The organism is Thioalkalivibrio sp. AKL19 (genome assembly GCF_000420165.1).
Lineage (GTDB): Bacteria > Pseudomonadota > Gammaproteobacteria > Ectothiorhodospirales > Ectothiorhodospiraceae > Thioalkalivibrio.
Genome location: NZ_ATUK01000010.1, coordinates 454,835 through 510,800, shown reverse-complemented (window position 1 = coordinate 510,800; position 55,966 = coordinate 454,835). Strand labels below are relative to the sequence as shown.

Below are 55,966 nucleotides of genomic sequence, written 5' to 3'. Positions count from 1 at the left end.
GTGCTGATCTATATCCTGCTGGTGGCGGCACTGGGGACGGCGCTGCTGGGCCACTGGGTGGATACCGGCGTGATCCTGGCCGTGGTCCTGATCAACACGCTGATCGGATTCGTCCAGGAGGGCAAGGCGGAAAAGGCGCTGGACGCCATTCGTCGCATGCTCTCCCCGCGTGCGCTGGTCACACGCGGGGGCGAGCGCCGCGAGATCCCGGCCGAGCAGCTGGTGCCCGGGGATGTCGTGCATCTGCAGGCCGGGGATCGGGTACCCGCCGATCTGCGCCTGTTCGAGGTCAAGAACCTGCGCCTGGAAGAGGCGGTGCTGACCGGGGAGTCGGTGGCGGTGGAGAAGGATACCGCCGCAGTGGAACCGGACGCGGACCTTGGAGACCGCCGCGGCATGGCGTTCTCCGGAACGCTGGTGGCCTTTGGTCGTGGTACGGGCGTGGTGGTGGCTACTGGCGAGCACACCGAGATCGGGCGCATCTCCACCATGCTCGGCGAGGTCGAGGGACTGGAGACGCCGCTGGTCCGGCAGATGGAGCAGTTTGGCCGCTGGCTGGCGGCGGTGATCGTGGTGATCGCGATGGCCACCTTCGCCTTCGGTTTCTGGGTGCGCAGCTATCCGCTGGACGAGATGTTCCTGGCCGCGGCGAGCCTGGCGGTGTCGACCATCCCCGAGGGGCTGCCCGCGATCATGACCATCGCACTGGCCATCGGGGTGCAGAAGATGGCGCGGCGCAATGCCATCATCCGCCGCCTGCCGGCGGTGGAGACCCTGGGTTCGGTCTCCGCGATCTGCTCCGACAAGACCGGCACGCTCACACGCAACGAGATGACCGCGCAGACCCTGCGCACGGCCACTCGCGAGATCCATGTCAGTGGCGTCGGCTACGCGCCGCAGGGGCATTTCTCCGAGGACGACCGCGATGTCGACCCGGAAGACGACCCATTGTTGCGGGAGGTCCTGCGGGTGGGGTTGCTGTGCAACGATGCGCGGCTCTACGAGAGGGATGGCGACTGGGTGATGGAGGGCGACCCGACCGAGGGCGCCCTGATTACCCTCGCGCGCAAGGCCGGGCTGGATCCGCACCTGGAAGGCGAACGCCTGCCGCGCACCGACGTGATCCCGTTCGAGTCGGATCACCGCTACATGGCCACGCTGCACCATGACCACGAGGGCCATGCCCGGATCTTCCTGAAGGGGGCGCCCGAGCGCGTGCTGGAGCTTTGCAGCGAGCAGCAGGTGGATGGCCACACCCGGGCGGCGCTGGATGCGGAATGCTGGCATGCGGGGATGGAGGACGTGGCGGCCCGGGGCCAGCGCCTGCTGGCGGTCGCGGTACGCGAGGCCGAACCCAATGGAGGCGAGCTGCGCTTTGACGATGTCGAGACTGGTGGCTTCACCCTGCTGGCATTGCTGGGGATCATCGACCCGCCACGCGACGAGGCGATCCGTGCGGTGGCCGACTGCCGCGCGGCCGGTATCGACGTGAAGATGATCACCGGCGACCACCTGGCAACGGCGCGGGCGATCGGCGAGCAGCTCGGCCTGGGGCGCGAGGCCGAGGCACGCGCCGGTCACGAGCTGGATGCGCTGGACGATGCCGATCTGGCGGAGCTTGCGGAGCGCACGGATGTCTTTGCGCGGACCTCGCCGGAGCACAAGCTGCGCCTGGTGCGGGCCCTGCAGCAGGGCGGGCGCATCGTGGCGATGACCGGGGACGGGGTCAATGATGCCCCGGCGCTGAAGCGGGCGGATGTCGGTGTGGCCATGGGTGGCAAGGGCACCGAGGCGGCCAAGGAGGCATCGGAGATGGTGCTGGCGGATGACAACTTTGCCTCCATCGCCCATGCGGTCGAGGAGGGCCGCACGGTCTACGACAATATCCGCAAGGCCATCCTGCACATGCTGCCGACCAACGCCGGACAGTCGCTGACCATCATGATGGCGATCCTGATGGGGCTGGCCCTGCCGCTGACCCCGGTGCAGGTGCTGTGGGTCAACATGGTCACCTCGGTGACGCTGGCGATGGCGCTGGCCTTCGAGCGCGCGGAGCCGGGCGTGATGCAGCGTCCGCCGCGCGCCCCGGATACGCCGCTGCTGTCCGGCTTCCTGCTCTGGCGCATCCCGTTTGTCGCGCTGCTGCTATGGGCCGGGACCTTCGGACATTTCGTCTACATGGAGATGGTGGCCGGGGTGGCCGACGAGGTCGCGCGCACCGTGGCGATCAACACCCTGGTGGCGGGGCAGGCGTTCTACCTGCTGAACCTCCGGTTGATCCACCAGCCGGTCCTGCCGCGCGGCGAGCTGTTCCGTTCGCGCGCTATGTGGCTGGCGATCGGGGTGCTGGTGCTGCTGCAGCTGGCGTTTACCTACGTGCCGTTGCTGCACACGCTGTTCGGTACCACGGCGATTGGTGCTGACGACTGGGCGCGTATTCTGGCTTTTGGTCTGGCGGTGTTCGTGATTGTGGAGCTGGAGAAGCTGGTGGTGCGCCGGGTGCTGGCGCGCCGGCGCGGTGTGGCGCTGCAGGCTGTCTGAGGGCCTTGCTTTTGCTTGCGGCAGGCCCGCGGGCGTCAAAGGCGCGTCCGGCCCGGGGCGTCCAGTAGTGCGCCGGCCCGTGCTGCATCCACCGGCGGGGAATAGTAGTAGCCCTGCGCGAAGGTGCAGCCGAGGGCACGCAGCGTCGCGGCGTGGGTGTGGCTCTCCACGCCCTCGGCCACGGCCTCAAGACCCAGGTTGCGGGCCATGTGGATCACGGTCTGCACGAGACGCTGGCTGTATTCGTCGCGATCCAGCCCGGCCACGAAGCTGCGGTCGATCTTGAGGATGTCCAGCGGCAGGCGGTGCAGGTAGCTGAGCGACGAGTAGCCCGTGCCGAAGTCGTCCATTGCCAGGCTGACGCCCAGCGCCTTCAGGCGGTGCAGGGTCTCGATCAGTTCGTCCAAGTTGCCGAGGGTCGCCGTCTCGGTGATCTCCAGGCGAACCTGTGCGGCCGGGGCGCCCGTGCCCTCGAGTATGGTCTGCACCTCGTCGACCAGTTCCGGTCGTGTGAGCTGGCGGGCCGAGAGGTTAGTGCTGATGGTCAGCGGTGTGTCCGGGAACTCGGTGTTCCACTGCATCAGCTGCCGGCAGGCGGTGTAGAACACCAGCATGTCGATCAGGTGGACCTGCCCGGTGTCCTCGGCGATCGGGATGAAGTGGTCGGGCGGTACCAGTTCGCCATTGCGCTCCCAGCGTACCAGGGCCTCGAAGCCGGTGATGCGGTCCTCGGCGAGGGACATGATGGGCTGGAAGTGGACGATGAAGTCGCCGCGTTCCACCGCGTGGCGCAGGTCGGTCTCCAGCGCCAGACTTTGCAGCGCCTGGGTCTGCATGCCCGGGTCGCAGAATTCGCAACGGGCCTTGCCCAGCGACTTCGCGCGGTACATCGCCATGTCCGCCTCGCGCATCAGGTCGTCGGGCGTGGCCGGTCGGGCCGGGTCGTCCACCTCGCCATTCGCCCGGATGGGGCAGCTCTGGCCGTAGGGCCGGGTGGCGATGCCGATGCTGACGGTTACGTAGACGTCCTGCCCGGAGAGGGAGAACGGCTCGTGCAGCACGGCCTGCAGGCGTTCGGCCACACGCAGGGCGTCCACCGGTTCGTGCAGGCCCTCCAGCAGGATGGTGAATTCGTCGCCGCCCAGGCGCGCGAGGGTGTCGTCCGGGCGGGTCGCGTCGTCCCCCTTGGGCCGCGAAACGGTGTCGTTCTGGCGCAGGGCGTTCAGCAGGCGTCGCCCGACCCGCACCAGCAGTTCGTCGCCGGCCGGGTGGCCCAGGCTGTCGTTGACGACCTTGAAGCGGTCGATGTCCACGAACAGCACCGCGAACAGGTTGAAGGGTTCGCGCGTGGCGCGGGCAATGGCATGGGCCAGCCGGTCGTGGAACAGGCGCCGGTTGGGAAGCCCGGTCAGTTGGTCGTGGGACGCATTGTGGAGCAGGCGTTCCTCGTGGCGGTTGCGCTCGATGACGCGGCCGAGCTGCACGCCGATCTGCCACATCAGCCGGAGCAGATCGGGGTCGGTGGTGGTGCGCTCGGTGGCGAAGAACTCGAGGACGCAGGCGACCTCCTGGCCGACCATGACCGGGAAGGCGAACCCGGAGCGCAGGCCGCTGGCCGCCGCCTGTGGCGCGCGCGGGAAGTTGTCGTCCGCGGACAAGTCTTCGATCCAGGCCGGTTCGCTGTTGCCGAGGACGCGGCCGGGCAGGCCCTCGTCGCTGGCAAAGGTCATGTTCTCGGTGCTGTCGCGGAATGCGCTGATCGGTTCTGCGCAGGCCAGATGCCAGATGCCGGTGGGGGTCAGCTGGCTGTAGCCGGTTTTCTCGTTATGCCGGGCCAGGTAGGCATGCCCCACGGGCCAGTCGAGATAGCGACCGATCGCCGCCAGCGCCGCGCGCAGCACATGGGCGATGGAGTCCGACTGGTTGGCCGTGGAGGCAATGGTGTTGAGCAGCTCGATCTGCTGCTGCTTGGCGTAGACGTCCTGCAGGCGGGTCTCGGCGAGGGTCTCGGCCTGGCGGCGTGCCACGCGCTCCTGCTCGACCAGTGTCTGCAAGCGGTCCCGTTCGCTATCCGCCGCGAAGTCGTGCGCGCGTCGATTCACACGCACCCCCGGGTGGCGAGACGGTGTTTGCACTTCTGGATGTCCTGCATGGGCCACTCCCGGCCGTCTTGATTACGCTGCGTTCCCTGCCAGCCGGTATGCGCGGTGGCGTCTCATCCGGAAGACGGGGGCGCGGGCCGTGCCATTCCGTGGCTATTGTAGGGCCACGGCGGGAGCTACGCATCAATCGTCGGGGTGGGTGACCCAGGGTTCGCCCATGGCCTCCTCCCAGTCCGCCTGGGTCGGATGGTTGCGGTCGTAGCGTTTCCAGGCCTCGAAGATCTCGTCTGGCCAGTGCGATTGCAGCCAGGCGATGATCGCCTCGACGTCCTCCTCCGAGAGCGTGTCCTCGAAGCTGGGCATGGCCCCGCCACGCGCCTCGGCCCCATAGCGGATCATGTCCTTCAGCTGCCAGTAGGGGTGGTGCCAGGTGTGGGCACTGCCATCCAGAGGGGGCGGCGGCAGGGTGCCGTCGGGGTTGCGCTGGCGCCAGTTCTCGGCGCCCTCGCGCTGGGCCCCGTGGCAGGCGATGCAGTGCTCCTGGTAGAGGTGTTCCCCGCGCTGGAGGACCTCCGGGTCCGTGGTGCGCTCGAGGTGGTCGGGTGTCCCGGAGGAGGCCCCGTCAAACCCGTCGCAGCCCGTGAGGGCGGCGACGGACAGGAACAGCACCGCGCCGGCGAACCCGGCGCGCATCGCACGCTGGCCCGGCATCAGTCCTGGATGTCCCGCTCGCCGGTACCGTCGGCCGGCTCGTCGTCCGCGCGGAAGGCATCGCGCACCGAGCCCCAGGCCTTGCGCGAGCCGTCGCGGATGCCGCCCCAGGCATCGCGGGCGCCTTCGCGAATACCGCCCCAGGCGCCGGAGGACCGCTCGCGCATGTCGCCGGACCACTCGGCCAGGCGGTCACGCTCCTCGACCAGGCCGTCATAGGCCTGTTCGCGGCGTTCGCGGGTTGCATCACTCAGGTCATCCCAGCCCTCGCGGATGTTGTCACCCAGACGGCTCAGTTCGCGGTCCATCGCGTCCAGGGTCTCGCGGGTGCGCGAGCGGGTCGCCTCGCCCACCTCTTCGCCTTCTTCCTGGAGCTCCTCGCGGGCCTCGGCCCACGACTCGCGCAGTTCCTCCATCTCGCTAACGGTGGCGTCGTCCTCCGCCGCCGTTTCCTGTTCGTCGCTGACCGTGGTGCCGTCCCCTGCGTGGGTCTCGTGGTCGGCGGCGTACACGGGGCTTGCGGCGAGCATCAGGCTGCACAGTCCGGTCAGCAGGATCGGGCGCAGTTCGAGCACTTTCATGATGGGAACCTCCAGGGTCGCCGCGGGGCGGCCGACCGATGATGTATATCTGTCATGGTAGGACGTTTTGTGCTCCGGTATGTTTCCCGGGACATGATGATTTGCGAGGAAGGCCACGCGATGCACGGGAAGAGGCAGATTGCAGGGGGCGGGCTGGCGTTGCTTCTGGCTGGCTGCGTCACGTCCGCTCCGGGGCCGGAGGCCGACGCCACGGCCGCGGGATCGCCCGAAGGATGGGCGCCCGCGCCGACGGCCTTCGAGGCTCGGCCGGTGCCGTCGCTGGAGCCGGAGGTCATGCCCGGTGCCGCCGTGTTGGAGTGGCTGGCGGCCAGCCGCTGGGCCTCCGGTCTGGCGGTCGACTATGCCGGTCTGGAGATCGACCAGCCACGCCCGGAACGCGCGGAGGTCCACCTGACCGGGCTGCGCGACGACGCCGTCAGTGCCTACGAATTCCGCCTGGAGCTGGACGAGGTCGAGGCGGGCTGGGTGGTGCAGTCTGTGGAGCGCCGTGCCATCTGCCGCCGTGGCCTTGGCGACAGCGGCCTTTGCCTGTAACGCTTCCCGCGGCCCGTAGCAATCTTCGGGCCCCAAAAAAGCGATTCACAGGAAGATGGGAAGACGGGAAGAAATTCTGAATGAGCAATGCGTTGCTGGCCCCTGGGCTACCCATTCCATCTTCCAATCTTCGCGTCTTCCTGTAGATCGTCCTTGACCTTGACCGGTCCCTTCTCCGTGTTCTCTGTGGTGAATCCAGAGCCGCGTCGGTTTCAGCGGCGGCGGGCCAGGGTCAGGCCGTCGCCGATGGGGGCCAGCGAGAGGTCGATGCGTTCGTCGTGATGCAGGGCGTCGTTGAAGGCGCGGATCGCGCGGGTGTCGCCGCGCTGGTCGTCCGGGTCGGCGACGGTTCCGTGCCACAGGGTGTTGTCGATCAGGATCAGGCCGCCCCGGCGTACCAGGCGCAGGCAGTGTTCGAAATAGTCGGGGTAGCCGGTCTTGTCGGCATCGATGAAGGCCAGATCGAAGCGACCGGTCTCGCCGGTGGCCTCCAGTGCCTGCAGCGTGTTGCGGGCCTCGCCCAGCTCGAGCCGGATGCGTCCGGCGACCCCGGCGCGCTCCCAGTAGCGCCGGGCCGAGGCGGTCCAGTCCGCGCTCTTGTCCAGGGTGACGACCTCGCCGTCCTCCGGCAGGACGAGGGCGATGGCCAGGGCACTGTAGCCGGTGAAGGTGCCGATCTCCAGGTAGCGCCGTGCGCCCATGAGCTTCGCCAGCAGGGCCATGAACTGTCCCTGCTCCGGGGCGATCTGCATGTTCGCCTCCGGCAGGTTGGCCGTCTCGGCGCGCAGCTGCGCCAGTACGTCGGGCTCGCGCAACGAGTGCTCCAGGAGGTAGTGGTACAGCGGTTCATCGAGTCCGATGGAACGATTGGACATTCACGCACTCCGCGGGTGTGGATGAGGGATCAGGCGGTCCAGCCACCGGCGCAGGACCGGTGTGGCCAGGACGATCAGGATGATCAGGGCGCTCCACTCGAGCCAGGCGGGCAGCAATTCGCCGGCGGCGCCCATCTGGGTGGCGACGTCAACCCCGGTGCGGGCCAGTCCGGCGTCCAGGGCGAGCCCCAGCGCGATGGTGGTGGCTGCGATTCCGGCCAGGTAGAGCACCAGCGCCGGGGTGCCGAGTTCGCGGCGGAACACGCCCAGCGTCGCCAGGCTGGTGATCGGCGCGGCCAGCAGGAACACCAGCACCGTGCCGGGCGAGACCCCGGCCGCGATCAGACCCACGGCGATGGGCGTGGCGGCGGTCGCGCACAGGTACATCGGGATGCCAATGACGGCCATTACGAGCATGGCCGGCAGGCCCGAGCCCCAGGCGGCCAGGGTGGCCGGCGGGACCAGGGCGAGCAGGGCGCCGGCGACCAGCAGGCCGATCACCAGCCACAGGCGGATATCGTCGAGCACGTCGTGGAAGGCGTAGTGCAGTCCGCTGCGGAGTCGCGCGGGGAGACGTTCCGGGGCTTCGGGCGTGGCGCAGTCCGTGTCGGTCCCGCAACATCCGCCGCAGGTGTCGGGTTCGGCCCCGGTTGCCTCCGGGTGCTCCGTCGCGGCGCGTGTGCGCCCCACCAGTAACCCTGTCGTGATGGCCGTGAGGATGGCGCCAAGGGCGCGGGCCACGGCCATTACCGGGCCCAGCAGGGCATAGCTGATGGCCAGCGAGTCCGCGCCGACACCCGGCGTTCCGATCAGGAAGGCGGTGGTGGGCCCGCGACCGGCGCCGCCACGATGCAGGGCCAGGGCGGTGGGGATGGCCCCGCAGGAACAAAGCGGCAACGGTGCTCCGACCACGGCGGCGCGCGCGGTGGCCGCCAGGCCGGCGCCGCCGAGCCAGCGCTGCAGGGCGGCCTCCGGGATCAGGGCCTTGACCGCGCCGGCGGCCAGCAGACCCAGCAACAACCAGGGCGCCGCGGTGAGTGCGACGCCCAGGGTTTCGTTGAGGATGTCGGCGATCATGCCTCGATCTTCCGCTGCGCACGGGGCGCCTGCAAGAAGCCCGGCCGCCGGGTGGCGGATCAGCGGGTGCGGCGCGTGTCAGCCGCGCTGGCGCGAGATGCGCAGGACGTCGGACAGCCGCCGCAGGCCGCGCATGATCTGGGCCAGGTGCTGGCGGTCGCGCACCGTCAGCAGGAAGGTCATCGCGGTGGAATGGCCGTCCTGCTCGTTGAACGAGATGTGCTCGATGTTGGAGCCATGGTCCGCGATGACCGCGGCCATGTCGGCCAGGGCCCCGCGGCGGTTGGCGGTGCGGGTGCGCACGGCGGCGGTGAACTGCAGCTGGGGCTCGTGGGACCATTCCAGCGCAATCGTGCGGTCGCCGCGGTCGCGACTTTCGTGCAGCACGTTGCGGCAGTTCTCGCGGTGGACCACCAGGCCGCGCCCGGCGCTCAGCTGGCCGATGATCGGGTCGCCGGGGATCGGGTGACAGCAGCGGGCGTAGTTCAGTACCAGCCCCTCGGTGCCCTTGACCGCCAGGGTGGTGGGGGGCGCGTCGGTCGCGGGCTCGGGGGTTTCCTTGCCCACCATCTGGCGGGCCACCAGTGAGGCCATGCGGTTGCCCAGGCCGATATCGATCAGCAGTGCGTCCAGGTCCTCCAGTTGCATCGCGTCGAGCATCTGATCCAGGCGGGCCGGCGAGATGCGGGCGAGGCTGGTCTCCAGGGATTCCAGGGCCTTCTCCAGCAGGCGTTCGCCAAGGGTGCGGGCCTCTTCGGACTGCATGGACTTCAGGCAGTGGCGAATGCCGGTGCGGGCCTTGCCGGTGACCACGAACGACAGCCAGGCCGGGTTGGGGCGGGCGCCGGGCGAGGTGACGATCTCCACTGTCTGGCCACTTTGCAGGCGCACCGACAGGGGTGCCAGCTGGCGGTCGATCTTGGCCGCTACGCAGCGATTGCCGACATCCGAGTGCACGGCGTAGGCGAAGTCGATCGGGGTGGCGTCGCGCGGCAGGACGAGGATGTCGCCGCCGGGGGTGAAGGTGTAGACCTCGTCGGGGAAGAGATCGACCTTGACGTTCTCCAGGAACTCGATGGAGTTGCCCACGCTGTTCTGGATCTCGAGCACGTCCTTCAGCCACTCGCGGGCCCGGCTCTGGGCGGTGCGGGTGGACTCGCCGCCGGCCTTGTACTGCCAGTGCGCGGCGATGCCGCTCTCGGCCACGCGGTCCATCTCGGTCGAGCGGATCTGGACCTCGATGGGCACGCCCTGCGGGCCGAACAGGATGGTGTGCAGCGACTGGTAGCCGTTGGACTTGGGGATCGCGATGTAGTCCTTGAAACGCCCCGGTACCGGCTTGTAGAGGTTGTGCACCACGCCCAGGGAGCGATAGCAGGTATCCACGTCGTCGACGATGATGCGGATGGCGAAGACGTCGAACACGTCCTCGAACGAGTGGTGCTTGTCGCGCATCTTGCGGTAGATGCTGTACAGGCCCTTCTCGCGCCCGGAGATGCGTCCGACGATGCCGGCGGCCTCCATGCGCGAGCAAATCGCCTGCTCGATGTTGCGCATCGGCTCCCGGCGGTTGCCCCCGGCGCGGTGCACCGCGCGTTCCAGCACCGCGGCGCGCCAGGGATGCTTGGCGGAAAACCCGAGCGCCTCCAGCTCGCGGCGCATGGCATTCATGCCCAGGCGCTGCGCGATCGGGGCGTAGATCTCCAGGGTTTCCTTGGCGATGCGGCGGCGCTTGTCCGGGCGCATTACGCCGAGGGTGCGCATGTTGTGCAGACGGTCGGCCAGCTTGATCAGGATCACCCGGATGTCGCGGGTGATCGCCAGCATCATCTTGCGGAAGTTCTCCGCCTGGGCCTCGGCCTTGGACTGGAACTGCAGGTGGGTCAGCTTGGAAACGCCGTCCACCAGCTCCGCGACCTCCTCGCCGAACTCGGCATGGATGCGGTCCTTGCTGGTGGCGGTGTCCTCCATCACGTCATGCAGGATGGCGGCGCTGATCGCCTGGTGATCCATCCGCATCTCGGCCATGGTGCGGGCCACGGCGAGCGGGTGATAGATGTAGGGTTCGCCGGTCTTTCGGGTCTGGCCTTCGTGGGACTCCGCGCCCAGGAGGTAGGCGCGATAAACCTCCTCGACCTCGCCCGGCTCGAGATAGGCCTCGAGCTCGGAACACAAATCGCTGATCAGGAATCGGGTCGAGTCGCCCGTTGCCGTCGAGACGGCCCCGGGCGCGGCTGGCTGCCCAGCGGCCATTGAAAACCCTCTCCTAGCGTTCGTCGGCTTCCAGCTGTTCCAGATGGCGGATGGTGCTGAAGTCCAGCATCTGGTTCTGGGGCCGTTCATCGTGTTCGTCGAACACCTCGGTGCCGACCACGCCGGCAGCGATCTCGCGCAGGGCGATTACCGTGGGCTTGTCGTTGTCCTCGGGGACACGCGCTTCCTTGCCGTGGGCGATGTGACGGGCCCGGCGGGCGGCCATCAGCACCAGTTGAAAGCGGTTTTCGACATTCTCGAGGCAGTCCTCGACGGTGACGCGTGCCATCGGATACTCCGGTCAGTAAATTCTTGAAACGAGTGTAGCGAACTACACTCCAGCATGTTACGCCGACCCCGGCGCCCCCGCCAACAGATTCCCGATCGTGGGTGCGGATCGGAACTCCTGTTCCACGGTGCGCAGGCGATTGGCGCGGAAGATACAGGCCAGGTCGCGCACGGCCTGGTCAAAATCGGCATTGACCACGGTGTAGTCGTACTCGCGGAAATGCGTGCAGTCGGATTCGGCGTCGCGCAGGCGGCGCTGGATCACGTCTTCCTCGTCCTGGCCGCGGCCGCGCAGGCGGCGTTCCAGCTCGTCGCGCGAGGGCGGCAGGATGAAGATGGAGTGGGCGTCCGGCACGGCCGCGCGCACCTGGCGCGCGCCCTGCCAGTCGATCTCCAGAATCACGTCCATGCCGGCGTCCAGGCGTTCGTCGACACTGGCCCGTGCGGTCCCGTAGAAGTTGTCGAAGACCTTGGCGTGTTCCAGCAGCTGACCGTCCTCGATCATCCCGAGGAAGGTCTCGGCGGTGACGAAGTGGTAGTGCTGCCCGTTGACCTCGCTGGCGCGCGGTTTGCGTGTGGTGTGCGAGACCGAGACTTCCACGGCTTCCACCGACTCCAGCAGGGCGGCGACCAGGCTGGTCTTGCCGGCGCCGGACGGAGCGGAAACGATGTAGAGAGTGCCGCGAGCGGCCGGGGCATTGGCGGTCATGGACGTGTCCGCGGGACCTGAACGTGATCGGGACCTGGCGGTCTCCGGGGCGGGCCGTTTGCAGCGGGCCACAGGCCGGAGATCCAGGGTCAAGAAGAAGGTTGGTCGGAGTGAAAGGATTCGAACCTTCGACCCCTGCCTCCCGAAGGCAGTGCTCTACCAAGCTGAGCTACACTCCGAACCGAGCCCGCTATTATGCCGAGCCTCTTCGGGGCTGTCCATGCCCCCGGGCGGTGAAAATGGTTCGGCCGTCCCGATCAGTGGTTGCGGCCGACGGCGAACCGGGCCAGGTCGATCAGGGCCTGACGGTGCGGGGAGTCGGGCAGCGTGGAGATTGCCTCGATCGCGGCGTCGGTTTCGGCCTCGGCGCGCGAGCGGGTGTAGGCCAGGCCGTCGGTTGCGTGCACCACCTGCAGCACGGCATCCACCTGGTCGCGGCCGCCGTCCTCGATCGCGCGGCGCACAATGGCCTCCTGGTCGGGCGTGCCCACGCGCAGCGCATGAATCAGCGGCAGCGTGGGCTTGCCCTCGGCGAGGTCGTCACCCATGCGCTTGCCGGTCACCGCGTCATTGGAGGAATAGTCGAGTACGTCATCGACGAGCTGGAAGGCCGTGCCCAGATGCATGCCGTAATGCGCCAGGGCCTGTTCCTCGGTCTCCGGGCGCTCGCCCAGGATGGCACCCAGCTGGCAGGCGGCCTCGAACAGCTTGGCGGTCTTCGACTGGATCACGTGCATGTAGCGTTGCTCGTCGACCCCGGCGTCGTGACAGTTCATCAGCTGCATCACCTCGCCCTCGGCGATCACGTTGGTCGCGTGGGAGAGGATCTCCATGACCCGCATCGAGCCGACCTCGACCATCATTTCGAACGCGCGCGAGTAGAGGAAGTCGCCGACCAGGACGGCGGCCTCGTTGCCGAAGATATGGTTGGCGGTCTCGTTGCCGCGGCGCAGCTCGGAGGCGTCCACCACGTCGTCGTGCAGCAGTGTCGCGGTGTGGATGAATTCCACGACCGCTGCCAGCGTGACCGGGTCCTGCCCCTTTACCCGGCAGGCGCGCGCCGACAGGGTGGCCAGCAGGGGGCGCAGGCGCTTGCCGCCCGAGTGGATGATGTAGTGCCCGAGCTGGTTGATCAGTACCACCGGCGAGCTGAGGCGTTCGCGGATGCACTGGTCGACGGCCTGCATGTCGTCGGCCGCCAGTTCTCGGATCGCATCAATGGACATGGGGGTAGGCAAGCCGGGTCGTAAGGGGCGAAGGCATGCTAGGGAAACGCTGCCCAATGTACAAGTTCGGGCGCGCGCCGGAGCGGTGCGCGGGCAGAGTGGGCCAAGGGCCGTTGCCGCGCGCCCCGGATCGAAAAAACGGGGTGTCCAGCGTGTGCCCGTCCATTGAGCGTTCCCGTGGCCTGGCCGCTTCCCGGCATTGACCCGGGCAGGAAGCGCTGCTAGCATTTCCGCCCTTTCGCGAGACCAGTCCCAGTCGGCTGGTCCACACAAGGTATCGCAACGGAGTCCCAGGGAAATGTACGCGATCATCGCAACAGGTGGTAAACAGTACCGCGTCGCCGAAGGCGACGTGATTCGCATCGAAAAGCTCGAGGCCGAGGCCGGTTCCGAGGTCGAATTCGACCAGGTGCTGATGGTCGGTGCGGGTGACGATGTCCGCGTCGGGGCCCCGCTGGTGGACGGTGGCAAGGTCACCGCCAAGGTCGAGGACCATGGCCGCGCCAAGAAGATCCACATCATGAAATTCCGGCGGCGCAAGCATTCCCAGAAGCAGATGGGACACCGCCAGCACTACACCACCGTGCGTATCACCGGCATCGCCGGCTGATCGGCGCAGGCATTCAGGAGAGCTGAACCATGGCACATAAGAAGGCAGGCGGGAGTACCCGCAACGGGCGCGATTCCGAGAGCAAACGCCTTGGCGTGAAGCGCTTCGGCGGTCAGGTCGTGCGCGCCGGCAACATCCTCGTTCGCCAGCGCGGGACGCAGTATCATCCCGGCGAGGGCGTGGGTTGTGGCAAGGACCATACGCTGTTCGCCAAGGTCGACGGCCAGGTCGTCTTCAAGGTGGGCGGTCCGCACAACCGTCGTTTCGTGAGCATCCAGCCGCAGCAGTAAGCCGGCCGGACAGCGAAGCGTTCGCGAAAAGCCCCGTTCGACGGGGCTTTTTTTGTTCTGTACTGCGGGAAGCAAGCAATGAAGTTCATCGACGAGGCCACCATTACCGTAAAGGCCGGCGACGGCGGAAACGGCTGTGTCAGCTTCCGCCGCGAGAAGTACATCCCCTTTGGCGGACCCGACGGGGGCGACGGCGGGGATGGCGGCTCCGTGTGGCTGGTGGGCGACGAGGGCCTGAATACCCTGGCCGACTTCCGCTACCAGCGGCGCTTTGATGCCCAGCGCGGCGAGAACGGCATGGGTCGCCAGCGCACCGGGGCCTCCGGCGAGGATCTGGAGATCGCGGTACCGGTCGGTACCCAGGTGCGCGATGCCGAGACCGACGAGATCCTCGGCGACGTGACCCACGAGGGCCAGCGGCTGCTGGTCGCGCAAGGGGGCTTCCACGGGCTGGGCAACACGCGCTACAAGTCCTCCACCAACCAGGCCCCGCGCCAGAGCAAGCCGGGCACCCCCGGCGAGCTGCGCAAGCTGTCGCTGGAGCTGATGGTGCTGGCCGATGTCGGCCTGCTGGGTCTGCCGAACGCGGGCAAGTCCACGCTGCTGGCACGGGCCTCGGCGGCGCGCCCCAAGATTGCGGACTATCCGTTCACCACCCTGATCCCGCAGCTGGGGGTGGTACGCATCGGCGTGAACCAGAGCTTCGTGATCGCCGATATCCCGGGCCTGATCGAGGGCGCGGCCGAGGGCGCGGGTCTGGGCACGCGCTTCCTCAAGCACCTGGCCCGTACCCGATTGCTGCTGCACGTGGTGGACGTGGCGCCGCCGGACCCGGAGGCCGACCCGCTGGTGGATCTGCGCACCGCGATCACCGAGCTGGAGCACCACAGTGACCAGCTGGCCACGCTGCCGCGCTGGATCGTGCTGAACAAGAAGGAGCTTCTGGACCCCGAGGACCTGGCGGCCCTGGTCGAGCGCGTGCGCGCGGACCAGGGCGAGGGACATCCGGTGTTCACGATCTCCGCGGCGACCGGCGAGGGCGTGGATGCCCTGCTGCAGGCCGTCATGCGCCACATGGAGGAGACGGCGCAGGCGGCGGCCGAGGCCGGCCGGCGTGACGCGATCGCCAACCCGGAGGACCCCGCGTGACAGCGGCGGACCTGCGCGACCTCCCGGCCATTCGCCGGGTGGTGGTGAAGATCGGTAGTGCCCTGATCACCGCCGATGGCGCCGGGCTGGACCGCCCGGCGCTGGAGTCCTGGGCGCACCAGATCGCGGCGCTGCGCCGGCGTGGCCTGGAGGTGATCCTGGTCTCCAGCGGCGCGGTGGCCGAGGGCATGCGCCGGCTGGGCATGACCGAGCGCCCGCATCAGCTGCACCACGTGCAGGCGGCCGCGGCGGTCGGGCAGATGGGGCTGGTGCAGGCCTACGAACGCGAGTTCGCCAGCCACGACCTGCACGCCGCGCAGGTCCTGCTGACCCACGACGACCTGGCCGATCGCTCACGCTACCTGAATGCCCGCAGCACCATGCAGGCGCTGCTGGAGATGGGCACGATCCCGGTGGTCAACGAGAACGACACCGTGGCCTACGAAGAGATCCGGCTGGGTGACAACGACACCCTGGCCGCGCTGGTCGCGAACCTGGTGGTGGCCGATCTGCTGCTGATCCTGACCGACCAGGACGGCCTGTTCGACCGCGATCCGCGCAAGCATGCGGATGCGAAACTGATCCACGAGGGCCGGGCCTCGGATGCCGAGCTGCACCGTTACGTGGCGGCCGACTTCGGACGCCTCGGGCGCGGCGGCATGGCGACCAAGCTGCTGGCCGCCGAGCGCGCGGCCCGCTCCGGCACGCATACCGTGATCGCCTCCGGCCGCGAGGCGCAGGTGATGGGGCGGGTGCTGAAGGGCGAGGCACTGGGCACCTGGCTGAAGCCGGACCGCGAACCCCTGGCGGCGCGCAAGCGCTGGCTGGCGGATCAGCTGCATTCACGCGGGCGGTTGCAGCTGGATGCCGGGGCCGCACGCGTGCTGCGCGAATCGGGCAGCAGCCTGCTGCCGGTCGGGGTGGTCGGCGTCGAGGGCGATTTCCGCCGTGGCGAGGTCGTGACCTGTGTGGGTCCGGATGGGGTTGCGGTGGCGCGCGGCCTCACCAACTACGGGGCCAGCGAGATCCAGCGCATTCACGGCCAGCGCGCCGATCGCATCGAGGCCGAGCTCGGCTACCTGCTGGAGCCGGAGCTGATCCATCGCGACAACCTCGTCCTGCTCTCCTGACCGCCACCGGGTGCCGCTGTCCTGCGTGGGTCTGTGGAACGACAGTTGTAGGAGCGTGCTTGCACGCGAAGCCCCTGCCCGCGTCAGACTCTGGCAGGGGCTTCGCGTGCAAGCACGCTCCTACGGGATTTGGGGTGTGCTGACCAGGTATCCGGGTTCCCGGCGGTGGGGGCGGGCACGTTGGTGCGGGTGTGCGTGACGGAGGCCATCCCGGCTCTCCGCCGCGCTGCGGCCGGGATGGCCTTGCAGGTGCTGACTCCAGGCTACCCACTTCCTTCTTACCCCTTCGCGCGCTTCCCGTCTTCCTGTTACACGCGAACGTCTGTGTGCCGTCGGTGGTTAAAGGCCGGGAGACCGCGCCTCAGTCGTCGGTGTGGGCGGCGGTGACGTCCAGGTCCAGGCGCCCGCGTGCCAGGCGGGCGCGCAGGGACTCGCCGGGTGCGGTCTGGTCCACGCCGCGCAGGACTTCGCCTGCGGGGGTCTGCAGGATCGCGTAGCCGCGTTCCAGGACTGCCTCCGGGTCCAGGGAGCGGAGCTGGCGGGCGGTGGCATCCAGGTGGCGCTGGCGGGTGGCGAGCGCCTGCCGGGTGGCGCCCTCAAGTTGCCGCTGGAGCCGCGCGAGGGCCTCGCGCCGTTGGGCGATGTCGTGATCCGGGCGCACCCGTGCCAGGCGCTGGCTCAGGTGCTCCAGGCGCATTCGGGCGGACGCCAGGCGGTTGCCGGGCGAGGCGCCGGCCAGGCGGAGCTGGGCGCGCTGCAGCCGTGCCCGGGCGCGTTCCTCGAGACGTGACCAGGCGCGGAGCATGCGCTCGCGCTGATCGTCGAGGCGCTGGGCATTGCGCTCCAGGAGCTGGCGCGGGTGGCGGCGCTCCAGGCGCGTGTGCAGGGCGGTCAGGGCCTGCTGGTGGCGTGCGATGCGCTGGCCCAGCAGCCCGGTCAGGCGTTCGCGGGCCCGTGCCAGCTGGTGGCGCAGGGTAGCGGCATCCGGGCTGACAGCCTCCGCCGCGGCGGTGGGCGTGGAGGCGCGCAGGTCGGCGACGAAATCGGCGATGGTGGTGTCGGTCTCGTGCCCTACGCCGCTGACCACCGGGATCGGGCAGGCGGCGATGGCGCGTGCGACGCTTTCCTCGTTGAACGCCTGCAGGTCCTCCAGAGAGCCGCCGCCGCGGGCGAGGATGAGCACGTCGACCCGGCCCTCGGCCGCGGCCTGTTCGAGCGCGGCGACGATCTGGCCGGCGGCCTGGGCGCCCTGTACCGCGGTGGGATAGAACGTGACCGGAAGCAGCAACGGGAAGCGCCGGGCCAGGGTGCGCTCGATGTCGTGACGCACGTCGCCCTGGGTGGAGGTGATGACGCCGAGGCGGTGGGTCCAGGCGGGCAGCGGCTGCTTGCGCCCGGCATCGAACAGGCCCTCGGCGGCGAGTTTCTCCTTGAGCCGCTGGAAGGCGGCCAGCAGCCGGCCCTCGCCCGCCGGCTGCAGGGCCTCGACGATGATCTGGAACTGCCCGCGGGCGCCGTAGATCCCGGCGCGCCCGCGGATCTGGACCGCGTCGCCGTCGGCAAAGCGTGCCGCCTGGCGCGCCTTGCCGCGGAACAGTACGCAGTTCACCGAGGCGTTCTCGTCCTTCAGCGAGAAGTACTGGTGCCCCGAGGCGTATTGACGCAGGTTCGATACCTCGCCCTCCACGCGCACGAGGCCGAGCCCGTCGCGCAGCAGCCCGTCGGCGCACTGGTTGAGCTCGGTAACGGAAAAGACGGGGGTCTCGCTCACGGTTTTCTCGGTCAAAGGCGGCTGAAGACGCGCTGGAAGACATCCGTGCCGCGCCCGACCGGATCGACCCGCAGGCGAGCCTCTTCCTCGGCCATGGCGTGGAACAGACCGTTCATGGTGTGTTCCAGCACGTGGCCGGTCAGGTCCAGGCGAACGTTCGCAAGGAACGGAATGTCGCGCATGCGCGACTCCAGCTCGCGGTAGGTCGTCATGGCCTCCACGGCATCCAGGCTGTGTTCTACTTCGGGGCGCATGGCATCGGTCAGGCGCGGGCGCATGTGGGTTTCCAGGTGGCGAGTGGCGGCGTCCTCGTCGCCCAGCAGGATGCCGCGGGCGTCGTCGAGATCCAGCGCGAAGATGGCCCGGATAAAGGGTTCCCGCGCCTGCCATACCGCGTCCTCGGCGGCGCGGTTCATGCGCTCCTCCAGGGTGTCCAGCGGCGCCGCCATGCCCAGGCGTCCCAGCGAGCGGCGGGTGGTGGCGAGTACCTCGGGCAGGGGGATGCGGACGTCCGGGTTGCCGAAGTAGCCGTTGCGCCGGCTGAGGGTCTCGGAGGCGGCGTGGGTCGCGATGACCAGCGCCTCGTGAACGGCCTCGATCAGCTCCGCGGTCGAGAGCCCCGAGAATTCCGGCGGGCGCGTGATGAGGGAGCGGAACATGTCCTGCCCGAAGCGCCACCAGTCGGCATGGGCGCTGGATGCGGTGGCCAGACCGAGGCCGGGGGCCAGCAACAGGGCAAGCGCGGAGCGTCGGGTGATCCGGGCCGTTGGCGCGCGTTCGGGCATGGGTATTCGCCTGGCGGAGGGTTCCGGGTGAATCGGCATCCTATCAGGGTGCTCCGGTAGCGTGCGCGGGCCGCCCATTGCAGGCATGTATGTGCTTGTCGCGAGAGGGTGCGAATTCTATACTGAAGGGCTATTTATCCGCCCCCGGGATTTCCTCCCCTGCGTCCCGGCGGGCCTGGCCTGGAGTGGTGCATGCGGATACTCGGTGAAGCCCTTACCTTTGATGACGTTCTGCTGATCCCGGGGCATTCGGATGTCGTTCCGCGTGATGTCGATCTGAGCACCCGGATCACCCGGGAGATCACCCTGTCCGCCCCGGTGGTATCGGCGGCAATGGATACGGTCACCGAGGCCAATCTGGCGATCGCGATGGCCCAGGAGGGCGGGCTTGGCATCGTGCACAAGAACATGTCGGTCGAGGCCCAGGCCGCCGAGGTCCGCCAGGTCAAGAAGTACGAAAGTGGCGTGATCAGCGAGCCGATCACCATCGGGCCGGATGCCAGCATCGGCGACGTGGTCGCGCTGACCGAGGCCAATCACATCTCCGGCGTGCCGATCGTCTCCGGCAACGACCTGATGGGCATCGTCACCTCCCGCGACCTGCGCTTCGAGACCCGCATGAACGCCCCGGTCTCGGAGATCATGACCCCGCGCGACCGGCTGGTTACCGTGCCCGAGGGGGCCGACCGCGAGCTGGTGCTGGAGCTGCTGCACAAGCATCGCATCGAGAAGGTACTGGTGGTCAACGATGACTTCCAGCTGCGCGGGATGATCACGGTCAAGGACATCCAGAAGTCCACCGAGCACCCGAATGCCTCCAAGGACGAGCGCGGCCGCCTGCGCGTGGGTGCCGCCGTCGGCGTGGGTGATGGCACGGACGAGCGCGTGGCCGCGCTGGTCGAGGCCGGCGTGGACGTCCTGGTGGTGGATACCGCGCATGGCCACTCACAGGGTGTGCTGGACCGCGTCGCGTGGGTGAAGAAGCACTACCCGGACGTGCAGGTGATCGGCGGCAACATTGCCACGGCCGACGCCGCAAGGGCACTGGTCGCCGCCGGGGCCGACGGCGTGAAGGTCGGTATCGGGCCGGGATCGATCTGTACCACCCGTATCGTGGCCGGTGTGGGCGTGCCGCAGATCACCGCCATTGCCGATGTCTCCGAGGCGCTGCAGGGCACCGGCGTGCCAATGATCGCCGACGGCGGCGTGCGGTTTTCCGGGGATCTGGCCAAGGCCATCGCCGCGGGCGCCGACTGCGTGATGCTGGGCTCGATGTTCGCCGGCACCGAGGAGGCCCCGGGCGAGGTCGAGCTGTACCAGGGCCGCTCCTACAAGATCTATCGCGGCATGGGATCACTTGGCGCGATGCAGCAGGGCTCGTCGGATCGCTACTTCCAGGATCCGAACAGCTCGGCCGACAAGTTCGTGCCCGAGGGGATCGAGGGCCGCGTGCCGTACAAGGGCTCCATCGTCGCGATCATCTACCAGCTGATGGGCGGGCTGCGCTCGTCCATGGGCTATGTCGGCGCGCACAACATCGAGGAGATGCGCAGCAAGCCGCATTTCGTCCGCGTGACCGCCGCCGGCATGCGCGAGAGCCACGTGCACGACGTGGCGATCACCAAGGAAGCCCCGAACTACCGCATGGACTGATCCGGCCCGCTGGCCGGGTCCCCGACCCTCTCCCGTCCCGCAGGCCGGGATACCGGATGACCTCATGACCCAGGATCTTCACGCCCACCGCATTCTGGTGCTGGACTTCGGTTCCCAGTACACCCAGCTCATCGCCCGCCGTGTGCGCGAGGCCGGGGTCTACTCCGAGGTGCATGCCTGGGACATGCCGGCGGCGGACATCCGCGCCTTCAACCCGACCGGGGTGATCCTTTCCGGTGGCCCGGAGTCGGTGAATATCGACAACCCGCCGCGGGCCGAGGACGCGGTGTTCGAACTGGGCGTGCCGGTACTGGGCATCTGCTACGGGATGCAGACCATGGCGGCGCAGCTGGGCGGCCGGGTCGAGCCGTCGGAGCGGCGCGAATTCGGCTACGCCCAGGTGCGTGCCCGCGGCCACACCCCGCTGCTGCGCGACATCGAGGATCACACCACGCCGGAAGGCTTCGGCCTGCTGGACGTGTGGATGTCGCACGGCGACCACGTGACCACACTGCCGGAGGGCTTCCGCCTGATGGCCTCCACCGACTCCGCGCCGATCGCCGGCATGGCCGATCCGGAGCGCGGTTTCTATGGCGTGCAGTTCCATCCCGAGGTGACCCACACCACCCAGGGCCAGCGCATCATCGAGCGCTTCCTGCTCGACATCTGCGGCTGCGAGGCCCTGTGGACCGCCGACAACATCATCGACGACATGGCCGCGCGGGTGCGCGAGCAGGTGGGTGACGACCACGTGGTGCTGGGCCTGTCCGGCGGGGTGGATTCCTCGGTGGTGGGCGCGCTGCTGCACAAGGCGATCGGCGACCAGCTGACCTGCGTGTTCGTGGACACGGGCCTGCTGCGCGAGGGCGAGGGCGATCAGGTGATGGCGACCTTCGCCCGCCACATGGGTGTGAACGTGATCCGCGTGGACGCCGAGGACCGCTTCATGAGTGCGCTGTCGGGCATCCAGGACCCGGAGGCCAAGCGCAAGATCATCGGCGGGCTGTTCATCGACGTGTTCGACGAGGAGGCCGCGAAGCTGAACAATGTGCAGTGGCTGGCCCAGGGCACGATCTACCCGGACGTGATCGAGTCGGCCGACTCCAAGACCGGCAAGGCCCAGGTGATCAAGTCGCACCACAACGTGGGCGGCCTGCCGGAGAACATGAAGCTGGGTCTGGTCGAGCCGCTGCGCGAGCTGTTCAAGGACGAGGTGCGCAAGATCGGTGTCGAGCTGGGCCTGCCCACCGAGATGGTCTATCGCCACCCGTTCCCCGGGCCGGGCCTGGGCGTGCGCATCCTCGGCGAGGTCAAGAAGGAATATGCCGACCTGCTGCGCCGGGCGGACGCCATCTTCATCGAGGAGCTGCGCAAGGCCGACCTCTACGACAAGACCTCGCAGGCCTTCGCGGTCTTCCTGCCGGTGAAGTCGGTGGGGGTGATGGGCGACGGGCGGCGCTATGACTACGTGGTTGCCCTGCGCGCGGTGGAGACCATCGACTTCATGACCGCGCGCTGGGCGCACCTGCCGTACGAGTTCCTCGACCACGTCTCGCGCCGCATCATCAACGAGATCCCCGGCATCTCCCGCGTCACCTACGACATCTCCGGCAAGCCCCCCGCCACCATCGAGTGGGAGTGAACGGAACAGGCGGGTAATTTCTGGCACTGGTCGGCATCACAGCCGAGGCCTCCAGATTCCGCCGTTGAGCAGTGTGCTGTATAAAAGACAGTATCTCGTCGGCGCGGATCATGCCCTGCGCGTCGGCCAGGACGGCCGCCCGGGATCGAGATGCGGGTCGATACCCGCGCCACCGAGCTCTGCATGGGGGCGCCCCGTGAATGTTGCCGCTCATCCCGGGTTGCCCTGTGGGTCGAGGGCTGGAACCTCCACCCGTCACGTCTGACGCAGACGATTGCGTTTCGCGTGATACATGCCTTCGTCCGCATGGCGAATCAGCTCGTGAGTCGTCTCGCCCTGATCCGGGTAGAACGCAGCGCCGATGCTGGCCGAAGGCCTCAGGGTATGTCCCCCCAAGACCACCGGGCGCTCAATCTCCGCCCGGATCTTCTCCATGACGGCCTCGACCGACTCTGGCCCAGGGGCATTGGTTACCGACACGGCAAATTCGTCCCCACCCATGCGTCCGACCGTATCCGATTCCCGTACGCATCCGGAAAGTCGCTTTGCGATCTCGCCAACATCTACGGTTAACCATGTCGCCATCAGGCGTGAAAAGCAGCCCCGCAAACACACGATCAAGGGGACGGAGAGATGACATGATGACCCGATCAGACCCGAATCCTTCCCTTTCGACTCATTGAGTAGGAGGGAAGCAGACTGTCAAGCCGACGGCTGGCGGGCCATCATTGGCGTGTAACCCGGCAGGGACTCGATATTCCGGCACCAGCGGGCCACATTCTGGTAGGGGGCGAGGGAAAGCGCCCCTTCTTCGGCGATGGACACATAGGGATAGCAGGCTATGTCGGCGATGCTCGGTGCCTCCCCGGCCAGCCAGGGGCCGCGGGCAAGCTGCTGGTCCAGCAAGGTCAGCGCGCATCGGCCCACGGCCTGGCTCTGCGCGAGGTCGCCTGTCCGCCCGAACAGCCGGATGGCGCGGGCCGCCGCCAGGCCGTGGTGGACCTCGTTGGCGGCCACGGCCAGCCATTGCGTAACCCGTGCCCGTGCCAGGGCCGCGTCCGGGAACCAGTGCCGGTCCACTGCCTGGGTCGCGAGGTAGACGAGGATCGCGCCGGAATCCCAGATGGCCTGGTCATCCTCGACCAGCACCGGGATCTCGCCCCGCGGATTGAGGGCCAGGAAGGATGCCTCGCGCGGCTCCTCCCGGGTCAGGTCCACCGTCACTCGTTCATAGTCCTCGCCGAGCAAGGCCAGTAGCAGGCGAACCTTGTAGCAGTTGCCGGAACGTTCCATATCGTAGAGTGTTTTCATGGCGTTCCTCCAGGCTGAAACAGTATCCCGCGGGATGGATCTCCGCCACCGGGGCCGGGTGTACAGGAAGCCGTCCGGCAGTGCCAGCGGCCATGCGGGGCGGTGTGTATTTCCCCACCCCCCCGGTAGCCCTCTCACCATGAATTCGGCCGCCTTGGCCCCCAGGCCGACAGCACCCAAGTAGCGCCCCTGCGCTTGAATAAACGGGAAGAACACCGCCGGCGCGCTGGTCATTTGTGGATATCCACCTAGACTTGTGCCTGGGGAAACACTGATAAATGGATTCCATGTTCAGACGCTTCAGAGCGGGTGACTTGATTGTCGCGGTGTTGCTGCTGCTGCCGGTGCTGGTGGCGTGGCCGCGTTGGTGGCCGCCGCCGGGCGCGGGCGCGGCCGAGGTGCTCTCGGCGCTTGGTCACCTGGCCGGCGTGCTGGGTCTGAGCGCGCTGCTGGTCGGTGCAATGCTGAGCGTGCGCCTGCCGGGCCTGGATCGCTGGTTCGGCGGTTTGCCGCGTATCTGGGCCCTGCACCGGATACTGGGTTTCACGGCGTTCATCCTGATCATGCTGCACGTGGTGTGGCTGGCCTTCGGGGCGCTCCCCAATTCTCCGGAAGCGGCCACCCAGGTGATCTTTCCGCCCCTTGAACACGGGGCGGTGTGGATGGGCTGGGGCGCACTGGCGCTGATGGTGATCTTTCTCGCGCCCACCTTTCAGTTTTTCGGCAGGCCGCATTACCAGCGCTGGAAGCGTCTGCACCTGTTGTCGGTGCCCGCGTTCCTGCTGGCGTTCGCGCACGCGGTCATGCTCGTGGAGCATGCGCTGCTCTGGTGGGGGCTCGCGGCCCTGGCGGTTGCCGCAGTGCTCTGGCGCAAGGTGCTGTCGCCCCGGCTGGGGCGCCATGATTATACCGTCGAGGCCGTGACCGCCCTTGCGTCCAACGTGGTGGAGATCACCCTCGCCCCGAGGGGCCGGGCCATGTCGCATGCCGCGGGACAGTTCATGTACCTCACTCCCCACGACCCGGGCCTGGAAGCCGGCCGGGGGGAAGAGCACCCCTACACCATCTCTTCGGCGCCAGGCGAGGACGTTGTCCGGGTGGGCATCAAGGCCCTGGGCGATGCCAGCCGGGCATTGCAGACGGTGACACCGGGAACCGCCGTGCAGATCGAGGGCCCCTACGGACAGTTTTTCGAGCGCCGCGAGCCGCAACGCAGGCAACTCTGGTTCGGTGGCGGCATCGGCATTACACCCTTCGTGTCCGGCGCTCGGGCCCTCCAGCGGGAGCCCGGGGCCGGGCCGGAGGTCACCCTGATCTACCTGGCCAATCGACCGGACCGCGCCTATTACATGGACGAGCTTCGGGAGATCGCGCAGGGGCATCCGCATTTCGATGCGCAGATCCATTATTTTCAGGATCGCGGCCCCGTGGACGAAGCGTTCATCCGCGCCCATTGCCCGGACCTGGCGGAACGGGAGATCTACATCTGCGGGCCGCCCGGCATGGTGCATCACCTGATGGGGCTTCTGAGCCGCGCCGGCGTACCCAGGGGCCGCATTCATACGGAGGCGTTTGATTTCCTATGACCGTGAACAAGATTGCCTACACCGCGTTCGTGGCCTTCTGCACCGTGATCGTCACCCTTTGGGCCGTCAGCGCGCTGGTCGCGGAGACCCGCGAGACCGACGACGATCAGCGCCTGTTTACAGAACAGGAGCTTGCGGCCCACGACAGTGCCGAGAGCTGCTGGAAAGCCATTGATGGCCAGGTGTACGACGTGACGGAGTATATTCCGCGTCACCCCACTTCCGAGGACGTGATGCTGGAGTGGTGCGGCCGTGATGCCACGGAAGGCTGGTACAACAAGACGCCCGGGCGTCCGCACAGCCCCAGGGCCGCCGCCATGCTGGAACAGTATCGGGTAGGGCAACTTGCCGATGCACCGGCACCCCAGGCACGGCCCGAGGCTTCAGCGCCCACGCGGGAACCCGCCACCCATCCGCCGGGCCGGGTGCTGCTCGGCCTGTCGCCCGGGACGTACCTGGACGGGCGCTATCGAGGCGTGTTTTCGGACCGGGGCGCGATGCAGGTCAATATCCAGTTCGATCTGCGGGACCATCATTTCCACAACGTCCGGTTCCGGTACCTGAGCTACCAGGGAGTGGATTATCTGGCGCTTGAGGAGCACGAGGAACTTCATGCCGTGATGCGCCAGCACCGTCAGGCCATCGATTACCTCGAAGGGCGGCCGCTATCGGCCCTATTCGATCTCTACGCGCCGGAGGAGGTGGTGGAGGACATCGACGCCTTTACCGGCGCGACGCTGAGAGGCAACAAGCTGATCTCGGCCATCCGGGACGCGCTCAATCGCGGGGTCTATCAGTGGCCGTGATATAGCCGGTGTCCCGAAGGGCGGGAGTGTGATGCCGCCGGCCACGTTCAGTCCTTGAACCAGGTATGTGAACGCCGGCGCGTAGCCGCAGTGAGCGGCTGCCGAACAACACCTGCTGAGCGCCAGGGTGCTTGTGGGCCTTGGAGTGAGGGCCTTTGTTCGCTACCGCGCAGACGGGAGGGCGCCTGTGCGAGAAACTTTCCGTTGCTTGCCAGTGGAAGCCGATGGGCGGCTTCCACCCATGCCTCACCACAGCAACGGGAAACAGCCATGACTACGCCAGGTACAAGCGAACACGCCACTACAGACCGTCTGTCCGAGCGCGCTCACGAGACGGTGGATCAGGCCGCCAAGACGGCCGCCAAGGCCGAGGAACGAATCCGCCATCAGGCCGCAGGTGCGGAGGAACGGGTCAAGGAGGCCGGGCAGCAGGTCAAGGAGCGCTCCGACGAAACGCTGAAGTCGGTGACCGGCTTCGTCCGGGAAAACCCTTTGCTTTCCCTGGGCATCGCCTTTGCCGCGGGGACCCTGGTGTCCGCTTTGCGACGCCGTTGATCGTGTTCCGTGGCCACCAGTTAAGGCGGGAGGCCGCGCACTTGCGCGGCCGAATTGATTATCGAGGCGGTCTTGTTCGCCAGCGTATCGACTACCTGCTGTGCCGGGCACGGGACATGGCCCGGCGACCGGCCGTGCTCGCCATTGCCTTTGGGTGTGGATTGCTGGCCGGGCGCCTGGATGTTCCCGGTATCAAAACGACCTATGGAATCCTGGCCGCCCAGCTGCGGGCCTGGCGAATTGCCTCCGGCCTAGTCGGACTGTCGCTCCGCTGACCTCGGCCCGCTTCCCGGGGGGCGTTGCTCGGCCTCCGGGGGATGATGCCCTGCCGCATCGACGAGCGCCCTCGTCTGGGCGAGCAGGCTGTTAACGCTCGCCCGGCTCTCGCGGAAGGTAAGGTCCCGGGTAATGTGGCGCAATCGCCAGAACGCCAGGGCCGCCAGCACCAGGTGTCCCAGCGTCACGATCAGCAGTGCGCCCATCAGGTTGAAGGCCTGCAGGTTCGCCAGCGCGACCACCAGGGCCGCCCCGGCAAACAGCCAGCCGGCCACCAGCAACAGTGCAATGGCCACGGTTAATCCGATCATCGCCAGCACGGTGTGCCCGAACAGACGGGTCTCCACCACCACCACGCGAGCCAGGTCCGCCACCAGGGCCTTCAGAATCTCCGTGATGTCCCCGATGTGTTCGTTATCGCCTTGCGGATCCTTGTCCCGGGTGTGATTCGTTTCGGTCATGATCGGGCCTCCCGGCTGCTCAGCGCGTGCTTCAGGCTGGACTTGATCTCGCCCCATATCGCTACGAAGAACGCCGTCAGGGGAACGGCAAGTACCATCCCGATAATGCCGCTCAGGGCGGTTCCCCAGAAGAACAGCGAAATAATGACGAGTGCAGGATGCAGGCCCGAGCGGTTGGACATGATCTTCGGTGTTAGCAACCAGCTCTCGATCAGTTGCACCGCGGCGAAGGCCAGTCCGGCCAGCATCAACAGCTCAATGCCACCTTCCGGCTGCAGATAGGCCATGGGCAAGATCACCAACAGGCCGATCAGCGTGCCCAAGAAGGGCACGATATTCAGCAGTCCCAGGATGAGCCCCGCGAGCACGCCGAATTGCAGGCCGATCAGCGTAAAGCTGAGCGCATACAGGGCTCCCATGATCATGGCGATCATCAGTTGGCCCTGAAAGAAGGCGGTGATGTATCCCACGAACACATCCATGAAATAGAGCACTTTCTGCCGAGTGCGCTCATGGAAGACGGATAACAGTTCGGATGCCTTTCCCCGGAGCGCGTCACCGGAGAGCAGGGCAAAAAATAGAAACAGGGGCACGAAGCTGATGGCCGCTAACATCCCCAAATAGGCCATTACGGTCGTGCCGGCACCGTCCATCGAAGACTCGGATTGCTCCCCATTGCCATCTTCCATGCGTTCCGAAATCATCGAGCTGATTTCCGGAAAATAAAAGGAAAAGTGATCCTGCCAGCGTTCCAGTGTCTCGGGCAAAACCGTCATCAACTGGATGACCTGGGCGGTCAGGGTGGGGACCAGAAAGAACAGCAGGCCGCCAACCCCAAGGAAGAAGATCGCCATCAATAGCATGATGGCCAGCCATCGGGGTAAATGAAGCCGGTTCTCGAGAAAATTGACCACAGGGTAAAGCACCAGCGCGAGGATGCCCGCGATGGAGAGCGACAGGAGCAGGTTGTAGAAGGTACTCAGTATCCAGCCGAATGACCACGCGATGACGACGATCAGGGCGGCGAGCGTCACCAGGCTGAACAAGACCGCCGTGTAGCGAAACAAGCGAAGTTCAGCCGCCTTGAACAGTCGTTTTTCCGGACGTGCCGAGTCCCGATCTTGAGCCGTAGCCCTTGCCCCGCCACCCAGGGATTCCTCCGTGTCGTGGGGCATCGCGAATGCCTGCGTCAGGTGTTCGCTGACTTGCCGAAGAAAAACAGGCCAACACCGGCCACGGTAGAAGCCGCACCAAGGATCAGGAACCAGATGGTGGAGTCAGTGAAGCTCCCGGTCAGCGCCTCCGTCACCTGATCGCCCAGACTCTGGGATGAACGATAGGCAAAGAAAAGCAGGATCAGGCCTACAACAATCAGAACCACTGCCAGAATCTTGCTAAGTGCCAGACTGTCATTCGTCGCCATTTTCGATCTCTCTAATGGGTGGGTGGATATTGTTTGTGCTATTCAAGGAACGTGTCTGGGGCCCGACTGCAGGGTGGCGGCTCGCGATGCGGTGTTGCGACTCAGGGGGCTGGTCGGCAGGGTGAATCCGCCCTGTCTGGTAGGTTCTGTATTTCCGGCGATCAGCCTTTGCGGTGAGCCCCGGGGTCGCCAGAACCTACCGACAAACACCACGTAAAGTCGGCCATATTGGGCCACCCATCCCTGGCGAACCCCGGGGCGTTTTTTAAGCGATCGACGTCAAGCATCAATCGCTTGTGTTCCGTGTCGTGCTTCAAGGCGGTTCGCGCGATGGCGAATAACCGATCACCCATCCCGACAAAGCCGCCGGATGTCAGGACCACGTAACGTATGGCCCCCTCGCGCGTATCCAGCATCACGTCGAGAATGTCGCCCAGCTTTTCCTCTCGCATACTGGAGACATCGTGGCCGGTGACCCGCGTTGCACTCAACAGCGTGTGCCCGGCATGGGTATCTTCGGGTGCGGCCTGGCCAATTCTCGAGAAGGCAGCGGCACCGGTCATTCCGTTTTCTTCTTGGCGTCGCTCTTGAGGTCTCCGTACTTGCCTTGAGCCTTGCCGCCATGCTTTTCGGCTTTACCCTTGTACTCGGTGCTCTTGTCGCCGGTCGCCTTGCCGGCGACCTCCTTCACCTTTCCCTTCGCCTCTTTTCCTTTACCTTTGGCTTGATCCTTGTTCATAAGATAATCTCCAGGTTGTAGAACCGTTCGGGGTGTGCCTCTTCCATGGATTCAGGTAGAGACGGATTGAGGCTTCAAAGCTAGATGAAGTGCTGGGGAGGGTCTGTGCGGTGCCCAACATATGTGGGATCAGTGTTTCCCTGGATCACTGTCTCTCGAGGTCAGAGCTGGGACTTGATGGGGAGCAGTAGCTTCTCGGAGACCTTTTCCCGGATCGGGCGGGTGTTCCAGCGGTGGAGGGAGTATCGCTCGGCGTTCAGGAGATCGCGCTCGAACACCGCGGTCATCTGCGTGGCAAACTCGCGGTTGTAGATATTCAGGCTCGCCTCGTCATTGAGCCGAAGCGAACGAATGTCGAAATTGGTGGAACCCACCGAGACGAATTCGGCATCGATGACCAGTAGCTTGGTGTGCAGCATGGTCGGCTGATAGACGTGGATTTCGGCACCGGCCCGCAGAAGCGGGCCCCAATCGCCTTTCGAGGCGATCTTGACCGTTGCCGCATCGATGTGCGGCCCGGGCAGCAGAATGCGGACCCGAACATCCCGCCCGCGGGCCGCCACCAGGGCCTCGATCAACAGCTTGTCGGGCACGAAGTAGGCGGCCGCCAGGTCGATCGTCGCCTCTGCCGCCGCAATGGCAAGCAGATACATCAGGTGCATGCTCTCGCTGCCGCCGGATGGCGAGGCGAGAAATACATGCGCGTCCATCTCGCCCTGGGCCTGCAGGGGCGGAAAGTAGGTTGGCCCGTTCAGCACGCGGCCCGTGGTCTTGATCCAATTGTCGTTGAAAGCCGCTTGCAGCTGTGCCACCACGGGCCCTTCGATCCGAAAATGTGTGTCGCGCCATTGCTCGGGGCCGCCGCCGCCACCCGTCCACTGATCGGCGATGCCCACCCCTCCGGTGAAGCCAATGTGACCATCAACCACCAGCAGCTTGCGATGAGTCCGGTTGTTCATGCGCCCGAGGTTGTACCAGCGCAGCGGCCGATACCGATGCAACAGCACCCCTGAGTCCTGCATGGAATCCAGCAGCGATTGATCCATCCTGGTGCTGCCAACCCAGTCGATGATGACGTGAACCGACACGCCTGCGCGGGCACGCTCGGAAAGCGCCTGCGAGAACGCTTCACCTATCTCGCCGGACCAGTAAATGTGAGTCTCGAAAGTGATCGACCTCTGGGCCGAGCGAATGGCCGCCAGCATGGACGGAAAGATCTCCTCGCCGTTCTGCAGCGCCGTCACTTGGTTGCCGCGCATGAGTTCAGGACCCAGCAAGACGGACATTTCACGCCGGAACTGCGGATCGGCAATGGCGTAGCGATGGTCGATGGTGCGTTCCACCACCTCTCCGGAGGTCTTTAGGTTCTGTAACAACACCAGTACCAGGCTGGTTGCCACCACAGTGACTCCAATGACCCAGAGGATCGAACGTCGCGATTCATTCAATGACATGGCAGGTATTCTCGATTGCGGAAATACAATGCGTGTTTTCCTAGCGATCGACCGTATCTTTGGGTATGTCCGCAAAACATGCCCAATGTGTATCGGATTTCTTCGCCATATACATGGCCTCATCGGCGGCTTCCAGGAGAGCGGACGGAAAGGATGCGTCCGCGGGGTAGAACGAAACCCCTATGCTCACCGAAATCCGCACAGGGTCCGGTCCGATCCGGAAGGGCGCCTCGAGCGTCTGAATAATGGTCTGGGCGATACGCTCGACATCGTTGCATTGCGCGGCCCCGGTGACGATGACCGTGAATTCGTCGCCGCCCAGGCGGGATACGATGTCTTCCTTCCGGAGACAACTCGTTATGCGAACCGCCACTTCAGACAGCAACCGGTCCCCGGCCTCATGGCCGAACGAATCATTAACCTCCTTGAACCCATCAAGGTCCATAAAGAGGACGCCAAGCATAAGATTGCTGCGCTTCGCATGACTGACTTCCTGTTCCAGGCGATCGACGAACAGTCTCCGATTGGGGAGTCCGGTCAGATGGTCATGGTGGGCGTGGTACCAGATCTTTTCTTCGGCGATTACTTGCTGGGTGATATCCCGCAAAATGCAGACGACCGCTTCGGTCTCCCCATGTTCGTCCAGTACGGGCGCGAGCACATATTCGAACTTGTTACCCTGTCCGGAAGCAAAGCTGTGATCGAGCTTGCCTCGGTGGATGGACTGCCCGGTAATCACCTGTTCAACGTTGCGCTGGAATTCCGAGGCGAACGTGAAACCGAGATCAAAGGCGGACTTTCCGATGATCGCCTGGGGATCGAGAGAAAAAAGTTCGGCAGTGGCCTTGTTTGCATAGACAACCCGGCCCGCGGGATCGAGCACGTAGATTGGGTCGGGTGACGCGAAAAGAATGGCGCCGAACAGCCGCGTCTCCATTTCTTTTGTGGTTGCGAACTGTTCCAGTGATTCGGCGACCGCCTGATCGATGGCTTCATGGAATCGGGTTAGATCTTCAAGCTGTTGCCCCGCAATCCTTGGGTACGCTTTCGTCCAGTGCGAGACCACGCTCGCGCGCAGGGCCCGGAACTCGGAAACCGTCTCCATGACGCTGAAGCCGCTGGTTTGCCGATCGCTGCCGTGCACCTCGGCCCATGAATCCTCGTCAACGGCCGGCGCGCAACCTTTCGATTTGTCGGCCTGTGCGGCCGCGCTCTGGTGGGAATCGAGGTCGTCGGCAATCGCCTGAAGCATTTGTGTGGCGTGGTCGCGCAGGTCGCTTCGTTCCATCCGGCTCGCGGGAAGGATGGATTTCGCAAACGCTTCCCAGTCCTGGAGAATGGGTTCCATCTCCTGCCGAATGAAATCGGCCAGTCGAATACGGTCTTTCATTGCGTTGGCTCACAAACAGGCATCGGCGGTGGCACCTGGAGGCGTTTCGCCCATGCTCGCGCTCGCGGCGGAGGCGACCGCCGCGCGTGGTCCAGAGTCAACGCCGCCAGGCCGCCGCCCATGCCGGTGGCCATGCCCATTGCCAGCATGGTTTCGCCCCTGCGAAGGCGGGTCCAGCGGTATTGGGGCCTGCTGCGGTTCGTCTGCCCCATGCGGTCCACTCCTGAATCTGGCCGGCGGGCATAGCGTTGCCTTCTCGGTCACTCTCACAAAATATTTCTGGTGGATGCGGTGGCTAGCGTCACCCGGCCGTGATCGCCGTGTCGGTGCGTTGCCACACGGAGCAGGGCCGCCCCCGCATGCCGTCGATGTGTGTGTCCTGACGCTGCCGCACTCCGGTCCGCTGGCGGGTAGTCGAACAGAGGTCGGGTGCCGCCATGTCATGAGCTGGAGACGGGGGCTACGCGCGATGCCGCACATAAATGCGCGCGCCGGGGTGCTATACGGTCCGTATGCGACACAGGAGGCTTTCGTAATGTCAATGAACGGTGTCGACCAGGATGCCGCAGCGGGGCTCTGGGATGAATGCGACCCGCCCTGCCTTTCGCTCTTTCAACCGACGCATCGGGACCACCCGGACAATCAGCAGGACCCGATCCGTTTCAAGAATCTGGTGAAAGTGCTGGAGGAGTCCCTTCGACAGAAATTTGCGCGCGAGGAGATCCAGCCCTTGCTCGAACCCCTGCGGGCCCTCGTGGACGATCGCGAGTTCTGGAACTGCAGCTTCGACGGACTGGCCGTGCTGCGGGACAGGAATCGGTTTCGTGTCTACAAGCTCCAGCGCCCGGTCCCCGAATTGGCGGTTGTGGCGGACAGCTTCCACACCAAGCCCTTGCTGCGCATCCTGCAATCGGCGGATCGCTATCAGGTGCTCGCCTTGAGCCGGCACGAGATGAAGGTGTTCGAGGGCAACCGTGACGCCCTGGACGAGATCACGCCTGCCGATGGCGTGCCGCGGACGATCACCGAGGCGCTCGGTGAAGAACTCACGGATTCCCGCCAGACGGTCTCGGCCTATGGGGGCAGCGGCGGTGGCCAGGCCCCCATGCACCATGGCCATGGGGGCAGGAAAGCCGAACTGGACGACGATGCGGAGCGATTCTTCCGCGCGGTCGATCGCGCGGTGCTCGAACACCATTCCAGGCCCTCCGGCCTGCCGCTGCTTCTCGCCGCCCTGCCGGAGCACCACCACATGTTCCACGCAGTCAGCCACAACCCTTTCCTGATGGCCGAGAGCCTGGACGTGCATCCGGACGCGCTCGCGTCGAGCGACGACTTTCGCGAGCGGGTCTGGCAAACCATCGAACCCCGCTACCTCGAGCGTCTGGCCGGGCTGGTGGAAACCTTTGGCAGTAACAAGCCCAAGGGCCTCGGCTCCGACGACCTGGCCGAGGTCGCTCGGGCCGCCGCCGACGGGCGTGTGGTCACGCTGCTGATCGAAGCGCGTCGGGAGATCCCCGGTCGGGTCGATGCGGCGACCGGGAAGCTTGAGTTCGATGACCTCGCCCAACCCGAAACGGACGATGTGCTCGATGACCTGGGAGCCCTGGTGCTCAAGATGGGCGGCGAGGTGGTCGTGGTGCCGACGGAACGAATGCCGACCGATACGGGAATCGCCGCAATCTACCGCTACTGAGGCACGTGACATGCAGATTCAGATCAACACGGATGACAACATCGACCAGTCCGGTGCACAGCCGGAGCATACCGAAGCCACCATCAGAAACGTCCTGGAGCGCTTTGCGGACCAGGTGACGCGCGTGGAGGTTCACCTCAGCGACGAGAACAGTGACAAGAAATCCGGCAACGCCGACATACGCTGTCTGCTGGAAGTCAGGGTCGAAGGTCTCCAGCCCGTAGCCGTGACCGATGAAGCCGCGACCGTGGGACAGGCTGTCGATGGCGCCGCACGCAAGATGAGGCGTTCCCTGGACAGCACGCTTGGAAAGCGGAAGAACCACTGAGGTTACCGGTCAGCACTGATCGCCGTTGGCCATTGGTGACCTGTCGAAAAGCGGATGAAACACACTGAAGATTCTGGCGCTAATGAAGGGGACCTCAAGCCCGTTCCGGATTTGGGCGAGCGCTTTCTGGCGTTTCTCGCCGAGGCTACTTATCCCTGTGTGGGCGCCAAGTCCGCTTTGGCCCGTGGCTCGATCGAAACTCATGAGTTCGGCGCACTAGGGGACTCCGGCAATGACCGGGCGATGCTGGATGATCTTTCTCGATTCGTTGCCCTGATCGAAGCCAGTGCTCGCAACGAGGACATCGTGCACTCTTATGTCGCCCTGTTCAGTGGCCCAGGCGATATGAGCGAGCTTCGTTTCGAGTCCTTGATGTGGTCGCAGTTGTGGCGAATCCACAAGCTGGACATTCTGGCGGGCAATCCTCCCGCCGGCGATGTCAACAGCGATAGTGACAGCCCGCTGTTCAGCCTGAGCATAGCGGGGCATCCGTTCTTTGCCATTGGGCTTCACGCGAACGCTTCGCGGCTCGCCCGGCGGTTTTCCAACCCGGTATTGGTGTTCAATTCCCACCGCCAGTTCGAGAAGCTAAGAAAGGACGGACGTTTCGAGAAGATGCAAGTGGCCACTCGAGCACGCGATATCGCCTTGCAAGGATCCCGGAACCCCAATCTGGCGGATTTTGGAGAAGTGAGTGAGGCCAGGCAGTACAGTGGCCGTGAGGTTGAAGCCAACTGGACATGCCCATTCCATTTCAAGGAGAAGCCGTGAACACGGACGTGCCGACCGTGAGAATACCTCCCTGCTCGGCGTTGGCGGTCGAGCTTGGCCCTGGAGACGAACTGGTGGTGGTCGATCCCGAAGGCCAGCAAGTCAGCGATGTGGTCGCATTCGGGAATCCGGATCATGGGGAGTATCTGTCTTCAGGGCGCTCTCTTGACTATGCCTCACGCCTTTGGCTGACGACGGGCGATGTACTGTACTCGAACCGCAGTCGGCCCATGTTCACCATCATGGAGGATACCTGCGGGCGGCATGACTTCACTTTGACACCTTGTTCGAAAGATACCTTCAGAATCATCTATGGGGAGAACGAGGGTCGTCCGGGCTGCGAGGGCAATCTGGCGGCGGCACTGGCCCCTTACGGCATTGGTGTCGATCGCATTCCCATCGCATTCAATGCGTTCATGCATGTGTCGATCGATGCCACAACGGGGGAGTTCGGCGTTCTTCCTCCGCTCAGCAAAGCCGGGGATTTCGTTCGCCTGCGCGCCGAGATGCCGCTCGTGGTGGCGATGTCCGCATGTTCCGCCGGGCAGTCGAATAATTTCTCCTTCAAGCCGATCGATTTTCAAGTTGTGCGCAGAAATCAGCCGTCATGCTCGAATGGCTGACACCGGAGTTCGATGGGTACCTCATGCTCCGTCACCTGCGCGATCTTGTGTTGGCGTACCTGCTCGCGATCCCGAGTGCCTGGGACCGGGAAGTTCGTGATCGCGCCATCGGACTTCGGACGTTCCCGTTGGTCGCCGTTGCCGCCTGCGGCTACGCGCTGATCGGCTTCTCGGTACTGGAGTCGCCCGACGCTCAGGCCCGAATCATGCAAGGCCTGATCACCGGCATTGGGTTCATCGGTGGCGGAGCGATTCTTAAAAGCGGTGGCAGCGTGGAAGGCACCGCCACGGCTGCCAGCCTTTGGGCAACGGGCGCGATCGGCCTGGCAGTCGCCGCGCATCGTTTCGAGATCGCGATCCTCATCAGCGTCGCGACGTTTTTGACCCTGCGCTATCTCAAGCCGCTGATGCATGCTTCCGAGAAATCCGGGGAATAACCATAGGCTAGTGGGCCGCATGGCCCACTAGGTTCGGTACCGCACGGAACGGCTCCGGGCCGGGTGGCTACTGTCTCGGGATGATGCGGATTGCCGTTGTCCTGGCGGTTATAGGCATGGCCCTGCCGGGATGGCTCATCGCGGCCGAGCCACCGCTCGTCCTGACGCCACCGGAGTCGGAAGAACGGCTGGAGGCCCCGGCGAGTGTCGGCATTGTGCCGGAAGCGTCCGACGAGGCCATCGCGGCCCGGCTGGAGCGGATTCTGGTTGCAACGGGCTGGTACGAGCAGCCGGCGGTCACGGTCGATGAAGGGGTGGCATTCCTGTATGGCCAGGCCCGTCGTCAGAACCACCGCCAGTGGGCCGGCGATCTGGCACGCAGTACCCAGGACGTGGTCGCGGTGGTCAATCACCTCGAGTTGATCGAGCCGTCGATCTGGGACCTGAGCCCGGCGCTCAGTGGCCTGAACGAGCTCGGCAGAACGGTGCTGAGAAGCCTGCCTTACGTGCTTTTCAGTCTGTTACTCCTCGCGCTGGCCTGGTCCCTGGGCGTGCTCGTCACGCGGTTGCTGTGCTGGACCACAAAGACCAGTAAACGGAACAATCTGCTGAAGGACGTGGTCGCCCGGGGCGGGGGTGTCCTGGTGTTCGTCGCCGGCTTGTACAGCGTGTTCCACGTAGCCGGGCTGACCAACGTCGCGCTGGCCGTTCTGGGAGGTACGGGGCTTGCCGGCATCGCGCTGGGTATCGCCTTTCGCGACATTACCGAGAATTTTCTGGCGAGCATCTTTCTGAGCGCACAGAACCCCTTCCGGACCGGTGATCTGATCGAGGTCGGGAAAACCCGCGGGTTCGTGCAAAGCATGACGATTCGGGCCACGGTGCTGATGACCCTGGACGGCAACCACGTGCAGGTACCCAACGCGACCATCTACAAGAGCGATATCACCAACTTCTCGGCCAACCCCAATGACCGCATGGAGTTCGGCGTGATGATCGGTCTCAACGACTCCATCACCGACACCCAGGCGATCGGCCTGGCCGTGCTTGCGGGTCACCCGGCGGTGCTGGAGAACCCCGAGCCATGGGTTGTCGCCGAGGAGATTCGCAATGCGGCCGTGCTGATCAAGCTGTCATTCTGGTTTGATTCACGAAAAACCAATGGGCAGCAGTTGCGTTCGGCGCTCATTCGGCTCACCAAGCGCGCGCTGATGGAGGCCGGCATGACGATTCAGGCGGAACAACGTCAATACGTGGAACCGATTGCCGACGGTCCCGCGGAAGAATCGGCGGCAGCCATGACCGTGTCCGAGGCCGAGACCCGCCCGGAAGGCGAGGTCATTCGCAACCAGGCCGCGCTCGCGCCCATGCCGGAAAAGGGAGAAAACCTGCTGGACGAGTGACCCTGTGGCCCCGCCATCGGCATCTCAGGGTGTTTCTTGCCACTGCGTTTGTTGCCGCACAGAGCGTCCCCGTCCTCCGTGGTATCGATGCCAGGGTGCGTCCATCCCCCGACGCCCTGGAGAAGAATCATGGCTAAGAAAAAAACGGGTCGTTCATCACAGGCGCCAGGCAAGGGCGGTAAATCGGCCCCAGCCGCGCTCAGAACCAACGACATCGTTGCGGAGCAAGCCGCGGCCAGCGACGATTTTGTCGCCGCGACGCCCTACAACCGCATCAAGGCGCTCGAGCACGGTCACGGCAACGCTGTGGCGCCGCCGGCCGGAGCCACGGCAGAGCCGGGTTCCAGTGCGTTGACCGCGAGCACGGCGACGAGCACGGCGACGGAGGAAAGCGAGACAGAGAAAACCGGCGGCGCCGCGAGGCGTGGAATGAACGCGACCATCGAATCGCTCGACCGGGTCCGAGTCGATCCCAGTGATAGCCCGTTGACCACCAACCAAGGTGTTCGGATTGGCGACAATCAGAACACGTTGAAAGCGGGGCTGCGCGGGCCCTCGTTACTCGAAGATTTCATCCTGCGGGAAAAGATCACCCATTTCGATCACGAACGTATCCCGGAGCGGATCGTCCATGCACGCGGCTCCGGGGCGCACGGATATTTCGAAGCCTACGACGCGCTGACCCAGTACACCCGGGCGGCGCCGTTCGCCAAGAAGGGCAAGAAAACGCCCGTGTTTGTGCGCTTCTCGACCGTCGCCGGCGAGCGCGGTTCGAAGGATACCGCCCGCGACGTCCGTGGTTTTGCGGTGAAGTTCTATACCGACGAAGGCAACTGGGACCTGGTGGGGAACAACATCCCGGTGTTCTTTATTCAGGATGCAATGAAGTTTCCCGACCTGGTCCATGCCCTAAAGCCGGAACCGCATCACGGCATGCCCCAGGCGGGGTCCGCGCATGACACGTTCTGGGACTTCGTCTCGTTGTCGCCGGAGTCCACTCACATGCTGATGTGGGCGATGTCGGATCGCGCGATACCGCGTAGCTACCGGATGATGCAGGGCTTCGGTGTGCACACCTTCCGCCTGGTCAGCGAGCAGGGCGAGTCCGTGTTCTGCAAGTTTCACTGGACGCCGCTGCAAGGAACCCACTCGCTGGTCTGGGACGAAGCCGTGAAGATCGCGGGTGCCGACGCCGATTTCCATCGGCGTGACTTGTGGGAGGCCATCGAGTCGGGTGAATTCCCGGAATGGGAACTGGGCGTGCAGATATTCACCGAGGAGCAAGCCGAAGGCTTCAGCTTCGATGTGCTCGACGCGACCAAGATCGTGCCGGAGGAACTCGTGCCGGTCACGCCCGTCGGGCGCATGGTGCTCAACCGCAACCCGGACAACTTCTTCGCGGAAACCGAGCAGGTCGCGTTCTGCACGGCGCATGTGGTCCCCGGCATCGACTTCTCCAATGATCCATTGCTCGCGGGTCGAATCCACTCCTATGTGGATACGCAGATCACGCGACTCGGCGGGCCCAACTTCCACGAGATCCCGGTCAACGCGCCGCTTGCCCCGGTGCAGAACAATCAGCGCGACGGCATGCACCGCCAGGCGGTGCATCGTGGGCGCGTGGCCTACGAGCCGAATTCATTGGCGGGTGGCTGCCCGTTCCAATCCGGTACAGCCGGATTCGTGTCCTTTCCCGAACCTGTCGCCGGAGACAAAGTCCGTGGAAAGCCGGAGAAGTTCGCCGAACACTACGCCCAAGCCCGGTTGTTCTTCGATAGTCAGACGACTGTCGAGAAGGCGCATATTGCAGCCGCATTTCGCTTCGAGCTGAGCAAGGTCGACGTCCGCGCGATCCGTGAACGGATGGTGTCCTCGCTCGTAAATGTTTCACGGGAACTGGCGGCAGAGGTCGCCACTGGCTTGGGCATGGAGGTACCGGATGCCATGCCGAAGGCCATCACCGATCCGGAACCGCCGGAGATCACCGAGTCGCCAGCGTTGTCGCTGATGGCGCGGCCCGGCGAAACCGGCATCCGCACACGCCAGATCGCCGTACTGGTCGAGGATGGCATCCACCACGCCTCGCTCGTCGACCTTCATGGCGCGCTGACGGACGCGGGAGCCGTCGTTCATTTTGTGGGGTCACGAGTGGGCATGTTCGTGGGCGATTCCGGTGAAAAAGTAGAAGCCAACAAGTCCATGGAGAATTCTCCGGCCGTCCTGTTCGACGCGCTGGTGCTGCCCGATGGGAGCGACGCGGTTCAGACGCTCGCAGTCGACGGACACACCATGGAATTCATCAAGGACCAGCTCAGGCACTGCAAGACGATTCTGGCTTTGGGGGCCGGTCGCGAGCTTCTGGAAAAGGCGGGCATTGACTCCGCCATGCAAGAAGATCCGGGCATCCTGTTGGCGGACGCTGGCGACGCGACCGAGGTCGCATCAACATTCATCGCCGCGGTCGCCGCTCATCGTCATTTTGCCCGCGACAGGGATCCACCCGCGAAGTGACGCAGCCCGGCCTTCGGCAAACTCGCGACTACGTCGTCTTCCGAGGACCCTACCCTGCCGCGCTGAAGCGGGTTGGGCCCTCGCCTGGTTGTAGGGGGCTCGCCGCAGACCCGATACAACGTAACCGTTTCATCGAAACATCGTGTTTCCCTGGCGGTCGGAGAACGAAATCATGCCCCCATTACGCCGGTTGACGACGGACCGGCTGCGCGTTTTTTTCAGTCGGCTCAAAGATCGTTTATGGGTCCGACCGTTGCTCCTATGCGTGCTTGCGGTTGGGGGTACGTTTATCGCACGACTGGTTGATGGTACGGGTCTGGCCGATGTGCTGCCCCGCATCCAGCAGGACTCTGTCGAATCCTTGTTAACCATCATGGCTTCGAGCATGCTGGTGATCGCGACGTTTTCGGTAGGCGCCATGGTTGCGGCTTACGCGTCCGCCAGTGTCGGCGCCACCCCTCGATCCATACCGCTGGTGATCTCTGATGATGTGACCCAGAACGCTTTGTCGGCATTCATCGGGGCCTTCATTTTCAGTATTGTTTCGCTGGTCGCCGTTCAGAATCACATCTTCGGATCCGCGGGCCTGTTCGCGATTTATGTTCTGACCCTTTTGGTCTTCGCGATTGTCATCCTCACGTTTGTTCGCTGGGTGGATCGAATCGCCCGCCTGGGTCGTGTGGTGAATACCATAGAGAAAGTGGAAGAGGCGGCCACCGGCGCCCTGGACCGGCGCCGCCATGCACCCACGCTGGGCGCTTTGGCAATCTCCGCGAGTCAAATCAGGGAAACGGGTATTCCTGTATTTCCTCCGAAAGTGGGCTATGTACAGCATGTTGATCTCGAGACATTGCAGTCGGCCGCGGAAGCAGCCGATTGCCGTGTCATGGTGACCGCGCTGCCGGGGACATTTGTCAGCGCACGCCGCCCCATACTGCGTGTTGCTGGATGCGATGCGTTCGAGCCAGAAGCTTTTTCCGGCGCTTTCACGATTTGTCCAAACCGCGTGTTCGAGGATGACCCCCGGTTCGCGCTTCTGGCGTTGTCCGAGATTGCCGACAAGGCGCTTTCTCCCGGCATGAACGATCCGGGGACTGCGATCAATGTGATCGGGGCAATGGTGCGACTGTTCACGCTGTGGGTATCGCCGCTTGAGCCGGACAGGGTGATGGAGATCACCTATGACCGTGTATCCGTTCCGACGCTGGAGATCGACGACCTGTTCGACGATGCATTCACGGCCATCGCCCGTGACGGTGCGGGTTTCGTTGAGGTTTCAATCCGACTGCAGAAGGCGTTTCGTGCCCTGGCCGAAACCGACGACCAAGTGCTGATCGAGGCCGCCAAAAGGCATTCCCGAATGGCGCTGGCCCGTTCGGAGCGCGCCATGTCATTTCCGGCCGATATCGACGCAGTGCGCAGAGCGGCTTCGTTTTCCGCTCTGGGAGCACAGGACGAAGGCGCGGCGCGCGGGCTGTGATTGGGACACCAGGGTGCGATGGCCAGGATCAGGGCCTCCCTGGGGTCGAACCTGTTCGATCACAAACTTCATTCCACGCCACGTTGCTTCCCGCGTGGTGGTATCGGGCACAAGAAATTCTCGGGGCAATCATAAAAAAGGCAGGGGCGTCAGCCCTTGCCTTTTATTCATTCCACCAGAAGTGGGTGATGCCGAGGTTTAATCGCGACGTTGAAACTTCGGGGCGTCGCGCAGCTCGTCACGGGTTACGTCAACGCGCAATTGCCGATCATCCGCCGTGCCGGAGGTGGTGACGTGCCCCCAGCCAATCGCGACGTCTTTCTGGCCCATGCCCAGGAACCCGCCAACGCCGACGACAATCGCCACGACCTGGCCGTTCTGATCAATGATCAGATCATCGACCGAACCGAGATTTTCATCGCCTGAGGTTGTGACATCGGTACCGATGATGTCGCTCGCCTGCATGCCATTGGCCGGTGCGGAGTCCAGGTAGCCCTTGCGCTCCGCAAGATGGTCGCCCGAGTCTCGTCGATCTCCGGCTTGCTGCGAGCCGTGCTGGCCGGCGCCGCCTTCCATGCCGAACTCTTTGCCGTCCTTGTCACGCTGCGAGCGCATGGCGTCGCGTTCACTGTCCCGGTCGGAATAACCCGTGGCGCCCTGGTCCCGTTCGGAGCTCTGTGCGCCGCGATCAGTGCCTTCGTCATGTTGCTGCGCCAGGACAGAACCAGCACCGAGCGAGATGGCCGGGGCGACGAGTGCATAAAGGGCAAATGAATGTAGCTTTTTCATCATGAATCTCCTTCGAATCGGGTATTTTGTTCTGAACAAAACGACCGCTTTAATGGCTTCATCAAAGCCTGTCCTCCCTGGCCTCATCGCCGGGAAGGGAACTGAATCATCACGAGACATGTGACTCAGGATGAGGGTCCAACGTACTCGGGGGGAGAGGGCCGGTCTGTTCGCTGACGCACTAAAACGGGGATTCGTTTCTGTGAATTTGAGCTGGAGAAATCGGACGGGTTTGGGAGGGGCAAGTAGAGGGAGTGGTTTCGGACGCCGAGACAAGGCGTATCGTGCAGCGGGTAGTGGTTCTACCCGCAAGCGGCGCAACGCGGGATCGGGGAACCTGGGGTGCCAACCCCGCAAGCTATCGAAAATAGGGGCTCGGCCGCCCGTTATTGACGAAAACGGGCGTGGGAACGGCGTTGCGGCTCCCTCGTGCAGAATGACTGCAGGGCAGTCACCGCGCCTTGTTCGCACGAAAAAGCGACTCGAGCGCGAGTGTGTACATTGATCAGTGTTTCCCTGGGTGTATGGATCGGCGGCCCCCTATCCCGCGAGCAGGACGTAGGCCGTAGCCCCGATGACGCCCATGGCTACAGCGGCCGCAATCAGCCCAACCCCGAACAGGAGACGGCTCGTGCCGCGTGTGGCGTCTTCGGGGCCGGGCGCCGCCGTATCCTCGGCTTCGGGTGGGGCGGCATCCCGTCCCTGGCGCAACAGGTCCAGCATCCCGTCGATGCGGTCGTTGTCGAAGGCGAAGGGGTCGAACCGGCGTTGGCCGAAGCGTTGCAGCAGTTGGCGGACGTCCATTGCTGCCGGGACATATTTCATCGACCACTCGTCGAACCCCGGACGCTCCAGCGACTGCTCGCGCAGCACCCGCAGCTCCTCGTGGCGAGAATCACGGCGGATACGGTCGACCGTCTCGTGCACGGCATCCGGGGCGCCCTCCAGGCACTGGAAGAAGTGCCCGTCACCGTAGTAGAGCGCGCCGACAAGCCCGCTGCGCGGGTTGTTTTGGCGCGACTGCATCAGGATTCGACTGACTTCGGGTTCGATCCCCAGACTGGACGTGCTTTCGCGGAACGTGGCGCGCGAGGCGTAGACGAGCTGGAGGATGGCGGGCATGCGGACGTCCTTCCTGGGAACTAAGGAGAAGACCGCCCCCGCCGGGCGGGGTTCACTCGATCATCTGATTGACGTGTTCCAGACCGATCGCGTCGTCTTCCCAGTTCAGTCGGGTGGTGCCGGGCTTGGCGGCCAGGCGGCGGATGGCCGCGACCGAGCCGCGGTCGATGGAGGCCAGGCGATGTCGCGTGGCGCTGTGGCTCTCGATGTTGGCGGCCTGCAGGATGTCGCTGTAGTTGACCGGATCGCCTTCCTCGGGCTCGCGCTTGAGGTTCTCGTGGTCGGCCACCGCGCGGATGATCTCCGGCTCGAAGTTCCAGTTCTTCAGCATTGCGCGGCCGATGGCCACGTGCGCGGCGTCGGCCGCGGCCTGCAGCGCGCGCGGGTCCTCGTAGATCTCGGGGGTCTTCTCCGCGCGACGCAGGATCGGGATCATGCCGATGTCGTGTACCAGCCCGGCGAGTAGTGCCGTGTCGGGGTCCAGGTGCGGGTGCCGGCGGGCCAGCAGGTAGCTGATGATCGCCACCTCCAGGCTGTGGTTCCACAGTTCCTCCATGCGCACGCGGATCGCCTCGTTGCCGCTCTGGAAGACCTCCTTCATGGACAGCGCGATGATCGTCTGGCGTGCGCGTTCCATCCCCAGGCGCGTGACCGCGGAGCGGATGGTGGCGCAGCGTGTCAGCCCGCGATAGGCCGGGCTGTTGGCATGACGCACCAGGCGCGCGGCCAGGGCCGTGTCGCGCGAGATCAGGTTGACCAGATCGGCGATGGAACTGGATTCGTCCTGGGTGATGAACAGGGCCTGCACGGAGACATCGGGCAGGGTCGGGATCTCGATCTGGTGACGTTCGAGATCCTCGCGCAGGCGCTCCAGGAACTTTTCGACTTCGGCTCGGGTAGCCAAGGGCAATCCATGTCCGGCTGGGAAATGACGGGGCGATTATGCCATAGGCGTCGTCCCCGGCGGTGTGTGGGCGGCTGGTTGACGGGCCGCCGGCCCCTGCCGATGATGAAGGAAGCCGACAGGAGGTCGTGATGCGCCGATTCGTGCTGGATACCAGTGTCTTTACCAACCCGCATGTGGCCGGGCAGTTCGGCGAGGACCCCGAGGACATCCTGCGGACCTTCCTCAACCTGGCGCGCCATTGCCCCGCCGAGTTCTACATGCCGCTTTCGGTGTACGAGGAGTTTCGCGGCATGCGCGATCTCGAAGCCCTGGCGGCCGATTTCGAGACGGTCGTCTGGGTGCGTTCGCCGCGCCGGTTCGCGCTGACGCTTCCGAGCGACATCCTCTACGAGTTCATCGACGAGGTGCGCACCCGCATTGATCGCGGTTTGCGCATTGCCGAGGAGCACACCCGTCAGGCGGGGGCGGCCGAATCCCTCAAGCCCGAGATGATCACCCAGCTGCGCGAGCGTTTCCGCGAGGCGATGCGCAAGGGGCTGGTGGATTCGCGCGAGGATGTCGATGCCGTTCTGCTGGCGATGGAGCTGGACGCCGAGCTGGCCAGCGCCGACGAGGGTATGCGCAAGCTGGGCAACCGCATGGGCATCAAGCTGGTCACCGCCGACTACCTGCGCCAGGTGATGGAGAACCTCTCCGAATCGGGCATCCCCGGGCAGGGCGGCGCCTGAGGCCGCAAGTCGGGGTTTTTCCGTGTTCGCCTGCAAGCAGGCTCCTACAAAGTAGAACCCGTAGGAGCCTGCTTGCAGGCGAAGAGCTCAGTCGTACTGCCGGTCGCCGGCCAGGGCCGAGGCCAGGGTGCCGGTGATGCGGTCGAACAGGCGCTCGAACTCCAGCAGCCAGTAGCCGTTTGCCTCCTGGCGCGGCGTGTCCGGCAGGAAGCGCACATGGCGCCCGCCGGTGGCCTGCATGTGATCGATGAAGCGCTGGGCCCCGGCGTGTTCGCGGAAGCGGCAGCGGTAGGTGTGGCCGACGCGTCCCTCGCGCCGACTCTTGTCCACTGCGGTCGCCAGCCCGGACAGCAGGGCCGCGCCCAGTTCGCGCTCCACGGCGGCGCGCTCCGCGGGCGGGTGTTCGGCGAGGAAGATGGCCAGGCGGGTCAGACGGTTGGTGAAGTACTCCGGCGGCAGGTCCAGCAGCTGCTCGGAACACACGCGGATGTCGCTGATGCAGGAGCCCCCGGCCACGTACTTGGCACGGTGCTCGCCATCCGCGGTCTTCAGTACCAGGCCCTCGGCACCCTCGGCATCCAGTTGCCGGATCAGGCGGCCCAGGGCCTCGGTGTCTGCGGGCGTGAACCGTCCATGCAGCGGCGCCGGTGGCAGGTCATGGCGCTCCATCAGTGCAAACTTTTCGTCCTGCGGCACAAAGCCTGGCTGGCCGAGCCGCATCAGGTCGAACACGAACAAGCCGACGTCGTCCGCGACGCGCGGGGTGGAGCCCTCCAGATAGGGCGTGTCCGGTCCGGCGATCTCGGCACACAGCACCAGATCGGGTTCCGCCTCGAACACCGCGAGGTCCACGAAATCCGGCACCCGGTCGGTACTGAATGCACAGACAAACCCGCCCCGGCTGAAGGCGACGACCCGGCCTTCCCAGCGCAGGATGCGCACGTTGAAGCCGTCGATCTTCTCCTCCGCCCAGAACGGCTGATCGAACTGGCGCGGCAGGCCAGCCTCCAGCGACTGGATGCGCCCGATGGCCGGGTAGCCGGGGACCACCGAGCCATCCGGAAGCACCACGGAACCGCGCGGGTAGTGATTCACCGGTTCCAGCAGCCGGGCGTATTCCAGCCCGTCGAACGTCAGGGCCTCGGCCCGGTGGTTCGCGATGGCGTCCTGCAGGGTTTCGCCGTCGATCATGCGTTCTCCGGTTCCAGCGTCTTGCGCAGCCCCTGGATCTGGTCCTCCAGGGCCTCGGTGTGGCGGCGGGCCTTGTCGGCCTGGGTGACCAGGCGTCGCGCCATGCTGATGATGCGCAGCTGGCGTTCCATCTCGGTCATACTCAGCGACCCGAAGGTGCCCTCGCGCAGCAGGGCTGCCTTCAGTTCGGCATAGGCCGTCTCCACCGTGCTTACGGCCTCGGTGGCCGCCAGGTCTCTGCCGTTCTCGCTTTCCAGGTTGGCGAGATCCAGGGCGCGGATCGCTTGCTCCTGCCAGGCGCGGCGCTGTTCGCTGACGATCGGGCGCTCCTCGCCGGTCGAGTGGCGGCGAAGCTCGGCGATCTGGTCGGCCAGCACCGCAGTCTCGCGATGATAGCGGGCGATACGTACCGCCTCGGCGATGCCGTGCCCGACCGCCTCGGGCATCGGGTGGTTGGCCGTGCGGGCGGCGAAATCGCTGATGGCAGTGGTCAGTTGTTCCACGGCGGCGCGCCGTGCGTCCAGGGTGCCCGCGGCCGGCGGGTCCGGGCGCAGGGCCTCGCGCGCCATGGAGTGGCTGATGTCGGCCAGGCGCTCGGTTTCCTGCAACAACGACTGCAGCGCCAGATCGGGGACGCCCCCGCTGTGCTTGTCGAGAAAGCGCGGCTGGGCGATGTCTTCCTCCCGGGTACGGAAGCGCGTCTGCAGAAAGCGGATCATCGGCGGGGCGACCGGAACCATCAGCGCCACGCCCAGCAGGTTGAAGGCGGTGTGGAACAGGGCCAGCAGCACCGCCGGGGCCGGGGCCTCGCCGGTGCTGCCCCAGATCCAGGCGATCGCGGCCAGGAACCACGGCAGGATCAGCAGCGCGACAATCGCGGTCAGGCCGTTGAAGATCACGTGCGCGGCGGCCACGCGTTTGGCGTTCGGGGTGGCACCGATGACCACCAGCAGGGCCTTCACCGTGGTGCCGAGGTTGGCGCCGATCACTGCGGCGGCCGCGGCCTCCAGTGGCACCGCACCACTCATCGCGGCGGTCAGGGCCATCGCCATCGATGCCGACGAGCTCTGCATCAGTACGGTCAGCAGTGCGCCGATGCCAACCATGATCAACAGCCCGGCAAAGCCCGGCCGCGCCAGGGCGGAGAGGTCGAAGGTCGCGCTCAGGCCCTCGAAGGTCTCGCGCAGCACGTCGATCCCGAAGAACAACAGACCGAAGCCGGCCAGGGCCAGACCCAGGTAGCGCGGGCGCGCGGCCTTCATGAACAGGTAGAGCAGGGCGCCGATGCCGATGGCGGGCAGGGCGAAGGCCTCGATCCGGATGTTGAAGCCGATCAGGGCGACCAGCCAGCCGGTCATGGTGGTGCCGACATTGGAGCCGAAGATCACCCAGACCGACTGGCCGAGGGTCAAAAGCCCCGCGTTGGCGAAGCCAATGGTGGCGACGGTGACCGCGCTGGAGGACTGGACCAGGGCGGTCACGCCCATCCCGGAGGCGAGTGCGCGTGGGCGAGTCCGCGTCCACACGCCCAGGATGTGTTGCAGGGCCTTGCCGCCGGCGGTCTTCAGGCCGTCGGTCAGCAGCGTCATGCCGAGGAGGAACAGCCCGAGCCCGCCGAGGAAGCCGGCGATCAGGGCGTAGGTGCTGACGGCTTCGGCCTCCGGCATGCGAGCGGATTACAGCGTGATGGTCTCGCCAAAGGCCGGTACGTGGGCCTCGGCGCCCAGCTCGTCGCGCAGGCCGGCGGCCAGCGCCTCGCGTGCCTCCGGCTCGCCGTGAACCAGGTGGAACACCGGCTGATCGCGGAAGCCGCGTGCCCAGTCCAGTAGCTGAGTACGCCCGGCATGGGCGGAGAAGCCGCCCAGGGTGTGGACCTTCGCGTTCACCGCGACCTCGTCGCCCAGCAGCTTGACCCGCTCGGCGCCATCGACCAGCCGCCGCCCCAGCGTACCCGAGGCCTGGAAGCCGACGATGACCAGGTGCGCCTCGCGTCGCCACAGGTTGTACTTCATGTGATGACGGATGCGCCCGCCGTTGCACATGCCGGCCCCGGCGATGATGATCGCGCCGCCAGTGATGCGGTTGATCGCCATGGACTCCTCGACCGTGCGACAGACCTGCAGCCCGGGCAGGTAGCCAGCCGGGTCGCCGTTCGCGGCCTTGTGCAGGCGCTCCATGTCCTCGCTTTTCAGGGACTTGTGCAGCCGGGCGTAGAGCTCGGTCACCTTGATCGCCATCGGGCTGTCGAGGAATATCTTTTGCTGCGGCAGGCGCCCGGCGTGGTGCAGCATGCCCAGGTGGTAGAGGATCTCCTGGGTGCGCCCGACCGCGAAGGCCGGGATCATCACGTTGCCACCGCTGGCGGCGGCCTCCGCGAGGATCTTCGCGAATTCCTCGATGGTCTCGTCCATCGGCCGGTGGTCGCGATCGCCGTAGGTGCTCTCCAGCAGCACGTGATCCGCGTGTTCCATCCGCGCGGGTTCGTGCATCAGCACGGCGTCGGGGTTGCCGAGATCACCGGAGAAGACCAGGTGCCGGTCGCGCCCGCCGGACGGCACGATCAGGTCGACGATCGCGGAGCCGAGGATGTGCCCGGCGTCCCGGAAGGTCAGCCGGATGTCGCCGGCAATGGTTTGCGTGTCACCGTAGGGCACGGCCTTGCAGAGTCCCAGGGTGGTTGCGACGTCGTCGATGTCGTAGACCGGCTCGACCAGGGGCTTGTCCGCGCGCCGGCGCCACTTGTTCTCCCACTCGATGTCCTTGCTCATCACGAAGGCCGCGTCCTCGAGCATGATCTCGAGCAGTTCCTCGGTCCCCGGTGTGCAGTAGATCGGGCCGCGGTAGCCGTCGCGCACCAGCTTGGGCAGGAGCCCCGAGTGATCCAGGTGGCCGTGGGACAGGACGACGGCGTCGAGTTGACCGGCGAGTTCCGCGAGCGGTTCGCGGTTGGCCTCGTCGGCGTCATTGCCACCCTGGTGCAGGCCGCATTCCAGCAGGATGCGGGTGTCGTCGGTCTCGAGGAGATAGCGTGATCCGGTGACTTCGCCGGTCGCGCCCATGAAGGTAAGTTGTGCCATACCGCGAAGTGTACGCATGGGGCGGGATCGTTGCGCAACTGCGAGCGGGATCGTTGATCGGGATCAATTCCTCCGGCGCCCCGTGTTCCCGACGGTTGACCCGCCGTCGACGGCGGGCGAGGCTGAGAGCGGTCGACAGGGCCCGATAGAGGAGACGAAGGGATGCGGCTGATCAGCCCGGCCTTTCAGGATGGCGAGGCGATGCCGGTTGCAGCATCGGCCCGCGATGCGAACGAACTGCCGCCACTGGAGATCCGGGATGTGCCGGATGCGGTGCATAGCCTGGCGCTTGTCCTCGAGGATCTGGACTCGCCACTGGGCGAGGTGACGCACTGGCTGGTCTGGAACCTGCCGCCCGATACCCACCGGGTGGATGCCCTCCATCTGCCGAGCGAGGGACGGGTGGGTCTGGATGCCTTCGGCAAGGTCGGCTATCTGGGTCCGATTCCGCCGGAGGGTTGCCACCGTTATCGCTTCCGCCTGCTGGCCCTGGACGCCGAGCTGGATCTGGCGCCGGGTGCGACGCGCACCCAGTTCGATGCTGCGGCCGAGGGCCACGTGCTGGCCGAGGCCGACCTGACCGGGGCGTTGTGTGCCGCCACCCCGGATCCCGACGCGTCGAACTGACGCCCCACTCCCGAACGGAAACCCGGACGTTTTTGATGAGCCAGTACCGCCCGGAAGCCTTCTTCTCGACGGTGAATCCCACCGTGTTCACCGCCTCCGCGATCATGGTGGTGATGTTCGTTGCCTTCGGGGTGGCCTTGCCGTCCACCGCCAGCACGGTGTTCGACGGCATCCACGGGTTCATTACCGAATACCTCGGCTGGGGCTACCTGCTGGTGGTCACGTTCTTCCTCGGGTTCCTGGTCTGGCTGGGATTCAGCCGCTACGGCGCGATCCGGCTGGGGCAGCCGGATGACCGGCCGGAGTTCGGGTTCGCCGCCTGGTTCGCAATGCTGTTTTCCGCCGGCATGGGCATTGGGCTGGTGTTCTGGAGCGTGGCCGAGCCGGTCCTGCACTACCAGAACCCGCCGGCCGGTGATGGCGAGACCGCCGAGGCCGCGCGCCAGGCGATGGTCTACACCTTCTTCCACTGGGGGCTGCATGCCTGGGCGGTGTACGTGGTGCTGGGGCTGTCGGTGGCGTACTTCAGCTTTCGCCACCGCCTGCCGCTGACCATTCGCTCGATCTTCTACCCGTTGCTGGGGGATCGCATCTACGGCCCGATCGGGCACGTGATCGACATCCTCGCGGTGTTCGGCACACTGTTCGGGCTGGCCACCTCGCTGGGTTTCGGGGCGATGCAGCTCAACACCGGGCTCAACGTGCTCGTGGACATGCCGGTCTCGCACTGGTACCAGGTCGGCATCATCACCGCGATCACGGCGGTGGCCGTGCTGTCGGTGATCTCCGGGCTGGATCGCGGGCTCAAGTGGGTCAGCGTGTTCAACCTGGTGCTGGCGATCAGCTTCATGCTGTTCGTGCTGTTCGCCGGCCCGACGCTGTTCATCCTGCGTTTCCTGCTCGACTCCACCGGCGGCTACTTCCAGCAGCTGATCGAGCTGAGCCTGCATACCGACGCGATCGGCGGCTCCGAGTGGCAGAAGGACTGGACGATGTTCTATTGGGCCTGGTGGATCGCCTGGTCGCCGTTCGTGGGCATCTTCATCGCGCGCATCTCGCGCGGGCGCACCATCCGCGAGTTCATCGTCGGCGTGCTCGCGCTGCCCACGCTGTTCGTGTTCGCCTGGATGGCGATCTTCGGCGGCACCGCGCTGCACATGGAGCTGTTCGACGAGGGCGCGGGCATCGCCGCCGCGGTCGCCGAGGACACCACCGTGGCCCTCTACGCGACCCTGGCCCAGCTGCCGTGGACGACCTTTGCCTCCGGGATCGCCACGCTGCTGATCGCGACCTATTTCATCACCTCCTCGGCTTCGGGCACCTACGTGGTGGATGCGCTGATCTCGCGCGGGTCGAAGCACTCGCCGAAGCGCCAGCGCGTGATCTGGGGTATCACCGAGGGGGCGGTGGCCGCCACGCTGCTGATCGTCGGTGGCGAACGCGCGCTGGACAGCCTGCAGACCGGCTCGCTGACCGCCGGGCTGCCGGTCGCGATCATCCTGGTTTTCTGCTGCATTAGCCTGATGCGCGCGCTGGGCCGCGAATACCGCGTCGAGGGCGTGGAGCCACCCTGGCGTTGAAGGCTACGCGGGGCCGTCCGGGAGCGTGCGCAGCAGGTGTTCGATCTGCTCCGGCTTGATCCCGGCGATGCCCTTGATGGGCAGAGTGACGGCAAACCCATTGCCCGACTGGCTCAAATCCAGTTCCGTGTCCAGCCGCTCCAGTATGCGTCGGGCCAGCCCGGCCTCCAGGACCATCAGTAACACCTTGCGGCCGGACGAGTCTTTCAGGTCCATCACCGGGTTGCGCCGCAGCTGGGCAATACCCTGACCGTCCAGCAGGGTCAGTCCGGCGGCTCCGAGACGCTGAACCGTCTCGATGGCGCGATCGGCCTGACTGCGAGGGACTACGGCGACGAGCAGAACGAATTGCATGGCGAAGTCTCCGGCGTTCGGATCGTGTCAGGGCGTATGCGTCAGGTGGCCGACGAATTTCATGCCCTGCAGCGCGGCGGTATCCAGGGTAAAGGCAAGTCCGTTGTAGGGCTGAAACAAGTCCAGCTCCAGGTTCAGACGGCGGGCGATGCGTTCGGCCTGCTCGGTCTCCAGTTGCCATACACAGACCGATTCGTTGCCCTGGTAGGTCACGCCGAGGAAGGTCATGTGCTCGGGGAAGCCGAGGCCCGAGCCATGCAATACCGTGCCGTCCGCGCCGCCTTCTTCGTCGGCGATGGCCAGGGCCTGTTCTTCGCGGTCCTGGTCGATGATGGCCACCAGAAAGGTCTCCGCCATGAGGCGTCTCTCCCTGCTGCGGTTCGTGTCAATTACCGAGGTAGCGGCGCAGCACCCGCTGCCACTCGTCGGATTCCAGAATCTCGAGGATAGCCACGTTCATCGGGGCGCGCAGCGGCGAGCCCTGGGGCAGGGCCAGGGCATAGTCCTGGCGCAGGAACTCGACGGGTAGCACCTCCAGTTGACCGCCGAAGTGTTCGCGCACCTGGTAACGCAGCAGCGGCGCGTCATAGACCATCGCGTCGGCGCGCCCGTTGGCGACCGCGTCGAGGGCGGAGCTCAGGTCCGCGTGGTCGCGGTAGGCGAGGCCCTGGTCGTCCAGCCAGGCGGCGGCGCTGGAGCCGCCGATGGTGGCGATGCGCTGGCCCTCCAGGTCGGAGACATTCTGGATGCCGGTATCCAGCGAGCTGACGGTCAGGGTGGTGGCGATTGCGGCGGTGAAGGTGGACACCAGGATCAGGGCGGCGAACATCCAGACCAGCGCGATCGCGCGGCCGGGCAGGGTGCGCGGGGCCTTGTCGCCGTAGCCGACCGTGGTCATGGTGACGGCGGCCCACCAGAACGCCGAGCCGAGCCCCTGTGCGGAGCTGCCGCCGAACTCGTCGGCGTTGCGGTGACGCTCGAACAGCCACAGCAGTGCGCCGACCAGCAGGAGCAGGCCGGCGAGCGCGAGTATGACCATCAGGAATGGCACCGAGATGAATGCCCGCAGGGCGCCGGCGACCGGGTTGCCCTGCTGGGGCACGGCAATGGACAGCCCGGTGCTGTAGTACGGATGGGTGAAGTCGACGCGCTCGGCGCGTTCAGCGGTCGCGGTGAGGGCCGCGACCGAGACATCAATGCGGTCGTCTCCCAGGCCTGTGATCAATGCCTCGAGACTAACTTCCCGGTACCCGTAGTCCAGCTCCAGGCGTTCCGCTACCCGTTCCCAAAGCTCGATCGCGATGCCGGTCGGGGCCGCGTCACCCGCCTCCGGGGCGATCACGAACGGCGACACAAAGCGGGTGCCCACGCGCAGGGTGGAACCGAGGTCGGCGGCGCTGGCCCCCGTTTCCTGGGCCTGGGCGGCGGGGATCGCCAGCAAGGCGGCGAGCAACCAAAGGGCCGTGGCGAGCAGTGTGGAGGGGGCGATCAGGGAGCGGGGCATGCGAGCTTCCGGTGGGGGCTTGGTCGTACCATAACCGGTACGCTGTCACCGTGGCAGTCCGCGTTGCCGCGTCAGGAGAGAGCCCATGCGGGACCCGTTTGCCAACCGGATCGAGGCGCCATCCCGGTCGAACCCGGGCGGCACAGCGGATATCGGGTTCATGCTGGACTGGGCGAGTGACAAGGTCCGTCACCGCGAATGTCTGTTGTTGCCGAGGCTGTTGCCGGAGCGGGACCACTGGCCGGGTGATTTGGGCACAGCCCTGCACGCGCTGGGAGTGGGGGCGGTACACGAGGCCTCGCGGGCGTCAGCCGCGGTCCTGGTCCCGCCGGGGGCGGTGGGTCGGGTGCGGGAGCTCCCGGGGTCGGCGTTCAATCGTGGTCTGCGCAGGCATCGCCGGGTGGAGCCCCGTGCGGGTCGTTTTTACCCGAGGGCGTTCATTGCCGGCCATGCGGGCATCGAGGCCGGGGATCGCGAGCTGTTCCGGGTCGGGGCGCTGGAGGATGACCGCCTGGTGGCGGATCTGAACCATCCACTGGCGGACCATGAGCTGCGGTTGCAGGCGCGGGTCATGGCCCGCCACGCCCACGGGCGTGATGACGGCCGGTCGGTGGATGTGGCCCGGCTGCTAACGGCCCGGGGGCCCGGCATGCAGGCGCGCTGGCGCGGCCGGCCGACCGACTTCTGGGCCGACGGCGCGCTGGAACGCGAGGATCCGGACCCCGATGCGGCGTTCTATGCCGAACCCCGCCGGGTGCACCACCTGGACGCTACCGCGCGCGCCGAGATCGCCGCGCTGTATGGCGCCTGCATCCCGGCCGGTGCGCGGGTGCTCGACCTGATGAGCAGCTGGGAGTCGCATCTGGACCGGGTAGAGACGCCGGAAGCGGTGATCGGGCTGGGCATGAACGCGCAGGAGCTGGCGGACAACCCCCGCCTGGCGTCCGCTCATGTGCAGGACCTCAATGCGCGTCCCGAGTTGCCTTTTTCACCGCGGAGCTTCGACGCCGTGGTCTGTACCGCCTCGGTCGAGTATCTGACGCAGCCGGAGGCGGTGTTCCACGCGGTCCGCGAGGTGTTGAGTCCGGGTGGGGTGTTCATGGTGACGTTCTCCGACCGCTGCTTCCCGACCAAGGCGATCGCGGTCTGGGAACGCCTGTACGACTTCGAGCGCATGGGGCTGGTGCTGGACCTGTTCCTGCGCGCCGGTTTCATGGATCTCGCGACCTTTTCCCTGCGCGGTCTGCCGCGGCCGGCGGATGATCCGTATGCCGGGCGGCTGGAGTATGCGGACCCGGTGTTTGCGGTGTGGGGTTGTCGACGGGAGTGAGCGGCGGCTCTTTGCCGGTGGCGGCCCGGGCGGGGGCTTCGCGGGCAAGCCCGCTCCCACAATGGCAGGACTCGCCGTGTGGGGGCAGCCTGTCGGAGGAAAGCCGGACCGGACGCGGTTCTCAGGCTGGGCAGGCTTGGCCCCACGAAGAACGTTTTAACCGGTAAACTGCGCGATGATCCCGGGAAACGCCGATTCATCGGCGTTTCCCGGCGGCACAAGGAGGTGCCGCCGCAATCGACCACCGCAGGTGGTCGATTGTGAAACAAGCTGCGAACCGCGTTTGCAGTGCAGCGTGCGCTGAGAAAGCCAGGATGGCTTTATTCAGCGCTTCCTTGAAAAGTTGCCCGCGCCGCGGGCCGGACCATTGGGGAGCGCATGGCCGCAAGCAAGGCCAAATCCGGAGGCAAGGGCGCCAAGGGCGGCAAGGCAACAGAGCCGGTTGCCCCGCCGAGCCTGAGCGGGCAGTTGCTGCGCGGGCTACGCGAGGGCGCGCTGCTGATCTTCGGCATGCTGGCGCTCTACCTGCTGGTGGCGCTGGCCAGCTATCACCCCGGGGATGCCGCGTGGTCGACCACGGGTGACGGCGAGGGCCTGCGCAACCTTGGTGGCACCACCGGGGCCTGGTTCGCGGATATCGCCTTTCACCTGCTGGGTTATCTGGCCTACCTGATCCCGCTGGCGGTCGCGGGTATTGGCTGGTGGCTGTTCCGGCATCGCCGCGAGGCCCAGATCGCCAGCCCAATGGAGCTCACCGTACGCGGTCTGGCACTGATCGTGGCGCTGATCGCCGGTTCCGCGCTGGCGGCATTGCACCTGATGCCAGGCGGGATGCCGGTGCATGCCGGCGGCATCCTGGGGGACCTGTTCGGCGGCTGGGCAGTGGCCGGGCTCAGCCTGGTGGGCGGGACACTGGTCCTGCTGGCGCTGTTCCTGGCCGGGGTGACCCTGTTCACCGGGTTGTCCTGGTTCCTGCTGATGGATCGCCTCGGCCAGCTGGCCGTGCGTGGCTGGGAGCGTGCGCGTGCAATGATCGACTCCGCCCGCGACCGTCGCATTGGCGCCCGCGAGCGCGCGGAGCGCGAGACCCGGGTGGAGAAGGAGCGCAAGCGCACCGAGAAGCGGCCGCCCTCGCGGGTGGAACCGCGCATCGAGACGCCGCCGCCCAGCCCGCGGGTGCAGAAAGAGAAACAGGTTCCGCTGTTCACCGAGGGCGCGGGTGCGGATCCCCGCCCGCCGCTGTCCCTGCTGGACGAGGCGCCGCCGCCGCCCGACGGATTCTCCGAGGAGTCGTTGCAGGCGCTCTCCCGCCTGGTGGAACTGAAGCTGAAGGACTTCGGCGTGGAGGTCGAGGTGGTCGCGGTGCAGCCGGGGCCGGTGATCACCCGCTTCGAATTGCAGCCGGCCGCTGGGGTCAAGGCCTCGCGCATCTCCGGGCTGTCCACCGATCTCGCGCGCTCGCTGTCGGTGATGGCGGTGCGCATCGTCGAGGTGATCCCGGGCAAGTCCACGGTGGGGCTGGAGATCCCGAACGAGAATCGCGAGATCGTGGCCCTGTC

At 65.9% G+C, this 55,966-nt stretch carries 53 protein-coding genes and 1 tRNA gene (2 of these 54 cut by a window edge); 24 read left to right on the top strand and 30 right to left on the bottom strand.

The features are described 5' to 3' along the window. Nucleotides 1-2,541: the 3' portion of a cation-transporting P-type ATPase gene (locus F817_RS0104285; RefSeq protein WP_024326497.1), read on the top strand. Its footprint begins 219 nt before the window's first position; 2,541 of the gene's 2,760 nt are visible here — the last part of the coding sequence; its start codon lies beyond the left edge, outside the window; the stop codon is at nt 2,539-2,541. A 35-nt stretch (nt 2,542-2,576) separates the two neighbouring features. Here the strand turns inward: F817_RS0104285 and F817_RS0104280 are convergent, their stop codons facing one another. The 3 genes from F817_RS0104280 to F817_RS0104270 form a co-directional block, all read right to left on the bottom strand. After that, the gene (locus F817_RS0104280) at nt 2,577-4,649 is read right to left on the bottom strand and encodes a bifunctional diguanylate cyclase/phosphodiesterase (protein WP_029681030.1); all 2,073 of its coding nucleotides are present in this window, start codon (nt 4,647-4,649) and stop codon (nt 2,577-2,579) included. A 177-nt stretch (nt 4,650-4,826) separates the two neighbouring features. Next, the gene (locus F817_RS0104275) at nt 4,827-5,354 is read right to left on the bottom strand and encodes a cytochrome c (RefSeq protein ID WP_024326495.1); all 528 of its coding nucleotides are present in this window, start codon (nt 5,352-5,354) and stop codon (nt 4,827-4,829) included. Further along, nucleotides 5,354-5,935 carry a hypothetical protein gene (locus F817_RS0104270; protein ID WP_024326494.1) on the bottom strand — a complete coding sequence of 194 codons (582 nt, stop codon included), beginning with the start codon at nt 5,933-5,935 and terminating at the stop codon, nt 5,354-5,356. The genes F817_RS0104275 and F817_RS0104270 overlap by 1 nt, the downstream gene beginning before the upstream one ends. A 120-nt stretch (nt 5,936-6,055) precedes the next feature. Here F817_RS0104270 and F817_RS14820 point away from each other — a divergent pair, with 120 nt between their 5' ends. Then, the gene (locus tag F817_RS14820; RefSeq protein WP_369774198.1) at nt 6,056-6,490 is read left to right on the top strand and encodes a hypothetical protein; all 435 of its coding nucleotides are present in this window, start codon (nt 6,056-6,058) and stop codon (nt 6,488-6,490) included. A gap of 212 nt (nt 6,491-6,702) precedes the next feature. Here the strand turns inward: F817_RS14820 and F817_RS0104260 are convergent, their stop codons facing one another. From F817_RS0104260 to ispB, 7 genes are all read right to left on the bottom strand, one after another. After that, nucleotides 6,703-7,365, bottom strand: coding sequence for a class I SAM-dependent methyltransferase (locus F817_RS0104260; RefSeq protein WP_024326492.1), 663 nt, complete (start codon nt 7,363-7,365; stop codon nt 6,703-6,705). Then, nucleotides 7,366-8,442: an SO_0444 family Cu/Zn efflux transporter gene (locus F817_RS0104255; protein ID WP_024326491.1), complete on the bottom strand. Its 1,077-nt coding sequence runs from the start codon at nt 8,440-8,442 to the stop codon at nt 7,366-7,368. A 78-nt stretch (nt 8,443-8,520) separates the two neighbouring features. Next, nucleotides 8,521-10,695, bottom strand: coding sequence for a bifunctional GTP diphosphokinase/guanosine-3',5'-bis pyrophosphate 3'-pyrophosphohydrolase (spoT, locus tag F817_RS0104250; RefSeq protein WP_024326490.1), 2,175 nt, complete (start codon nt 10,693-10,695; stop codon nt 8,521-8,523). A gap of 13 nt (nt 10,696-10,708) precedes the next feature. Beyond that, nucleotides 10,709-10,984, bottom strand: a complete 276-nt coding sequence (gene rpoZ / locus F817_RS0104245) for a DNA-directed RNA polymerase subunit omega (RefSeq protein ID WP_017941888.1) — start codon at nt 10,982-10,984, stop codon at nt 10,709-10,711. 57 nt (nt 10,985-11,041) lie between these two features. Beyond that, entirely contained in the window at nt 11,042-11,692 is a 651-nt protein-coding gene (gene gmk / locus F817_RS0104240) for a guanylate kinase (RefSeq protein ID WP_024326489.1), read from the bottom strand. Between the two features lie 102 nt (nt 11,693-11,794). After that, nucleotides 11,795-11,871: transfer RNA gene (locus F817_RS0104235), tRNA-Pro, on the bottom strand. 78 nt (nt 11,872-11,949) lie between these two features. Next, the gene (gene ispB, locus F817_RS0104230; RefSeq protein WP_024326488.1) at nt 11,950-12,918 is read right to left on the bottom strand and encodes an octaprenyl diphosphate synthase; all 969 of its coding nucleotides are present in this window, start codon (nt 12,916-12,918) and stop codon (nt 11,950-11,952) included. Between the two features lie 298 nt (nt 12,919-13,216). On the opposite strand from ispB, the gene rplU reads away from it, so the two are divergent. The 4 genes from rplU to proB all read left to right on the top strand — a co-directional run bounded on the left by rplU (nt 13,217) and on the right by proB (nt 16,097). Further along, complete coding sequence (gene rplU, locus F817_RS0104225; protein ID WP_018146302.1) at nt 13,217-13,528, top strand: 50S ribosomal protein L21; 312 nt, start codon at nt 13,217-13,219, stop codon at nt 13,526-13,528. Between the two features lie 29 nt (nt 13,529-13,557). Beyond that, complete coding sequence (rpmA, locus tag F817_RS0104220) at nt 13,558-13,818, top strand: 50S ribosomal protein L27 (RefSeq protein ID WP_017941884.1); 261 nt, start codon at nt 13,558-13,560, stop codon at nt 13,816-13,818. 78 nt (nt 13,819-13,896) lie between these two features. Continuing rightward, the gene (cgtA, locus tag F817_RS0104215) at nt 13,897-14,967 is read left to right on the top strand and encodes an Obg family GTPase CgtA (protein ID WP_024326487.1); all 1,071 of its coding nucleotides are present in this window, start codon (nt 13,897-13,899) and stop codon (nt 14,965-14,967) included. Beyond that, nucleotides 14,964-16,097, top strand: coding sequence for a glutamate 5-kinase (gene proB / locus F817_RS0104210; protein WP_024326486.1), 1,134 nt, complete (start codon nt 14,964-14,966; stop codon nt 16,095-16,097). The genes cgtA and proB overlap by 4 nt, the downstream gene beginning before the upstream one ends. A 361-nt stretch (nt 16,098-16,458) precedes the next feature. On the opposite strand, the gene xseA is transcribed toward proB, so the two are convergent. Together xseA and F817_RS0104200 are read right to left on the bottom strand one after the other, a co-directional pair. After that, nucleotides 16,459-17,868, bottom strand: coding sequence for an exodeoxyribonuclease VII large subunit (xseA, locus tag F817_RS0104205; RefSeq protein WP_024326485.1), 1,410 nt, complete (start codon nt 17,866-17,868; stop codon nt 16,459-16,461). An 11-nt stretch (nt 17,869-17,879) separates the two neighbouring features. Then, a complete protein-coding gene (locus F817_RS0104200; RefSeq protein ID WP_024326484.1) occupies nt 17,880-18,653 on the bottom strand; it encodes a DUF4197 domain-containing protein in 774 nt (257 codons plus the stop codon). Between the two features lie 192 nt (nt 18,654-18,845). Here F817_RS0104200 and guaB point away from each other — a divergent pair, with 192 nt between their 5' ends. Both guaB and guaA read left to right on the top strand, forming a co-directional pair. Then, nucleotides 18,846-20,306 (top strand): IMP dehydrogenase, encoded by a 1,461-nt coding sequence (gene guaB / locus F817_RS0104195; protein WP_024326483.1) that lies wholly within the window; start codon nt 18,846-18,848, stop codon nt 20,304-20,306. A gap of 64 nt (nt 20,307-20,370) precedes the next feature. Further along, nucleotides 20,371-21,948, top strand: a complete 1,578-nt coding sequence (gene guaA / locus F817_RS0104190; protein ID WP_024326482.1) for a glutamine-hydrolyzing GMP synthase — start codon at nt 20,371-20,373, stop codon at nt 21,946-21,948. Between the two features lie 255 nt (nt 21,949-22,203). On the opposite strand, the gene F817_RS0104185 is transcribed toward guaA, so the two are convergent. Next, nucleotides 22,204-22,533, bottom strand: a complete 330-nt coding sequence (locus tag F817_RS0104185) for a diguanylate cyclase domain-containing protein (protein ID WP_081644450.1) — start codon at nt 22,531-22,533, stop codon at nt 22,204-22,206. 117 nt (nt 22,534-22,650) lie between these two features. Continuing rightward, nucleotides 22,651-23,259 carry a glutathione S-transferase family protein gene (locus F817_RS0104180; RefSeq protein WP_024326480.1) on the bottom strand — a complete coding sequence of 203 codons (609 nt, stop codon included), beginning with the start codon at nt 23,257-23,259 and terminating at the stop codon, nt 22,651-22,653. A 287-nt stretch (nt 23,260-23,546) separates the two neighbouring features. On the opposite strand from F817_RS0104180, the gene F817_RS0104175 reads away from it, so the two are divergent. The 3 genes from F817_RS0104175 to F817_RS0104165 all read left to right on the top strand — a co-directional run bounded on the left by F817_RS0104175 (nt 23,547) and on the right by F817_RS0104165 (nt 26,206). Continuing rightward, nucleotides 23,547-24,845: a ferric reductase-like transmembrane domain-containing protein gene (locus F817_RS0104175; protein WP_024326479.1), complete on the top strand. Its 1,299-nt coding sequence runs from the start codon at nt 23,547-23,549 to the stop codon at nt 24,843-24,845. After that, the gene (locus F817_RS0104170) at nt 24,842-25,651 is read left to right on the top strand and encodes a cytochrome b5 domain-containing protein (RefSeq protein ID WP_024326478.1); all 810 of its coding nucleotides are present in this window, start codon (nt 24,842-24,844) and stop codon (nt 25,649-25,651) included. The genes F817_RS0104175 and F817_RS0104170 overlap by 4 nt, the downstream gene beginning before the upstream one ends. Before the next feature lie 270 nt (nt 25,652-25,921). Further along, entirely contained in the window at nt 25,922-26,206 is a 285-nt protein-coding gene (locus tag F817_RS0104165; RefSeq protein ID WP_024326477.1) for a YqjD family protein, read from the top strand. A 251-nt stretch (nt 26,207-26,457) separates the two neighbouring features. On the opposite strand, the gene F817_RS0104160 is transcribed toward F817_RS0104165, so the two are convergent. From F817_RS0104160 to F817_RS0104130, 7 genes are all read right to left on the bottom strand, one after another. Further along, nucleotides 26,458-26,943: a hypothetical protein gene (locus F817_RS0104160; RefSeq protein ID WP_024326476.1), complete on the bottom strand. Its 486-nt coding sequence runs from the start codon at nt 26,941-26,943 to the stop codon at nt 26,458-26,460. Further along, nucleotides 26,940-28,118, bottom strand: a complete 1,179-nt coding sequence (locus tag F817_RS0104155) for an AI-2E family transporter (protein WP_024326475.1) — start codon at nt 28,116-28,118, stop codon at nt 26,940-26,942. The genes F817_RS0104160 and F817_RS0104155 overlap by 4 nt, the downstream gene beginning before the upstream one ends. Before the next feature lie 14 nt (nt 28,119-28,132). Next, on the bottom strand, nt 28,133-28,366 hold the full coding sequence (locus F817_RS0104150; RefSeq protein WP_024326474.1) for a DUF3185 family protein: 234 nt from the start codon (nt 28,364-28,366) through the stop codon (nt 28,133-28,135). A gap of 161 nt (nt 28,367-28,527) precedes the next feature. Continuing rightward, nucleotides 28,528-28,929: a PRC-barrel domain-containing protein gene (locus F817_RS0104145; RefSeq protein ID WP_024326473.1), complete on the bottom strand. Its 402-nt coding sequence runs from the start codon at nt 28,927-28,929 to the stop codon at nt 28,528-28,530. Next, nucleotides 28,926-29,105 carry a CsbD family protein gene (locus tag F817_RS0104140; RefSeq protein ID WP_024326472.1) on the bottom strand — a complete coding sequence of 60 codons (180 nt, stop codon included), beginning with the start codon at nt 29,103-29,105 and terminating at the stop codon, nt 28,926-28,928. Before F817_RS0104140 ends, F817_RS0104145 begins: the two co-directional genes overlap by 4 nt. Nucleotides 29,106-29,266: 161 nt before the next feature. Continuing rightward, nucleotides 29,267-30,559, bottom strand: coding sequence for a phosphatidylserine/phosphatidylglycerophosphate/cardiolipin synthase family protein (locus F817_RS0104135; RefSeq protein ID WP_231369389.1), 1,293 nt, complete (start codon nt 30,557-30,559; stop codon nt 29,267-29,269). Between the two features lie 40 nt (nt 30,560-30,599). Continuing rightward, the gene (locus tag F817_RS0104130; RefSeq protein WP_231369388.1) at nt 30,600-31,949 is read right to left on the bottom strand and encodes a diguanylate cyclase domain-containing protein; all 1,350 of its coding nucleotides are present in this window, start codon (nt 31,947-31,949) and stop codon (nt 30,600-30,602) included. Between the two features lie 541 nt (nt 31,950-32,490). Between F817_RS0104130 and F817_RS0104125 the strand changes: the two genes are divergently transcribed. From F817_RS0104125 to F817_RS0104090, 8 genes are all read left to right on the top strand, one after another. Continuing rightward, on the top strand, nt 32,491-33,645 hold the full coding sequence (locus F817_RS0104125) for a hypothetical protein (RefSeq protein ID WP_024326469.1): 1,155 nt from the start codon (nt 32,491-32,493) through the stop codon (nt 33,643-33,645). Nucleotides 33,646-33,655: 10 nt separating this feature from the next. Then, nucleotides 33,656-33,973: an HPF/RaiA family ribosome-associated protein gene (locus F817_RS0104120; protein ID WP_024326468.1), complete on the top strand. Its 318-nt coding sequence runs from the start codon at nt 33,656-33,658 to the stop codon at nt 33,971-33,973. 54 nt (nt 33,974-34,027) lie between these two features. Then, nucleotides 34,028-34,744, top strand: a complete 717-nt coding sequence (gene gntA, locus F817_RS0104115) for a guanitoxin biosynthesis heme-dependent pre-guanitoxin N-hydroxylase GntA (RefSeq protein WP_024326467.1) — start codon at nt 34,028-34,030, stop codon at nt 34,742-34,744. Next, a complete protein-coding gene (locus tag F817_RS0104110; protein WP_024326466.1) occupies nt 34,741-35,367 on the top strand; it encodes a DUF1989 domain-containing protein in 627 nt (208 codons plus the stop codon). Before gntA ends, F817_RS0104110 begins: the two co-directional genes overlap by 4 nt. Beyond that, complete coding sequence (locus F817_RS0104105) at nt 35,352-35,804, top strand: MgtC/SapB family protein (RefSeq protein ID WP_029681028.1); 453 nt, start codon at nt 35,352-35,354, stop codon at nt 35,802-35,804. Before F817_RS0104110 ends, F817_RS0104105 begins: the two co-directional genes overlap by 16 nt. A 116-nt stretch (nt 35,805-35,920) precedes the next feature. Then, a complete protein-coding gene (locus tag F817_RS0104100; RefSeq protein ID WP_024326464.1) occupies nt 35,921-37,207 on the top strand; it encodes a mechanosensitive ion channel domain-containing protein in 1,287 nt (428 codons plus the stop codon). Between the two features lie 129 nt (nt 37,208-37,336). After that, complete coding sequence (locus F817_RS0104095) at nt 37,337-39,718, top strand: catalase (protein ID WP_231369387.1); 2,382 nt, start codon at nt 37,337-37,339, stop codon at nt 39,716-39,718. Nucleotides 39,719-39,890: 172 nt separating this feature from the next. Beyond that, the gene (locus tag F817_RS0104090; protein WP_024326462.1) at nt 39,891-41,198 is read left to right on the top strand and encodes a DUF2254 domain-containing protein; all 1,308 of its coding nucleotides are present in this window, start codon (nt 39,891-39,893) and stop codon (nt 41,196-41,198) included. Nucleotides 41,199-41,396: 198 nt separating this feature from the next. Here F817_RS0104090 and F817_RS0104085 read toward each other — a convergent pair whose 3' ends face one another. From F817_RS0104085 to F817_RS0104075, 3 genes are all read right to left on the bottom strand, one after another. Continuing rightward, a complete protein-coding gene (locus F817_RS0104085) occupies nt 41,397-41,987 on the bottom strand; it encodes a PRC-barrel domain-containing protein (protein WP_024326461.1) in 591 nt (196 codons plus the stop codon). A gap of 540 nt (nt 41,988-42,527) precedes the next feature. Further along, nucleotides 42,528-43,109: a BLUF domain-containing protein gene (locus F817_RS0104080; protein ID WP_024326460.1), complete on the bottom strand. Its 582-nt coding sequence runs from the start codon at nt 43,107-43,109 to the stop codon at nt 42,528-42,530. A 52-nt stretch (nt 43,110-43,161) separates the two neighbouring features. Beyond that, entirely contained in the window at nt 43,162-44,013 is an 852-nt protein-coding gene (locus F817_RS0104075) for an HDOD domain-containing protein (RefSeq protein ID WP_024326459.1), read from the bottom strand. A gap of 131 nt (nt 44,014-44,144) precedes the next feature. Here F817_RS0104075 and F817_RS0104070 point away from each other — a divergent pair, with 131 nt between their 5' ends. Then, nucleotides 44,145-44,744, top strand: a complete 600-nt coding sequence (locus F817_RS0104070; RefSeq protein WP_024326458.1) for an RNA ligase partner protein — start codon at nt 44,145-44,147, stop codon at nt 44,742-44,744. 87 nt (nt 44,745-44,831) lie between these two features. Here F817_RS0104070 and F817_RS0104065 read toward each other — a convergent pair whose 3' ends face one another. The 3 genes from F817_RS0104065 to F817_RS0104055 are packed head-to-tail and all read right to left on the bottom strand — an operon-like array spanning nt 44,832 to nt 49,012. Next, nucleotides 44,832-45,935: an RNA ligase gene (locus F817_RS0104065; protein WP_024326457.1), complete on the bottom strand. Its 1,104-nt coding sequence runs from the start codon at nt 45,933-45,935 to the stop codon at nt 44,832-44,834. After that, nucleotides 45,932-47,602, bottom strand: a complete 1,671-nt coding sequence (locus F817_RS0104060; protein WP_019568846.1) for a Na/Pi cotransporter family protein — start codon at nt 47,600-47,602, stop codon at nt 45,932-45,934. Before F817_RS0104060 ends, F817_RS0104065 begins: the two co-directional genes overlap by 4 nt. Nucleotides 47,603-47,611: 9 nt before the next feature. Then, nucleotides 47,612-49,012, bottom strand: a complete 1,401-nt coding sequence (locus F817_RS0104055; RefSeq protein ID WP_024326456.1) for an MBL fold metallo-hydrolase RNA specificity domain-containing protein — start codon at nt 49,010-49,012, stop codon at nt 47,612-47,614. A gap of 201 nt (nt 49,013-49,213) precedes the next feature. On the opposite strand from F817_RS0104055, the gene F817_RS0104050 reads away from it, so the two are divergent. Next, the gene (locus tag F817_RS0104050) at nt 49,214-49,639 is read left to right on the top strand and encodes a YbhB/YbcL family Raf kinase inhibitor-like protein (RefSeq protein ID WP_024326455.1); all 426 of its coding nucleotides are present in this window, start codon (nt 49,214-49,216) and stop codon (nt 49,637-49,639) included. A 35-nt stretch (nt 49,640-49,674) separates the two neighbouring features. Beyond that, nucleotides 49,675-51,219 (top strand): BCCT family transporter, encoded by a 1,545-nt coding sequence (locus F817_RS0104045; protein ID WP_024326454.1) that lies wholly within the window; start codon nt 49,675-49,677, stop codon nt 51,217-51,219. A 3-nt stretch (nt 51,220-51,222) separates the two neighbouring features. Here F817_RS0104045 and F817_RS0104040 read toward each other — a convergent pair whose 3' ends face one another. Genes F817_RS0104040 through F817_RS0104030 form a run of 3 tightly spaced genes read right to left on the bottom strand, consistent with a single transcriptional unit; the run spans nt 51,223 to nt 53,077 of the window. Continuing rightward, complete coding sequence (locus F817_RS0104040) at nt 51,223-51,573, bottom strand: hypothetical protein (RefSeq protein ID WP_024326453.1); 351 nt, start codon at nt 51,571-51,573, stop codon at nt 51,223-51,225. 27 nt (nt 51,574-51,600) lie between these two features. Further along, a complete protein-coding gene (locus tag F817_RS0104035) occupies nt 51,601-51,930 on the bottom strand; it encodes a hypothetical protein (protein ID WP_024326452.1) in 330 nt (109 codons plus the stop codon). A 28-nt stretch (nt 51,931-51,958) separates the two neighbouring features. Then, the gene (locus tag F817_RS0104030; protein ID WP_024326451.1) at nt 51,959-53,077 is read right to left on the bottom strand and encodes a transporter substrate-binding domain-containing protein; all 1,119 of its coding nucleotides are present in this window, start codon (nt 53,075-53,077) and stop codon (nt 51,959-51,961) included. Between the two features lie 85 nt (nt 53,078-53,162). Between F817_RS0104030 and F817_RS0104025 the strand changes: the two genes are divergently transcribed. Both F817_RS0104025 and F817_RS0104020 read left to right on the top strand, forming a co-directional pair. After that, nucleotides 53,163-54,407 carry a class I SAM-dependent methyltransferase gene (locus F817_RS0104025; protein ID WP_024326450.1) on the top strand — a complete coding sequence of 415 codons (1,245 nt, stop codon included), beginning with the start codon at nt 53,163-53,165 and terminating at the stop codon, nt 54,405-54,407. A 378-nt stretch (nt 54,408-54,785) separates the two neighbouring features. Then, on the top strand, nt 54,786-55,966 hold the 5' portion of the coding sequence (locus F817_RS0104020) for a DNA translocase FtsK (protein ID WP_024326449.1). Its footprint extends 1,162 nt past the window's final position; only the first 1,181 of its 2,343 coding nucleotides appear in the window; it begins with the start codon at nt 54,786-54,788; its stop codon lies beyond the right edge, outside the window.

Coding starts and splice junctions, on each gene's coding strand:
- F817_RS0104065 (WP_024326457.1), bottom strand. CDS start 45,935: ATGATCGACGGCGAAACCCTGCAGGACGCCATCGCGAACCACCGGGCC.
- F817_RS0104035 (WP_024326452.1), bottom strand. CDS start 51,930: ATGGCGGAGACCTTTCTGGTGGCCATCATCGACCAGGACCGCGAAGAA.
- F817_RS0104135 (WP_231369389.1), bottom strand. CDS start 30,559: ATGTCATTGAATGAATCGCGACGTTCGATCCTCTGGGTCATTGGAGTC.
- F817_RS0104090 (WP_024326462.1), top strand. CDS start 39,891: ATGCCCCCATTACGCCGGTTGACGACGGACCGGCTGCGCGTTTTTTTC.
- F817_RS0104055 (WP_024326456.1), bottom strand. CDS start 49,012: ATGGCACAACTTACCTTCATGGGCGCGACCGGCGAAGTCACCGGATCA.
- F817_RS0104130 (WP_231369388.1), bottom strand. CDS start 31,949: ATGAAAGACCGTATTCGACTGGCCGATTTCATTCGGCAGGAGATGGAA.
- F817_RS0104080 (WP_024326460.1), bottom strand. CDS start 43,109: ATGCCCGCCATCCTCCAGCTCGTCTACGCCTCGCGCGCCACGTTCCGC.
- gntA (WP_024326467.1), top strand. CDS start 34,028: ATGAAACACACTGAAGATTCTGGCGCTAATGAAGGGGACCTCAAGCCC.
- guaB (WP_024326483.1), top strand. CDS start 18,846: ATGCGGATACTCGGTGAAGCCCTTACCTTTGATGACGTTCTGCTGATC.
- spoT (WP_024326490.1), bottom strand. CDS start 10,695: ATGGCCGCTGGGCAGCCAGCCGCGCCCGGGGCCGTCTCGACGGCAACG.
- F817_RS0104125 (WP_024326469.1), top strand. CDS start 32,491: ATGAACGGTGTCGACCAGGATGCCGCAGCGGGGCTCTGGGATGAATGC.
- F817_RS0104120 (WP_024326468.1), top strand. CDS start 33,656: ATGCAGATTCAGATCAACACGGATGACAACATCGACCAGTCCGGTGCA.
- F817_RS0104155 (WP_024326475.1), bottom strand. CDS start 28,118: ATGCCCCACGACACGGAGGAATCCCTGGGTGGCGGGGCAAGGGCTACG.
- cgtA (WP_024326487.1), top strand. CDS start 13,897: ATGAAGTTCATCGACGAGGCCACCATTACCGTAAAGGCCGGCGACGGC.
- F817_RS0104040 (WP_024326453.1), bottom strand. CDS start 51,573: ATGCAATTCGTTCTGCTCGTCGCCGTAGTCCCTCGCAGTCAGGCCGAT.
- F817_RS0104180 (WP_024326480.1), bottom strand. CDS start 23,259: ATGAAAACACTCTACGATATGGAACGTTCCGGCAACTGCTACAAGGTT.
- F817_RS0104070 (WP_024326458.1), top strand. CDS start 44,145: ATGCGCCGATTCGTGCTGGATACCAGTGTCTTTACCAACCCGCATGTG.
- F817_RS0104150 (WP_024326474.1), bottom strand. CDS start 28,366: ATGGCGACGAATGACAGTCTGGCACTTAGCAAGATTCTGGCAGTGGTT.
- F817_RS0104270 (WP_024326494.1), bottom strand. CDS start 5,935: ATGAAAGTGCTCGAACTGCGCCCGATCCTGCTGACCGGACTGTGCAGC.
- F817_RS14820 (WP_369774198.1), top strand. CDS start 6,056: ATGCACGGGAAGAGGCAGATTGCAGGGGGCGGGCTGGCGTTGCTTCTG.
- rpmA (WP_017941884.1), top strand. CDS start 13,558: ATGGCACATAAGAAGGCAGGCGGGAGTACCCGCAACGGGCGCGATTCC.
- F817_RS0104050 (WP_024326455.1), top strand. CDS start 49,214: ATGCCGGTTGCAGCATCGGCCCGCGATGCGAACGAACTGCCGCCACTG.
- F817_RS0104140 (WP_024326472.1), bottom strand. CDS start 29,105: ATGAACAAGGATCAAGCCAAAGGTAAAGGAAAAGAGGCGAAGGGAAAG.
- F817_RS0104260 (WP_024326492.1), bottom strand. CDS start 7,365: ATGTCCAATCGTTCCATCGGACTCGATGAACCGCTGTACCACTACCTC.
- F817_RS0104175 (WP_024326479.1), top strand. CDS start 23,547: ATGTTCAGACGCTTCAGAGCGGGTGACTTGATTGTCGCGGTGTTGCTG.
- F817_RS0104030 (WP_024326451.1), bottom strand. CDS start 53,077: ATGCCCCGCTCCCTGATCGCCCCCTCCACACTGCTCGCCACGGCCCTT.
- F817_RS0104085 (WP_024326461.1), bottom strand. CDS start 41,987: ATGAAAAAGCTACATTCATTTGCCCTTTATGCACTCGTCGCCCCGGCC.
- gmk (WP_024326489.1), bottom strand. CDS start 11,692: ATGACCGCCAATGCCCCGGCCGCTCGCGGCACTCTCTACATCGTTTCC.
- F817_RS0104100 (WP_024326464.1), top strand. CDS start 35,921: ATGGCCCTGCCGGGATGGCTCATCGCGGCCGAGCCACCGCTCGTCCTG.
- rpoZ (WP_017941888.1), bottom strand. CDS start 10,984: ATGGCACGCGTCACCGTCGAGGACTGCCTCGAGAATGTCGAAAACCGC.
- F817_RS0104255 (WP_024326491.1), bottom strand. CDS start 8,442: ATGATCGCCGACATCCTCAACGAAACCCTGGGCGTCGCACTCACCGCG.
- F817_RS0104275 (WP_024326495.1), bottom strand. CDS start 5,354: ATGCCGGGCCAGCGTGCGATGCGCGCCGGGTTCGCCGGCGCGGTGCTG.
- F817_RS0104045 (WP_024326454.1), top strand. CDS start 49,675: ATGAGCCAGTACCGCCCGGAAGCCTTCTTCTCGACGGTGAATCCCACC.
- F817_RS0104095 (WP_231369387.1), top strand. CDS start 37,337: ATGGCTAAGAAAAAAACGGGTCGTTCATCACAGGCGCCAGGCAAGGGC.
- F817_RS0104025 (WP_024326450.1), top strand. CDS start 53,163: ATGCGGGACCCGTTTGCCAACCGGATCGAGGCGCCATCCCGGTCGAAC.
- F817_RS0104185 (WP_081644450.1), bottom strand. CDS start 22,533: ATGGCGACATGGTTAACCGTAGATGTTGGCGAGATCGCAAAGCGACTT.
- F817_RS0104060 (WP_019568846.1), bottom strand. CDS start 47,602: ATGCCGGAGGCCGAAGCCGTCAGCACCTACGCCCTGATCGCCGGCTTC.
- F817_RS0104145 (WP_024326473.1), bottom strand. CDS start 28,929: ATGACCGGTGCCGCTGCCTTCTCGAGAATTGGCCAGGCCGCACCCGAA.
- guaA (WP_024326482.1), top strand. CDS start 20,371: ATGACCCAGGATCTTCACGCCCACCGCATTCTGGTGCTGGACTTCGGT.
- F817_RS0104200 (WP_024326484.1), bottom strand. CDS start 18,653: ATGCCCGAACGCGCGCCAACGGCCCGGATCACCCGACGCTCCGCGCTT.
- F817_RS0104165 (WP_024326477.1), top strand. CDS start 25,922: ATGACTACGCCAGGTACAAGCGAACACGCCACTACAGACCGTCTGTCC.
- rplU (WP_018146302.1), top strand. CDS start 13,217: ATGTACGCGATCATCGCAACAGGTGGTAAACAGTACCGCGTCGCCGAA.
- F817_RS0104160 (WP_024326476.1), bottom strand. CDS start 26,943: ATGACCGAAACGAATCACACCCGGGACAAGGATCCGCAAGGCGATAAC.
- F817_RS0104170 (WP_024326478.1), top strand. CDS start 24,842: ATGACCGTGAACAAGATTGCCTACACCGCGTTCGTGGCCTTCTGCACC.
- ispB (WP_024326488.1), bottom strand. CDS start 12,918: ATGTCCATTGATGCGATCCGAGAACTGGCGGCCGACGACATGCAGGCC.
- F817_RS0104105 (WP_029681028.1), top strand. CDS start 35,352: ATGCTCGAATGGCTGACACCGGAGTTCGATGGGTACCTCATGCTCCGT.